The organism is Kitasatospora sp. NPDC058478 (assembly GCF_042720345.1).
GTDB lineage: Bacteria > Actinomycetota > Actinomycetes > Streptomycetales > Streptomycetaceae > Kitasatospora.
This window is the reverse complement of record NZ_JBHXML010000039.1, coordinates 1-41,532: the sequence shown is the minus strand read 5'-3', so window position 1 is coordinate 41,532 and position 41,532 is coordinate 1. Positions and strand designations below refer to the sequence as shown.

Annotated in this window: 32 protein-coding genes and 1 pseudogene; 18 read left to right on the top strand and 15 right to left on the bottom strand. The window is 74.3% G+C overall.

Annotation, left to right across the window (positions count from 1 at the left end; translation table 11 throughout):
* The 3 genes from ACFWPT_RS22360 to ACFWPT_RS22350 all read left to right on the top strand — a co-directional run.
* The coding region (locus ACFWPT_RS22360) for a GNAT family N-acetyltransferase (protein WP_380483704.1) at positions 1 to 471 on the top strand (471 nt) is incomplete at its 5' end.
* Positions 472 to 647: 176 nt separating this feature from the next.
* Positions 648 to 1,685 (top strand): CAP domain-containing protein, encoded by a 1,038-nt coding sequence (locus tag ACFWPT_RS22355; RefSeq protein WP_380380218.1) that lies wholly within the window; start codon positions 648 to 650, stop codon positions 1,683 to 1,685.
* 118 nt (positions 1,686 to 1,803) lie between these two features.
* Complete coding sequence (locus tag ACFWPT_RS22350; RefSeq protein WP_380483702.1) at positions 1,804 to 3,315, top strand: sigma-70 family RNA polymerase sigma factor; 1,512 nt, start codon at positions 1,804 to 1,806, stop codon at positions 3,313 to 3,315.
* 25 nt (positions 3,316 to 3,340) lie between these two features.
* Here ACFWPT_RS22350 and ACFWPT_RS22345 read toward each other — a convergent pair whose 3' ends face one another.
* Entirely contained in the window at positions 3,341 to 3,577 is a 237-nt protein-coding gene (locus tag ACFWPT_RS22345; protein WP_063346066.1) for a hypothetical protein, read from the bottom strand.
* Between the two features lie 310 nt (positions 3,578 to 3,887).
* Between ACFWPT_RS22345 and ACFWPT_RS22340 the strand changes: the two genes are divergently transcribed.
* Positions 3,888 to 4,988 (top strand): hypothetical protein, encoded by a 1,101-nt coding sequence (locus ACFWPT_RS22340; RefSeq protein ID WP_063346065.1) that lies wholly within the window; start codon positions 3,888 to 3,890, stop codon positions 4,986 to 4,988.
* Positions 4,989 to 5,335: 347 nt separating this feature from the next.
* Here the strand turns inward: ACFWPT_RS22340 and ACFWPT_RS22335 are convergent, their stop codons facing one another.
* The 3 genes from ACFWPT_RS22335 to ACFWPT_RS22325 all read right to left on the bottom strand — a co-directional run bounded on the left by ACFWPT_RS22335 (position 5,336) and on the right by ACFWPT_RS22325 (position 8,593).
* Complete coding sequence (locus ACFWPT_RS22335; protein ID WP_380483700.1) at positions 5,336 to 6,193, bottom strand: hypothetical protein; 858 nt, start codon at positions 6,191 to 6,193, stop codon at positions 5,336 to 5,338.
* Positions 6,180 to 6,704 carry a SigE family RNA polymerase sigma factor gene (locus tag ACFWPT_RS22330; RefSeq protein WP_380380212.1) on the bottom strand — a complete coding sequence of 175 codons (525 nt, stop codon included), beginning with the start codon at positions 6,702 to 6,704 and terminating at the stop codon, positions 6,180 to 6,182. The genes ACFWPT_RS22335 and ACFWPT_RS22330 overlap by 14 nt, the downstream gene beginning before the upstream one ends.
* Positions 6,705 to 7,072: 368 nt before the next feature.
* Entirely contained in the window at positions 7,073 to 8,593 is a 1,521-nt protein-coding gene (locus ACFWPT_RS22325) for a M1 family metallopeptidase (protein WP_380483698.1), read from the bottom strand.
* A 366-nt stretch (positions 8,594 to 8,959) separates the two neighbouring features.
* Here ACFWPT_RS22325 and ACFWPT_RS22320 point away from each other — a divergent pair, with 366 nt between their 5' ends.
* Complete coding sequence (locus ACFWPT_RS22320) at positions 8,960 to 9,850, top strand: carbohydrate kinase (protein WP_380483696.1); 891 nt, start codon at positions 8,960 to 8,962, stop codon at positions 9,848 to 9,850.
* Here the strand turns inward: ACFWPT_RS22320 and ACFWPT_RS22315 are convergent.
* Entirely contained in the window at positions 9,847 to 10,368 is a 522-nt protein-coding gene (locus ACFWPT_RS22315; protein ID WP_380483694.1) for a GNAT family N-acetyltransferase, read from the bottom strand. The two genes, ACFWPT_RS22320 and ACFWPT_RS22315, sit on opposite strands and share 4 nt — an antisense overlap.
* A 229-nt stretch (positions 10,369 to 10,597) precedes the next feature.
* On the opposite strand from ACFWPT_RS22315, the gene ACFWPT_RS22310 reads away from it, so the two are divergent.
* Positions 10,598 to 11,575 (top strand): polysaccharide deacetylase family protein, encoded by a 978-nt coding sequence (locus tag ACFWPT_RS22310; protein ID WP_380483692.1) that lies wholly within the window; start codon positions 10,598 to 10,600, stop codon positions 11,573 to 11,575.
* Between the two features lie 45 nt (positions 11,576 to 11,620).
* On the opposite strand, the gene ACFWPT_RS22305 is transcribed toward ACFWPT_RS22310, so the two are convergent.
* From ACFWPT_RS22305 to ACFWPT_RS22295, 3 genes are all read right to left on the bottom strand, one after another.
* On the bottom strand, positions 11,621 to 12,058 hold the full coding sequence (locus ACFWPT_RS22305) for a YchJ family metal-binding protein (protein WP_363372996.1): 438 nt from the start codon (positions 12,056 to 12,058) through the stop codon (positions 11,621 to 11,623).
* A 68-nt stretch (positions 12,059 to 12,126) separates the two neighbouring features.
* On the bottom strand, positions 12,127 to 13,677 hold the full coding sequence (locus tag ACFWPT_RS22300; RefSeq protein WP_380483689.1) for an FAD-dependent monooxygenase: 1,551 nt from the start codon (positions 13,675 to 13,677) through the stop codon (positions 12,127 to 12,129).
* A 27-nt stretch (positions 13,678 to 13,704) separates the two neighbouring features.
* On the bottom strand, positions 13,705 to 14,316 hold the full coding sequence (locus ACFWPT_RS22295) for a TetR family transcriptional regulator (RefSeq protein WP_380371164.1): 612 nt from the start codon (positions 14,314 to 14,316) through the stop codon (positions 13,705 to 13,707).
* Positions 14,317 to 14,573: 257 nt separating this feature from the next.
* Here ACFWPT_RS22295 and ACFWPT_RS22290 point away from each other — a divergent pair, with 257 nt between their 5' ends.
* Positions 14,574 to 14,972, top strand: a complete 399-nt coding sequence (locus tag ACFWPT_RS22290; protein WP_159398309.1) for a cytochrome C oxidase subunit I — start codon at positions 14,574 to 14,576, stop codon at positions 14,970 to 14,972.
* A gap of 85 nt (positions 14,973 to 15,057) precedes the next feature.
* On the opposite strand, the gene ACFWPT_RS22285 is transcribed toward ACFWPT_RS22290, so the two are convergent.
* On the bottom strand, positions 15,058 to 16,680 hold the full coding sequence (locus tag ACFWPT_RS22285) for a cytochrome bc complex cytochrome b subunit (protein WP_380345539.1): 1,623 nt from the start codon (positions 16,678 to 16,680) through the stop codon (positions 15,058 to 15,060).
* Between the two features lie 395 nt (positions 16,681 to 17,075).
* On the opposite strand from ACFWPT_RS22285, the gene ACFWPT_RS22280 reads away from it, so the two are divergent.
* The 3 genes from ACFWPT_RS22280 to efeB all read left to right on the top strand — a co-directional run bounded on the left by ACFWPT_RS22280 (position 17,076) and on the right by efeB (position 20,995).
* Entirely contained in the window at positions 17,076 to 17,399 is a 324-nt protein-coding gene (locus ACFWPT_RS22280; RefSeq protein ID WP_363373004.1) for a hypothetical protein, read from the top strand.
* Positions 17,400 to 17,606: 207 nt separating this feature from the next.
* A complete protein-coding gene (gene efeU, locus ACFWPT_RS22275; protein ID WP_380483687.1) occupies positions 17,607 to 19,667 on the top strand; it encodes an iron uptake transporter permease EfeU in 2,061 nt (686 codons plus the stop codon).
* Complete coding sequence (gene efeB / locus ACFWPT_RS22270) at positions 19,667 to 20,995, top strand: iron uptake transporter deferrochelatase/peroxidase subunit (RefSeq protein ID WP_380483685.1); 1,329 nt, start codon at positions 19,667 to 19,669, stop codon at positions 20,993 to 20,995. The genes efeU and efeB overlap by 1 nt, the downstream gene beginning before the upstream one ends.
* A gap of 126 nt (positions 20,996 to 21,121) precedes the next feature.
* Here the strand turns inward: efeB and ACFWPT_RS22265 are convergent, their stop codons facing one another.
* Together ACFWPT_RS22265 and ACFWPT_RS22260 are read right to left on the bottom strand one after the other, a co-directional pair.
* Positions 21,122 to 22,513 carry a sensor histidine kinase gene (locus tag ACFWPT_RS22265; protein ID WP_380483683.1) on the bottom strand — a complete coding sequence of 464 codons (1,392 nt, stop codon included), beginning with the start codon at positions 22,511 to 22,513 and terminating at the stop codon, positions 21,122 to 21,124.
* Positions 22,510 to 23,193, bottom strand: coding sequence for a response regulator transcription factor (locus tag ACFWPT_RS22260; protein ID WP_380371150.1), 684 nt, complete (start codon positions 23,191 to 23,193; stop codon positions 22,510 to 22,512). The genes ACFWPT_RS22265 and ACFWPT_RS22260 overlap by 4 nt, the downstream gene beginning before the upstream one ends.
* Positions 23,194 to 23,407: 214 nt before the next feature.
* On the opposite strand from ACFWPT_RS22260, the gene ACFWPT_RS22255 reads away from it, so the two are divergent.
* From ACFWPT_RS22255 to ACFWPT_RS22245, 3 genes are all read left to right on the top strand, one after another.
* Positions 23,408 to 24,877 (top strand): glutamate synthase subunit beta, encoded by a 1,470-nt coding sequence (locus ACFWPT_RS22255; RefSeq protein ID WP_380483681.1) that lies wholly within the window; start codon positions 23,408 to 23,410, stop codon positions 24,875 to 24,877.
* Positions 24,878 to 25,145: 268 nt separating this feature from the next.
* On the top strand, positions 25,146 to 27,767 hold the full coding sequence (locus tag ACFWPT_RS22250) for a hypothetical protein (protein ID WP_380483679.1): 2,622 nt from the start codon (positions 25,146 to 25,148) through the stop codon (positions 27,765 to 27,767).
* Complete coding sequence (locus tag ACFWPT_RS22245) at positions 27,764 to 28,969, top strand: hypothetical protein (protein WP_380483677.1); 1,206 nt, start codon at positions 27,764 to 27,766, stop codon at positions 28,967 to 28,969. The genes ACFWPT_RS22250 and ACFWPT_RS22245 overlap by 4 nt, the downstream gene beginning before the upstream one ends.
* 92 nt (positions 28,970 to 29,061) lie before the next feature.
* Here the strand turns inward: ACFWPT_RS22245 and ACFWPT_RS22240 are convergent, their stop codons facing one another.
* Complete coding sequence (locus ACFWPT_RS22240) at positions 29,062 to 30,501, bottom strand: hypothetical protein (protein ID WP_380371141.1); 1,440 nt, start codon at positions 30,499 to 30,501, stop codon at positions 29,062 to 29,064.
* 220 nt (positions 30,502 to 30,721) lie between these two features.
* Here ACFWPT_RS22240 and ACFWPT_RS22235 point away from each other — a divergent pair, with 220 nt between their 5' ends.
* Positions 30,722 to 31,273, top strand: coding sequence for a YcxB family protein (locus ACFWPT_RS22235; protein ID WP_380371138.1), 552 nt, complete (start codon positions 30,722 to 30,724; stop codon positions 31,271 to 31,273).
* Between the two features lie 38 nt (positions 31,274 to 31,311).
* On the opposite strand, the gene ACFWPT_RS22230 is transcribed toward ACFWPT_RS22235, so the two are convergent.
* Positions 31,312 to 32,631, bottom strand: a complete 1,320-nt coding sequence (locus ACFWPT_RS22230) for an MFS transporter (protein ID WP_380483675.1) — start codon at positions 32,629 to 32,631, stop codon at positions 31,312 to 31,314.
* 123 nt (positions 32,632 to 32,754) lie between these two features.
* Here ACFWPT_RS22230 and ACFWPT_RS22225 point away from each other — a divergent pair, with 123 nt between their 5' ends.
* Positions 32,755 to 33,402 (top strand): TetR/AcrR family transcriptional regulator C-terminal domain-containing protein, encoded by a 648-nt coding sequence (locus tag ACFWPT_RS22225; RefSeq protein WP_380483673.1) that lies wholly within the window; start codon positions 32,755 to 32,757, stop codon positions 33,400 to 33,402.
* 312 nt (positions 33,403 to 33,714) lie between these two features.
* Here ACFWPT_RS22225 and ACFWPT_RS22220 read toward each other — a convergent pair whose 3' ends face one another.
* Positions 33,715 to 34,422, bottom strand: a complete 708-nt coding sequence (locus tag ACFWPT_RS22220; protein WP_380483671.1) for a response regulator — start codon at positions 34,420 to 34,422, stop codon at positions 33,715 to 33,717.
* Between the two features lie 20 nt (positions 34,423 to 34,442).
* Entirely contained in the window at positions 34,443 to 35,747 is a 1,305-nt protein-coding gene (locus ACFWPT_RS22215) for a sensor histidine kinase (protein ID WP_380483669.1), read from the bottom strand.
* A 421-nt stretch (positions 35,748 to 36,168) separates the two neighbouring features.
* Here ACFWPT_RS22215 and ACFWPT_RS22210 point away from each other — a divergent pair, with 421 nt between their 5' ends.
* The 3 genes and pseudogenes from ACFWPT_RS22210 (at position 36,169) to ACFWPT_RS22200 (ending at position 41,193) form a co-directional block, all read left to right on the top strand.
* Positions 36,169 to 38,358: an MMPL family transporter gene (locus tag ACFWPT_RS22210; protein WP_380483667.1), complete on the top strand. Its 2,190-nt coding sequence runs from the start codon at positions 36,169 to 36,171 to the stop codon at positions 38,356 to 38,358.
* 330 nt (positions 38,359 to 38,688) lie between these two features.
* The gene (locus ACFWPT_RS22205) at positions 38,689 to 39,780 is read left to right on the top strand and encodes a hypothetical protein (RefSeq protein ID WP_380483665.1); all 1,092 of its coding nucleotides are present in this window, start codon (positions 38,689 to 38,691) and stop codon (positions 39,778 to 39,780) included.
* Between the two features lie 156 nt (positions 39,781 to 39,936).
* Positions 39,937 to 41,193: pseudogene (locus ACFWPT_RS22200) on the top strand (IS701 family transposase).
* Positions 41,194 to 41,532 lie beyond the last annotated feature (339 nt).

The following is a 41,532-nucleotide window of genomic DNA, read 5'->3' as shown; positions in this document are numbered from 1 at the left end:
GAGTTCCCCACCACCCCCCGCTGGCGCGTCGGCGCGCCGGCGCGCGCCGACTACCCCGCCTGGCGCGAACTCTTCCGTGGCTACTGCGCGTTCTACCGGGTGCCGATGCCGGAGGAGAAGGCCGAACTGGTCTGGTCCTGGCTCCACGACCCGGACCACGAACTGGAGGGCCTGCTGGTCCGCGACGGCGACGGCACGCCGGTCGGGCTCGCCCACTACCGCCCCTTCGCCCGCCCCCTGCACGGCGCCGTCGGCGGCTTCCTCGACGACCTGTTCGTCGCGCCCGAGGCGCGCGGCGGCGGAGCGGTGGACCAGCTGCTGGCCCGGCTGCGGGCGATCGCCGCCGAGCGCGGCTGGAACACCGTCCGCTGGATCACCGCCGACGACAACCACCGCGCCCGCAGCAAGTACGACCAGGTCGCCACCCGGACCATGTTCGTCACCTACGACATGGCCCCGGACGCCCCGTGACCCGTGTCCGGGCGGCCTGAGGTCGTGCCCTGGGAGCGGGCCCCGGGTGCGGTCGCGGCCGGGCCCGTGATCCTGCCGCCGGACATTCGTTCGGACTTTCTGTTATCGGCGCGCCGCCGGGCGGTCTCCCAGGTGTCGGCACCCGACCCGCCGACCCGGACAGAAAGCGTGGGCACGTGAACAGCGACGACAGGACGACCATCCTCCCGGCGATCGGTGCCGAGAGCGGTGCACGGAGCGGAGCCTCCGGCCGACCCGGCGGCCGCGCCGCGCGCCGGGCCGCCCAGCGGCACACGGAACGCCCCGGAGGTCGGGGCCGCCGGGCCCGACGGCGCGGTCCGGTCGGTCCGGTCGCCGCCGTCGCCGCCGCCGTGGCCGGCACCGGACTGCTTGCCGCCCTGGTCGGCGCCGGCTACGCGGCCTACGGCGGCAAGCAGGCCGACCGGGACACCACCGGCCAGGCGATGGCGGCGGACGCCGCCCTGATAGCCGCCGAGGCCGGCACCCACGACGGCATCCAGGTCCCCGGCGCCGGGGGAGCGGGCCCCGACGTCGCCGCGCCGCCGGCCACCCCGGCCACCTCGGCCGCCACCGACCCGGCGTCGGCTCCGGCCAGTGCCGCCGCGACCACCCCCGCCGCCCCGGCGTCCCCGACAGCCCCGGCGACCGCGAGGGCGACGCCGACCCCGACGGCCACCGGGAAGCCGGGCCCGAGCACGCCCGTGACCGCTCCCGTTCCCGCCAAGCCCACCGGCACCCCGGCCGCCGCGCAGCGCACCGGGGCCCCTACGAGCGCCTCGGTGCCCACCCCGGTCGGCGGCGGCGCCGCGCCCTCCTCCGCCCAGCAGGTCGTCGACCTGGTCAACGTCGAACGCGCCAAGGCCGGCTGCGGCCCGGTCAGCGCCGAGCCCCGGCTGGCCAGCGCCGCCCAGTCGCACAGCGACGACATGGCGGACCGCAACTACTTCGACCACGCCAGCCCCGACGGAGACCACGCCGACCACCGCATCGAGGCGACCGGCTACCGCTGGAGCACCTGGGGCGAGAACATCGCCCGCGGCCAGAAGGACCCGGCCGCGGTGATGGAGTCCTGGATGAACAGCCCCGGTCACCGTGCGAACATCCTGAACTGCGCGTTCAAGCAGCTCGGGGTCGGTGTGCGGACCGGTTCCGGCGGCCCCTGGTGGACCCAGGTCTTCGCCGCCCCGGCCTGACCGGCCCTCCGGCAGGGCCCGTTTTCCGATTCCGCGCAAATTGTTGTTATCTGATCACTCACCACAGGTCTCCGAGGAGGCAGCGGCGGACGGAACACGGCAAGACGGAGTGCGGACCATGAACGCTGACGTGCAGAACAGGACCGGGACCACCCTGGTACGCGCGGCCCAGGCGGGCGACCGGCAGGCCCAGGAGGCGCTGGTCGCCGCCTGGCTGCCGCTCGTCTACAACGTCGCCGGGCGCGCCCTGGACGGTCACGCCGACGTCGACGACGTCGCCCAGGAGACCATGATCCGCGCCCTGGACGGCCTGGACGGGCTGCGCGAGCCGGAGTCCTTCCGCTCCTGGCTGGTCGCCATCACCATGAACCAGATCCGTCGCCGCCACGCCGCAGGCCAGCAGCAGCCCACCGTCGGCGGCCTCGACGAGACCTGGGAACTCGCCGACCCCAGGGCCGACTTCACCGACCTCACCGTCCTGCGCCTCGGCCTCTCCGGCCAGCGCCGGGAAGTCGCCGAGGCCACCCGCTGGCTCGACCCCGACGACCGCGAACTCCTCGCCCTCTGGTGGCTGGAGGCCAGCGGCGAACTCACCCGCGCCGAACTGGCCGAAGCCCTCGACCTGACCCCGCAGCACACCGCCGTCCGCGTGCAGCGGATGAAGAAGCAGCTCGAAGCCGGCCGGATCGTCGTCCGCGCCCTCGGCGCCTACCCTCGCTGCCCCGAACTCGCCGACGTCACCACCGGTTTCGACGGCACCCCCAACTCCGTGTGGCGCAAGCGCATCGCCCGCCACATCCGCGGCTGCGCCACCTGCGACCGCCTCGGCCGCGATCTCTTCCCCGCCGAAGGGCTGTTGGCCGGCCTCTCCCTGGTGCCGATCCCGCTCGGCTCGCCCGCGCTGCTGCACTTCCAGCACACCGCGGCCACCGCCGTCCCGACCGCCGCGAGCACCCATGGCGGCTGGGCCGGGACGGCCGCGCGCAAGGCCGTCCTGGCGAGCGGTGCGGTGGCGGTGGTGACCGTCACCACCCTCGCCCTGGTCTGGTCGCACCCCGCCGAAACCCCGCTGGAGGCGGCCCCCGAACCCACCACCCCGGCCGCCGCTCCCGCCGCCCCGGTGCCCACCGCGACCCCGGCCTCCGCCCCGGTCACCCTGGCGGCCACGCCCACGCCGACCCCCAGCGAGACGGCGACGGCCACGCCGTCACCCACCGCCACCCGGTCGGTGGCCCCGCCGCCGCCCAGCCCGGAGCGCCAACTCGTCGACCTCGTCAACGCCGAACGCGGCAAGGTGGGCTGCGCCCCCCTGCGGATCGACCCCCGACTGCACACGGCCGCCCAGAAGCACGCCGACGACATGGTCGCCCGCGGCTTCTTCGACCACGTCAACCCGGACGGTGTCCGCACCGACGCCCGGCTGACCGCCGTCGGCTACCGCTGGTCCCAGTGGGGCGAGAACCTCGACCGGGGCCCGACGTCCCCCGCCACGGTGGTCGCCCACTGGATGGACGGCGGCATCCACCAGACCAACATGCTGGACTGCGGCTTCAAGGACGTCGGCATCGGTCTGGCCACCGGCCCCGCCGGCACCTACTGGACCCAGGACCTCGGCGCCCAGCTGCCCTGACGCCGTACCGCCGCGCTGCTGCGAGCTATGCGGGGGTGACACCGACCAGTCCGTCGGCCGAGCCCGTCACGTACCCGGTCGCCTCCCCGACCACGCCGCCCGCGTCCCCGACCTGCCCCGGCAACGCGTCCGGCGCACTGGTCAGCGACCCGGACATTCCGTCCTGCCCCCCGACGGCACTGGCGTGCGCACTCGGTGCGGTGAGCGAGGCCACGAAACCCACGGCGAGCGAGGCGACGGCGAGCATGCTGCGCTTCTTCATGGCGGGTCCAACGACGATCCGCCGGGCGGGTTACGAGGGCGGCGGCGGATTCCCTCGTCCGTGGCCGTGCGGCCGGGGCCGTGGCACAGCCGCAGCCCGGTGACGGCCGGTCGGCCGAACGGCGGTACCGCGGGCGCCGGACGGGCTGCCGGGCCCCGGGCCTTTTCCGGTGGCGGGAGGCGTGGGAGGGCGGTGGGATGGGGAGGGGTCGGGAATGATTCCGGCAAATCGGTTGAATCACCACACTTTCGGTCTCATCGACGTCGGTCTCATCGACCAGGACCCCCCACCGCGACACGAAGGGCACCCGATGCACGCAGCCGAGCTAACGCCAGCCGTCCTCGCCGAGCTGCGCCGCCCCCGGCGCTACCCGGCCGTCTCCGTTCTGCTGCCCACCCACCGCAGCGAGCCCGACAACACCCAGGACCCGGTCCGCCTGCGCAACCTCGTCGCCGAGGCGAAGAACCGGCTGCACGCCGACGAGGCGGTCAGCCGGGCCGACCGGCTGGACGTCGTCGAGCAGCTGGACCGCGCGCTCACCGAGGTCGACCTCGTGCACGCCGAGGACGGCCTGGTGATCTACGCCGCCCCCGGCGAGCACCAGGTGTGGTCCCTGCCGCGCCCGGTGCCCGCCCGGGTCGTGCTGTCCGAGACCTTCCTGACCCGCAACCTGGTCTCCGCCTACACCGCCGGTGCGCCCTACTGGGTGCTGACCGTCGCCGCCGACCGGGTCGCCCTGTTCAGCGGCAGCGGGGCGCACCTGGCCGAGCACACGAGTGCCGCCTTCCCGCTCGACCAGGTCCCGCCGGACTGGGACGTCGAGCGCAAGGAGCGGATCGGGGACGTACCGAGCACCTTCCGCGACGAGGAGACCCGCCGCTTCCTGCGTTCGGCCGACACCGCTCTGGCCGCCGTGCTGGAGGCCGACAACCGCCCGCTGTACGTGCTCGGCGAGGCCGCCGCGATCTCCCTGCTCGACGAGGTCGGCACCGCCGCCAAGCGGGCCACCGCCCAGGTCTCGCGCGGCGGCCTCGGCCATGCCGCCGCCGCCGCGGTGGCCGAGGCCGTCCGGTCCACGGTCGCCGAGCAGGGCAGCAAGGCCGTCACCGAGCTGCACGAGCGCCTCGACCAGGCCCAGGGTGTGAAGGGCCTGGCCGCAGGCATCGACGAGGTCTGGCAGACCGTCGCCGAGGGCCGCGCCGCGGTGGTCGCGGTGGAGGAGGACTACTGGCAGCCCGTCCGGGTGACCGACAACCACCTCGTCCCGGCGGCGGCCGGTGAGCCCGACGTCCGCGAGGACATGGTCGACGAGATCGTGGAGCGCGCCCTCGACACCGGAGCCAAGGTGCAGTTCGTCCCCACCGGCGAACTCGACGCCCGCGGCCACATCGCGGCCGTCCTGCGGTACTGAGCCGCCCGGTACTGACCCGCCCGGTGCGGGCCCGGCAACGGCCGCCGGGCCCGCACCGCCGTGTCCCGGTCGCGTCAGGACCGGTGGAACGCCCGCCTGGCAGCACCCGAGGAGACCGACCAGACCCCGGGTATCAGCCCGCCGGTGATCGGCAGGGCGTCCGCACCGTGCAGGGCCGCCACGCCACATTCGCCGTTCCGCCGCGCCGTCCACCGGTCGCAGCCCCCGGCACCTGCCCGTCGCCGCTCGCCACCCATGAGAGGACCCCCGTTCTCTGATCGTGCTCGGGACGCTAGCAGGAGCCACTGACACTGAACGCGGGGCGGCCAGCGCGGCCCGGACGGTCCTCAGCGGGTCGTGGTCGGCGAGGGACTGCTCCCCTCGGCGGCCCGGATCGAGTCCAGCACCTGCTGCACCTGCTGGATCGTCACGTGCGACGGCACCCGCATGCAGGCCGTCAGCTGGATCAGCACCAGCGTGCCGGTCCGGGCGACGGCCCGGTGGCCGATGAGCTCACGGGTGCCGCCGAGCGTGAGGCATTCCTTGTCGAGCGCGATGTCGGAGGTGACGGCCGATGAGGTGGTGAACTTCCCGACCAGGTCCGGTTGGTCCACCAACCGGAGGGTGAGGAGGGCGCCGCCGACGGGCAACAGCGTGTCGGACGGGCAGGCGATGCCCGCCGTCCGGCAGGGGGACACGGGGCCGATCGGCCCGTTGGCCAGGTAGCCGATGCCGTTCCGGGGGTCGCCGCTGAAGGTGCCCTGGCTGTACCAGCCGCTCGGCAGGTCGAGGGCCAGGTTCGGGTACGACGTGAAGTGGATCTGCGACCTGGCCGTCGGCACCATGGTCGGTGTCGTGCTGGCGCCGGCGCCGGCCGTCGGAGCGGGCGGTTCCCCGCCCGGCACCGTCTCGGCCGGTCCGGCCGCCATGTTCGGCCCCGCCGCCACCCCCCGCTCCGGCGTGGGCGCGATCGCGGGCGCGGCGGCCAGCGCCGCGGCGACCAGCCCGGCGGTCAGTCCGGCCCCGAGCCCGGCGGCCCGCCGTCGGCGTTGGGTGCCGATGGCGCGGGCGCGCACCCGTTCCATCCGGTCCTCGGGCGTGGCGAGCTCCGGTACGGCCTGGTGGAGCAGGATCCGCAGCTCGTCCTCGCCCTCACCGCCATCCGGCCTCGGGTCGTCCGGGTCCAGCAGGTCAGTACCGATCACGAGGTCCCCCCGCCAGCAGCAGTTCCCGGGCCGGCAGCCGGCCGCGCAGGCCGGCGAGCGCGCGGTGCGTCTGGCTCTTGACCGTGCCGGTGCTGCAGCCCAGGACCTCGGCGGTCTCCTCGACGCTGAGGTCCTCGAAGAAGCGCAGCACCACCACGGCCCGTTGGCGCGGCGGCAGGGCACGGACGGCCTGGGCGACCACCTCTCCGAGCACCACCCCTTCGTACGGGTCCGCGTTCGCCGGCGGCGGCTCCGGCAGTTCGCCGTGCGGCAGTTCGCCGGTCCAGCGGCGGCGCCACCAGGAGACGTTGCAGTTGACCAGCACCTTCCGCAGGTAGGCCTCGGGCCGGTCGATGGAGATCCGGTCCCATTTGGGCCAGACCTTGGCGAGCGCGGTCTGCAGCAGATCCTCGGCCTGGTGCGGGTCGCCGGTCAACAGCCAGGCCACCCGCAGCATCTTCGGGCCGCAGGCGGAGACGAACTCCTCGAAGTCCGGTGTGCCATCCCTCATCCCGCCGTCCCCGCCATGGTGTCCGTGCCGTCCCTGTCAGCCGTGGCGGCCTGCTGGGCCGCGATCGTGGTGTCCTACTCACAGCTGATGAACGTGCTGGACGGTGTTCCGGGTTGTCTTCCGGGCGCGGGGATTTTCGGCTGGCCGGCGCGGGGACGTTGGACGGCCCGCGAGCCGGCCGGGACTCGGCCGGGCGGCGGGCGGGCCGTGGGCACCACGATGGCCCCGTCGGGCCCGTCCGGCCAGAGGCGCTCACGGGGCGTCCGGGCGCACGATGCGGCGCGCCAGGGGCGTACGGGTGGGACGCAGGGGGCGGCGGACCACGGATCGGGCCGGACCGCGGATCAGGCCGGCCGGGCGACGGTGGGTCAGAGCGTCCCGGAGCCGTGCGGGGCCTCGGTGGGGACACCGCGGGCGGCGGCCGCCGGGTCCGAGGTCACCGGGGTGACCGTCCAGTCGGGGTGGCCGGGCATCGGCGGGGTGCGCAGCCCGTACAGCCAGTCGGTGAGGAAGCCGGAGAGGTCCTGGCCGGAGACCTCGGAGGCGGTGCGCAGGTAGTCCTGGGTGCTGGCGGTGCCGTACCGGTGCTCACGCAGGAAGGTGCGCTCGATCCGGTCGAAGGCCTCGGCGCCGACCCGCTCGCGCAGCGCGAACAGCACCAGCGCGCCGCCGGTGTAGCGCTGGCTGTCGAAGAGCTTGGCGGCGCTGGGAGCGGCGACCGGTCCGGAGTCGTGCCGCCACTGGTCGCCGAGGCCGTAGAGGGCCCGCATCCGGTCGACCAGGGTGGTGTGGCCCCAGGCGTCCGGCCAGCCGCGCTCGTAGCGGTAGACCAGGGCGTAGTAGTCGGCGTGCCCCTCGTTGAGCCACAGGTCCGCCCAGCTGGCGGGGGAGACGCTGTCGCCGAACCAGGAGTGCACCAGCTCGTGCATCTGGTGCGAGCCGATCGCGGACTCGGGCTGGCGCAGGAAGTTCGGCTTGTAGAGGGTGAGGGTCTGGGTCTCCAGGCCGGTGAAGCCGAACGCGGCCGGGTCGTCGGTGTCGGCCGGCAGGAGGCCGTAGGTCTCGAAGGGGAACGGCCCGAGGTGCTGCTCGGCCCAGGTCAGCTGGTCGGCGGTGAGAGCCAGGGCGGGTTCGAGTTCGGCGGCCCGGGCGGTCGGGACGACGTCGCGCAGCGGCAGGCCGTGCGGGCCGGTGCGCTCGCGGACGGTGTAGTTCCCGACGGAGACCTGCACCAGCTCGGTGGCCATCGGCTCGCGGGAGGCGTAGCGCCGGGTGGTCCGGCCGTCGCCGAGCCGTTCGGTCTGCGCCAACTCCCCGTTGGCGACGCCCAGCAGGCCGTCGGGCGCGGTGACGGCGATGCTGAACCGGGCCTTGTCGCTGGGGTGGTCGTTGCACGGGAAGACGGTGTGCGCGCTGTCCGGCTGGCCGGCCACCGCGAAGCCGTCCGGGGTCGGGACCCAGCCGGTGTGCGGGAGCCTGGCGCGCGGGTCGGCGGTGTACTCGACGGTCAGCCGCGCGGTGGTGCCGCGGTGCAGGGGCCGGGCCGGGGTGATGGTCAGCTTCTCGTCGTGGGCGGCGAACCCCGCCGGGCGCCCGTCGACCCGGACGGCGCGCACGGTCAGGCCCAGCGCGTCCAGCTCCAGGCGCGCCAGGGTGCGGGACGGCCGGGCGGTGATCACCGCGGTCGCGTCGACGGTGCGGGTAACGGCCCGGTAGTCGAAGGACAGGTCGTAGGCGAGGGCGTCGTACCCGCTGTTGCCGAGCGAGGGGAAGACCGGGTCGCCGAGGCCGTCCGCGGCGGTGGCGGCCCTGGTGCCGGCGGACAGCAGCGCCGCACTGAGCACGAGTGGGAGGACGAGGCCGAGACGGGGCCTGGACAGGGCGATCACCGCACTTCGGGAGTCGTGGCCCCGGGGGGCCTGGCTTCGGGACTCGTGGCTTCGGGAGCCCCGGTGAGCAGCGGGGCCGGCCGGCGGTACGTGCGCGACGCACCGGGCACGGACCCTAGCGGACCGGGGCACCCGCCCGGCGCCGCCGCCCGGACGGCTGTCGACATGAGGCCATCCCCCGGACGGCCTACAGCGATGGCGGGGCCGCCGCGCGCTGACTAACGTTCGAAGTGCTTCGCCCCCTGACGGACGAGGCCACGGCCGTCGGAGAACCTGGCCAGGTCCGGCGGCCGTCCTTCATGCCCGGGTGCACCCCGTAGGCTGGCGGCCGAGACGACGCCCGCGTACCGGATGCCAGGAGCCGCCGTGACCAGCCCCGATTCGCACGTTCTGGTGATCGGCGAGTGCGTCGCCGACGTCGTCCGCACGGATGGCGCCCCGGACACCGTCCACCCCGGCGGCAGCCCCGCGAACGTCGCGTACGGCCTGGCCCGGTTGGGGCGGCCCGCCACCCTGCTCACCCAGCTCGGGGACGACGCCAACGGCCGGCTGATCCGGGCGCACCTGGAGTCGGCGGGGGTGGTGGTCCGGGCCGCGGGGGTGGCGCGGACCCCCTCGGCCGTGGTGCGCCTCGACGGACAGGGGCGGGCGCGCTACACCTTCGACATCGGGTGGACGTTGCCGCCGACCGAACTCGCCGAAGCGCCGGGCGCGATCCACCTCGGCTCGATCGGGGCGGTCACCGACCCGGGCGCGGCGGCGGTGCTGGCGCTGGTCGAGCGGTGGCGCGGCCGGGCGCAGATCAGTTACGACCCGAACGTGCGCCCCGCGCTGATGGGCGAGCGGGCGCAGGCCGTGCGGCGGGTCGAGCGCTGCGTGGCGCTGAGCGACGTGGTCAAGGCGAGCGACGAGGACCTGGCCTGGCTCTACCCCGGCGAGGACGCGGAGGCGGTCGCGCGCCGCTGGCTCGCCCTCGGCCCGGCCGTGGTCGCGGTGACCCTGGGTGCCGGCGGCGCGTTCGCGCTCACCGCCGAGGGCGGGCACGCGCGGGCCGCAGCCGTTCCGGTGCCGGTCGCCGACACCGTCGGCGCCGGGGACTCTTTCACGGCGGCTTTCCTGCACGCCCGCGCGGCCGGCGCCGACCTCGCCGGCTGCCTCACCCAGGCGGTGACGGCCGCCGCGCTGACCGTCTCCCGCCCCGGCGCCAACCCGCCCTCGACGGCGGAGCTGGCGGCCGCCCTGACGCAGGCGGGTTAGCCGGCCAGCTCCTTGCCGTACCAGACCTGGGCGTACGGGCCGCTGCTGTAGGCGGGGATCTCGCGGTAGCCGTGGCGGGTGTAGAGCGCGCGGGCCTCGACCAGGTCGAGGCGGGTGTCGAGGACGATCCGCCGGGCGTCGAGCGAGCGGGCGGCCTCGTCGACGGCGGCGAGCAGCCGGGCGCCGCCGCCGGTGCCGCGCAGGCCGGGGCGGACGAACACCCGGGTCAGCTCGACGGTGTCGGCGTCGCGTCGGCGCAGCCCGGCGCAGGACTGGGCCGCGCCGTCGTAGTGGCCGAGCAGGAAGAGCCCGTCCGGTGCGGCGAGGTCGTCGCTGGGGGAGCCGGCCAGCCCCGACTCCAGTTCCTCGGGGGTGCCTTCGCGGCCGCGGTGCAGGCGGTAGTAGCGGTTGGCCACGTCGTAGTAGTACTCGCGCAGCAGGGCCAGGGCCTCGGGTGCAGTGACGTCCGCCGTGGCGACGGACCAGAGGCGGGCGGTGCGGGGCGCGGTGTCGGTCATGGGCGCATGATCGGTGGTCGCCGGCCCGGGCCGCAATCGGGTTTTCGCGCGGGTGCCCGGTCGACTCGGGTGCCCGGCCGGTTCGGGTGCCCGGCCGGTTCGGCAAAGGAAGGGCAAGGGGCCCGGCGCGTCGTTGCCCCGTACGGGTGACGAGGGGATTGGCGGGGGTGCGCTGCGGGGGAGCAGTGCTGCTATGAACAGTTCATCAAATCATCGCATTAATGCGGGTTTGAGGGGAATTCAGGGACGCGGCGCCGGTGTGCGGGCGGGTGTGCGGACCGGTCTGCTGGCCACCGTCTGCCTCTCCGCCGTCGCCGCCGGCTGTGCCGGGCCGGTCGACCCCGCGCGGCCGGCTGTCGTCCCGCCCGCGCCGGGTGCCGTGCCCGTCGTCGAACACGGGGTCGGCCGCCCGCCCGAGGCGCTGCCGGTGCTGCCGGGCCTGGCCCGCAAGGAGGAGGAGGCCGGCACCGAGGCGATCGCCCGCCAGGAGTCGGAAACCGGGGCGGCCCTGGAGACCGCGCACCGATGGGGTCTGGAGGCCCCGCCGCTGAAGGCGCCGCCACGCCCGGCGACCAGGCCGGTGCTGGCCCAGTCGCAGGGCGTGAAGCTCAAGGAGGGGCGGCCGCCGGTGGTCTACCGGGTGCCGACCGACGAGAAGGTGGTCTTCCTCACCGTCGACGACGGCTCCGAGAAGGACCCGGAGTTCTCCCGGATGGCCGACGAACTCGGCATCCCGCTCAGCACCTACATCTCCGACTACCTGGCCCGCGAGAACTACGGCTACTTCCGCGACCTGCACGCCCAGGGGGTGGAGATCAACAACCACACCATCAACCACCGCAACCTGAAGGTCCTGGACTACGGGGCCCAGCGCGACGAGATCTGCCGTCAGCAGGACCAGCTGGAGAAGCAGATCGGCGTCCGCCCCCGGCTGTTCCGGCCCCCGTACGGCGAGTACAACGACGACACGCTGCGCGCGGCGGCGTCCTGCGGGGTCCAGGCGGTGCCGCTGTGGAACGAGGAGGCCTTCCCGGACCACATGGAGTGGCGCTACGACGACCGGAAGCTCCACCCGGGCGACATCATCCTCACCCACTTCCGGGGCGTCGACCTCTGGAAGGCCTCGATGCCGGACCTGCTCCGCAAGGTCGTCAACGACGTCACCGCGCAGGGCTTCGCCCTCGGCCGGCTGGACGACTACCTGTAGGAGTTCGCCCGTCGAGGACCCCGAGGACCCCGAGGACCCCGAGGGTCAGCCGAGCGAGAGTGCGTCGAGGTACACCCAGGCGCCCTCGTGCCGGACGAACCGGCTGTGCTCGGTGAGCACGCCCTGCTCGCGGCCCTCGGTCCAGTGCGCCCGGAAGGCGACCGTGCCCTCCGCGTGGAAGGCGCCGCCCTCGGTGGTGGACACCACCTCCAGGCCGGTCCAGCGCAGCGCCGGGTCGAAGTCCACCTCGGCGGGCCGGGTGTCCGGGTGCCAGGTGCGCAGCAGGTACGCCTCGTCCTGGGCGGCGAAGGCGCTGTACCGCGAGCGCATCAGGGACTCGGCGGTGGTGGCCGCCGTCTGGCCGCGGTGCAGCCGCCCGCAGCAGTCGCCGTAGGCGGCGGGCAGGCCGCAGGGGCAGGGGGAGGAGGGCAGCAGCCGGGGCGCGGAGGCGGCGGCGCGGGGCGCGGGGCGACGTGGGGACATGCGGTCCATTCTCTCCCCCCGGCCCCGGACGCCCCGACCGGGGCCGGGGGGCGTCCGGGTGCGGGTGCTCAGCAGCGGGCGGAGTCCGGTTCGCCGAACCAGGCGTGCAGCGCGCGTAGCAGCCCGTCCGGATCCTCCTCCCCGGGAGCGGCGGCCCAGGCGACGTAGCCGTCCGGGCGCACCAGCAGCGCGCCGGCGGGCGGTTGCGGGCAGTCGGCCGTGAGCACGTCCACCCGGCCCTTCCAGCCGGCCGCGAGGTCGGCGAGCCGTGGTGAGCCCCCCGCGAGGTCGAGCAGCAGGGCCTGGCCGCCGCGGGCCAGTTCGGCGAGCCGGGTGGGGCCGGCGGCGGTGGTCAGCGGGAGGTCCGGCGCGAAGCCGCCGGCGAGCGGGTGCGGGCAGTCGGTGTCGTACCGGACGTCGCTGCCCGCCATGAGCGCGGCGATCCGCCCGAGGTTGTCCTGGTACGCGAGCAGTTCGCCGAACAGGGCGCGCAGGGCGGTGACGGCCGGGCCCGGGGACATCAGGGCCATCTGGGCCTGCGAGTGCATGAAGACCCGTTCGCCGACGGGGTACCGCTCGCGGTGGTAGCTGTCCAGCAGGCCGGGCGGGGCCCAGCCCTGGAGGTCGGCGGCCAGCTTCCAGCCGAGGTTCGCGGCGTCCTGGAGGCCGAGGTTGAGGCCCGGACCGCCGGTGGCGGCGTGCACGTGCGCGGCGTCGCCGACCAGCAGCACCCGGCCCTCGCGGTAGCGCTCGGCGAGTCGGGTGTTGTGCCCGACCTGGCGGCGCGGGGTGTGCGCGCCGGGCGTGCCGGCCGGGGTGAGCGGCAGGTCGGCGCCGGTCACCCGGCGGACGCTGGCGCGCAGTTCGTCCAGCGTGGCCGGCACGGTCTCGTCGACGGGCGGGCCGTCCCACTCCATGGTGGCCATCATGGCCAGTTCCGGGCTCATCGGGGCGAGCACGAACACCCCGTGCGCGGTGCGGGTGTGGGTGAACGGGCGGAACGGCGTCGGGCAGCCGGGCAGCAGGACCTCGCCGGTGTCGAGCACCTGCAGCCCCTCGGGCGGGCGCACGTGGGCGATGCGCGCGACGGGGTCGGGCGAGGTGACCCCGGGGAAGCCGATCCCGGCCAGCTTGCGGACGGTGCTGCGGCCGCCGTCGGCGCCGACCAGGTAGCGGGCGCGCAGCCGCTGCGGCCCGTCCGGTCCGTGGACCTCGACGGTCACCCCCGCCTCGTCCTGGGTCAGGCCGGTGACCTCGCGGCCGTGGTGCACGGTCACGCCGAGTTCGCGGGCCCGCTCCGCCAGGGCCTGCTCGATCCGGTGCTGCGGCACCGGCAGGGCGTACAGCGGGTTGCCGCCGAGCTCCCGGAGGTCCAGCGGGAACGCGCCGAACACGAAGCGGGGCACCGGGGCCGGGGCGCCCGGGCCGCCGAGCCGCTCGTACAGGCCGCGGTGGTCCAGCAGCCGGATCACCTGGCCGACCAGCCCGTTCGCCTTCTGCTCCGACGAGCGTTCGGCCAGCCGGTCCAGCACCACCGGCCGGACTCCGGCCAGCGCCAGTTCGCAGGCCAGCATCAGGCCGTTCGGGCCGGCGCCGGCGATGATGACATCGTGGGTCATGGTAGATCCCCCTGTGCGACGGTGAGTTCACGAGGACGACGGTTCGGGGAGGCCGGCCGCCAGCTGCCGCAGCGCCTCCGCCAGGAGCGGTTGCAGCGGTACCGGCGGGTCGGCGCGCAGCCATACGTCGCTGGCCGCCCTGAGCGCGGCCAGGACGCCGGCGGCGACCAGTCTGGGGTGGAGGCCGCCGGGGTCGGCCCCGGTCCGGGCGGCCACCGCTGCGGCGAGCCCGGCCTCGGCGTCCGCGCCGGCGCGGGCCAGCTCGGCCTGGAGGGCCGGTTCGCGCAGCAGTAGCCGCACCGCGGCGGTCCACTGCGGGTCCGGTTGCTCCGCCGCGCCGTCGAAGGGTGCGAGGGTGGCCCGGGTGAGCGCCTCCCAGAGCGGTTCGGCCAAGGGCCGCTCGCGCAGCGCCTCGCCGACGAGCCGGATGCGGTCGCAGTGCCGGGAGACGATGGCCTCGGCCTTGCTGGAGAAGTAGTTGTTGTAGGTGCGCGGTGACACCCCGGCCGCGGCCGCGATGTCCTCCACCCGGACGTTCTCCAGGCCCCGTTCCACCGCCAGGCGCAGTGCGGCCCAGCTCAGTGCCTCCCGGGTCGCGGCCTTCTTCCGTTCCCGCAGACCGATCTGACTCTTCGTCATGCCAGCCACTCTCCCTGGAAACCTGCGCGCCGCGCAAGAGTGCGCGGCACGCAACTTTTTCGGAGCCGACACTCCGGGGCGGATCCGCCCCGGCGGGGTTGCGAGGAGTCGCGCGGCGGCTCGGCGAGTCGCCCTGCCCGCCCGTGTGGTCACTGATAGTAGTGGCCTGGTTGCGGAGCGGTCTCCCGCGCCGGTTCGGCGGGACGGTTCGACAGGGCGTCCCGACAGCACGCCTCGACAGGACATGAGGAGCGGTCATGGGTGGCAGACAGCGTCCGCCGGGAGCGCGGACCCCTCGGCAGGGCCGGCCCGCCGGGGGCGGCCGGGTGAACGCCCGGGCGGAGATCGCCCGGCTGGAGGGCTATCTCGCCTGGGAGGCCGAGGTGGCGGCGGCCGAACGGGACGCCCGGGCCTTCGCCGGGCAGTTCCCGTGGCTGCCCGCCGCGGAGCGGGAGAGCCTGGAGCAGGCCTACGCCGCCGACCGCCTGCGCTACGCCGAGGAGGTCGTCGACCGTGCCGTCGAGCGCTGCCGCCGACTGGCCGCCCGCTACCGCAGCGAGTGCCGCCGGATCTGCGCCCGCTGGGCCGCGCTCTGCCTCTCCGTCACCCTGGCGGCGGCGCTGTTCGCCGTCGTCCCGGCGGCCCTGCGGGCCTGAGGCCTGAGCCGGGCCGATCCGCCGGCACGCCCGAGGGCCCGCCGCGCCGATGACGGCGCAGCGGGCCCTCGGGTGTGCGCGGGGATCAGTGGTGGCCGTGGCCGCTGCTGATCTCCTGGTGCTCCTCGGCGGTGGGCTTGGCGATCTGGCTGCCCTCGCCGTAGAAGCCGCGGGACAGCTTGGCCCTCGCCCGGGCGAACAGCCCGGCCTTGCGGACCACCCCGTTCTCGTCCACCTCCGGCGGCAGGTCCTCCGGCTGCGGCTGCTCGTGCGCGGTGAGGGTGAACATCCGGCCCGGCGGGAGCGGCGCGTGCACCTCGACGAACTCGCCGTGCTGGAGCCGGTTGATGACGCCGGTCTCCCGGCCGTGCAGGACCTTCTCCTTGTCGCGCCGCTGCAGGCCCAGGCACCACCGCTTGGTGACCACGAAGACGACCACCGGCACGACGAAGAAGCCGGTGCGCACCGCGTAGGTGATCGCGTTGATCGACAGCTGGAAGTGGGTGGCGAGCAGGTCGTTGCCGCCGCCGGCCAGCAGGATCAGGTAGAGGCCGATCCAGGCCGCGCCGACGGCCGTGCGCACCGGTGCGTTGCGCGGCCGGTCGGCGATGTGGTGCTCGCCGCGGTCCCCGGTGACCCAGGCCTCCAGGAACGGGTAGCACCAGATGATCAGCAGCACGGTCGGGAAGACCATCAGCGGGACGAACACCCCGAGGTTCAGGGTGTGGCCGCCCCAGACGCTGATCTCCCAGCCGGGCATCACGCGCACCAGGCCCTCGGAGAAGCCCATGTACCAGTCCGGCTGGGCGTCGGTGGACACCTGGTCGGGCCGGTAGGGGCCGTAGGCCCAGATCGGGTTGACGGTGGCGATCGCCGACATGAACGCGACCACGCCGAAGACCAGGAAGAAGAAGCCGCCGGCCTTGGCCATGTAGACCGGCATCAGCGGCATGCCGACCACGTTGTCGTTGGTCCGGCCGGGCCCGGCGAACTGGGTGTGCTTGTGGTAGAAGACCAGGATCAGGTGCGCCGCGAGCAGGCCCACCATGACCCCCGGGATCAGCAGCACGTGCACGGTGAACAGCCGCGGCACGATGTCCTGGCCGGGGAACTCGCCGCCGAACATGAAGAACTGCAGGTACGAGCCGACGATCGGCACGGCCAGGACGGCGCCCTCCATGAACCGGATGCCGGTGCCGGAGAGCAGGTCGTCCGGCAGCGAGTAGCCCATGAAGCCGTCGAACATGCCGAGGAACAGCAGTAGCGCGCCGAAGACCCAGTTGATCTCGCGGGGCTTGCGGAACGCGCCGGTGAAGAAGACGCGCATCATGTGCGTCAGCATCGAGGCGACGAACACGATCGCCGCCCAGTGGTGGACCTGGCGCATCAGCAGGCCGCCGCGCACCTCGAAGCTGATGTCGATGGTCGAGGCGTAGGCCTCCGACATCTGGATGCCCTTGAGCGGGACGTACGAGCCGTCGTAGATGACCTCGCCCATGCTCGGCTTGAAGAAGAGGGTCAGCCAGACGCCGGTGATGATGATGATGACGAAGGTGTAGAGCGCGATCTCGCCCAGCATGAAGGACCAGTGGTCCGGGAAGATCTTGCGCAGATTGGCCTTGGCCAGGGAGTAGATGCCGACCCGGCCGTCGGTCCAGTCGGCCAGGGCCTCGGCCTTGTTCGCGGGGTTGGCGCGCGTGCTGGTCACCGGTCCCGGCTGCGACTGCTGGTCGGTTCTCACGACGGGCTCCCCGGCGTCCTCGGCGTGCCGGGCTGGAGGCCCGCCGGCAAAGACGCCGGCCGGCGAAGTGTTGTGATCATGGGACCTCTCGATACGGGCCCGCCGGCTGAACCGGCACGCGGAGCGGGTGACCCACTGGCCCGTTGCTCAGGGTGATGGAGCGCTTACTCTGTCATGCTGTCGGCAGGGGGCCGACTGTGCACGTCCATCGGTCCGTACGGCCGCTCGTGTCGGTCCGTACGGGGGGTCCTGGCGTCTGATCGGCCGCCGGACGGGTGGCGGTGCTGCGCCCGGGTGCCGCTGAACCGTTTCGGCGCGCGCCGCGTCCGGAGGTCGCGCGATCCCGGGCCTACGCTGCGCCAATGGTGGATCACCCTGAACTCTTCGAGGACGTCACCGCGGCCCTCGCCCGCGCCGGGATCGACGCCGGGTCGGGCCCGTCCCTGCTGCGGATCGGCCATCGGCCGCCGGGGGTGGCGGTCGGCTGGTCGCCGGGGGAGGGGCCGGACGGGCCGCCCTCCCGGGGAGCGCGCGAGGCGGTCAGCGGTGCGGCCGCCGTCGTGCTGCGCGAGTGCGGCTACCTGGTCGCCGAGACGGGCGGCGGCGAACTGCTGGTGACGCCCGCCGCCGCGCCGGTGGCGGTGCCGGCGGAGCCGGAGACGGTGCCGGAGCAGTGGTGGGGCTGAGCCGGGCCGGCTCGGCAGCCCTCATACCGAACCCTTACCTGAACGGGGGGTGCTGTTGACCACGGCGGCTCTAAGGTTTGCCTAAGCTAAGTCGAAGCGCCCCGGACCCTCGTGTCCGGGGCGTTCGGCTGTGCCGCGCCGCCGCCACCCGCGGCGGGCCGCCGAGTTCAGGTACGACCCGGGGTGACCGGGGGAGGAGCCCGCTGCATGTGGGATGAGGCGTTTCCCAGCTTTCTGATCGGGCTGCGCGAAGGTCTGGAAGCCGGACTGATCGTGTCGATCCTGGTCGCCACGCTCGTCCGGTTCGGGCACAAGGCCCGGTTGCCGCAGGTGTGGACCGGCGTCGCGGCGGCGATCGCGCTCAGCCTCAGCTTCGGCGCGGTGCTCACCTTCACCGCCGCCAACCTCTCCGGCCACGCCCAGGAGGCGTTCGGCGGGGTGCTGAGCCTGATCGCGGTCGGCTTCGTCACCGCGATGGTGTTCTGGATGCGCCGCTCGGCGCGCACCCTCTCCGCCGAGCTGAAGGAGAAGGTCCAGGCCTCGCTGGCGATGGGCGCCGGCGCGCTGGTGCTCACCAGCTTCCTGGCCGTCGGCCGCGAAGGCCTGGAGACCTCGCTCTTCCTGTGGACCAACGTGCGCACCGCCGGGGAGTCCACCGGGCCGCTGCTCGGCGCGGCCGTCGGCCTGGTGCTCTCGGCCGGCCTCTGCTGGGGCCTGTACCGGCGGGCGCTGAAGATGAACCTCACCCGGTTCTTCACCATCACCGGCGCCGGCCTGATCGTGGTCGCGGCGGGCGTGCTCGGCTACGGCCTGCGCGACCTGCAGGAGTCCGGGCTGGTCGGCGGCGGCAGCTCGTACGCGTTCGACCTGAGCGGCCACCTGGACGCCTCCTCCTGGTACGCCACGCTGGTGCAGGGCACCCTCAACCTGACCGTCACCATGACGGTCCTCCAGGTCGTCGGCTACCTCGCCTACCTGTGCATCGTGATGACGCTGTTCGTCGAGGGCGTCCGCGGTGGCAAGACCGCTCCGGCCCCCGGGAAGGCGGCGCAGGGAGAGAAGGCCGGGGCGGCCGCGGCCGCGCCCGAAGCCGCCGGGCCGGTGCGGTCCGGACGGCCGCGCTGGGCCGTGCCGACCGCGCTGGTCGCGGTGCCGGTGGTGATCGCCGGGGCCGTGATCGCGGTCAGCGACGGCAAGCAGAGCAGCTCCGCAACCGTGTCCGTCTCCGAGCAGGAGTGCGGCAAGGGCTTCAGCACCCCGCTGCCCGGCCAGCAGGTGTTCCAGATGCACAACACCGGCGACAAGGTCTCCGAGGTCTACCTGGTCAACCCGGCCAGCGGCGCCGTCTACGGCGAGATCGAGGGCCTGGCCCCCGGCACCACCCGCGCGCTGACCGCGACCATCGGCTCCGGCGACTACGCCTGGCGCTGCGTACCCACCGGCGGCACCTCCGTCACCTCGGCCGCCGTGCACGTCACCGGCGGCGGCCAGGTCAAGGCCGTCAAGCCGGTCGCCGAGGACGACCTCAAGGGCCCGCTCGACGCCTACAAGGACTACGTCGACAAGGGCCTCGCGACCCTGCTGACGCAGACCCAGAAGCTCCAGGCCGACGTCCACGGCGGCGACCTCGCCACCGCCAAGGCCGACTGGCTCACCGCCCACCTCCAGTACGCCTCGCTCGGCGCCGCCTACGGCACCTTCGCCGACCTCGACGGCAAGATCGACGGCCGGCCCGACGGGCTTGCCGACAAGGCCCAGGACAAGGACTTCACCGGCTTCCTGCGCCTGGAGTACGGCCTCTGGCACGGCCAGTCCGCCGCCGACCTGACGCCCGTCGCCGACCAGCTGGCCGCCGATGTCGCCAAGCTCGGGCAGGACTTCCCCGGCCAGGACTTCGACCCCGGAGACCTTCCGCTGCGCGCCCACGAGATCCTGGAGAACACCCTCCAGTTCGAGCTCACCGGCGACACCGACCAGGGCAGCGGCACCAACCTGGCCACCACCCAGGCCAACCTGGCCGGCACCCGGGAACTGCTGACCGTCCTGCAGCCGCTGCTCGACGAGCGCGACCCGCAGCTGCTCACCCGCGTCGACGCGGGGATGAAGCGGGTCGGCGACCTGGTCGCCGCCGCCCACGAGCCCGAGGGCTGGACCGCGCTGGAGCAGCTCCCCGCCGACGCCCGCCGCCAGCTCAACGGCGCCACCGGCGAGCTGCTCGAAGACCTCGCCCCCATCCCCGCCCTGCTCGAGATCCGGAAGGCCGCCTGATGACCGACCACACCGCTGCCACCGGAGGCTCCTGCCCGTTCCCGCACGCCGCCGCGCCCGCCCCGGCCGTCGCCGAGGGCGGCTGCCCGGCCGGCCCGGCCCGCCGAAGCTTCGTCCGGACCGCCCTCGGCGCCGGCGCCGGGGCGGCCGTCCTGGCGGGCGGGGCGTTCACCCTGGCCGCCGGCCCGGCCTCCGCCGGGGACAGCCGCCAGGCGAAGAGCGGGGCCGTGCCGTTCCACGGCGACCACCAGGCCGGCGTCACCACCCCGGCCCCCGGCTACGCGGCCTTCGTGTCCTGCCAGGTGATAGCCCAGGACCGCAAGGGCCTGGAGGACCTCCTCAAGACCCTGACCGAGCGGATCCGCTTCCTCACCGCCGGCGGCACCCCGCCCGACCTCGGCGTCGGCGCGCCGCCCGCCGACAGCGGCATCCTCGGCCCCACCGTGCCCACCGACAACCTGACCGTCACGGTCGGCGTCGGCGCCTCGCTGTTCGACGACCGGTACGGGCTGGCCAAGGCCAAGCCGACCAAGCTGGCCCCGATGAAGACCTTCCCCAACGACAATCTGCAGGCCGCCGAACTCCACGGCGACCTCTCGCTGCAGATCTGCGCCGACCGCCAGGACACCGTGCTGCACGCGCTGCGCGACATCACCCGGCACACCCGCGGCGCGATGCAGATCCTCTGGCGGATCGACGGCTTCCAGAACGAGTCCCGCCCGGACGGCGCCCAGCGCAACCTGCTCGGCTTCAAGGACGGCATAGTCAACCCCGACACCACCTCCGCCCGCGAGATGGACCGGCTGATCTGGGTCACCGACGGACTGGGCGAGCCCGCCTGGGCGACCGGCGGCAGCTACCAGGTCATCCGGATCATCCGGATGCTGATCGAATTCTGGGACCGCGTCACCCTCGCCGAGCAGGAGAAGATGTTCGGCCGCCGCCGCGACACCGGCGCGCCGCTGGACGGCCGCCAGGAGACCGACACGCCGGACTACGGCAAGGACCCGGAGGGCAAGGCGATCCCGCTCAAGGCGCACATCCGGCTCGCCAACCCGCGCACCGCCGACACCGACACCTCGCGCATCCTGCGCCGCGGCTTCAACTACGACCGGGGCGTCGACAAGGCCGGCAACCTGGACATGGGCCTGGTGTTCTGCTGCTACCAGCAGGACGTGGTGCGGCAGTTCGAGGCCACCCAGACCCGGCTCATCGACGAGCCGCTGGTCGACTACATCTCGCCGACCGGCGGCGGGTACTTCTTCGTCCTGCCGGGCGTGAAGGACAACGCCGACTGGCTCGGACGCGGGCTGCTCGCGGCGCTCTGACGACGGTTTGACGGCGGTCTCACGGCGGCCGACGTGACGCCGGGCCCCGGGCGCTGCCGCACGCCCGGGGCCCGGCGGCGTTGCGCGGACGGGGGTGTTGCGCGGACGGGAGGTCGAGGACACGCCCTACGGGCCGAGGGTGAAGCCGATCACGGCGCCGCCGCCGTCCCGGTTGGCGGCGAAGGCCTCGCCGCCGTGCGAGCCGGCCACCTCGTGCACGATGGCCAGGCCCAGCCCCGAACCGGGCAGGCTGCGCGCGGCGGTGGCCCGGTAGAAGCGGTCGAAGACCCGGGAGAGGTCGGCCTCGTCGATCCCCGGCCCGCCGTCGCGCACCTCGACCCGGCGGCCGCGCACCACCACCTCGATCGGGGCCGTCCCGGCCGGGTCGAACTTGGCGGCGTTGTCCAGCAGGTTGCCCACCGCCCGGGACAGCGCGTCCGGGCGGGCCGTGACCACCGTGTCGTCGGCGTCCACGGTGATCTCCCGGCCGCTGCGCCGCCGGGCCTGTGCGGCGGCCTCGCGCACCAGCTCGGCCAGCACCAGCTCGGTCGGTTCCTCGTCGGCCTTCCGGTCCGCGGCGAGCGCCACCAGCTCCTCCACCAGCAGCGTCAACTCCCGTGCCTCCTCGGCCAGATCGGCCATCAGTGCGGCCTGTTCGGCGGGCGGCAGGCGGTCCAGGCTGGGCAGGACCGAGAGGTTGGTGCGCAGGCTGGTCAGCGGGGTGCGCAGCTCGTGCCCGGCGTCCTGGACGAGCCGGCGCTGGTTCTCCTTCGCCGTGGCGAGCCGGCCCAGCATCCGGTCGAAGGCTCGGCCGAGCCGGCCGACCTCGTCCGTCCCGGCGGCCGGCACCGGAACGTCCAACCGTCCGCTGGCGGCAACCAGTTCGGCCGCGTCGGTGAGCCGGACCAGTCGGCCGGTGATCCGCCGGGCGAGCAGCCAGCCGGCCCCGCCCGCGAGCACCGCGACCACCGCCACCGACACCCCGGTACGGATCCGCAGCGTCGCCAGCAGGTGCTCGGTGGGGCTCAGTTGCTGGGCGATCTGGACCGCGCCGCGGCCGCCGCCGAGCGAGACCACGGCCACCCGGTAGGTGTCGCCGTGCACGGGCCGAAGTCCGGACGAGGCCTGGCCGGGGGCGTCGGAGCGGGCGAGGGAGCGGTCCTCCGGGGTCGGCCGGAGGTCGATCCGGGCGGTGCCGGGCAGCACCTCCCCGTCGGGGCCGAGGGACTGCGAGGTGACCCGGATCGGGCGCAGCAGATCCTCGCTCAGGCCGCTCGTGCCGTTGAAGTCACCGGGGAACAGCATCTCCCGGCCGACCTGCTGGTGCACCGCCTGGACGGCCGCGGTGAAGTCGGCGGCCTCATCGTCCCGGATCAGCCGGGCGGCGGAGCGGTAGCCGAGCGCGCCGATCAGCACCGCGACCAGGGCGGCCATCGCGGCGAAGGCGAGCGAGACGGTGGTGCGCAGCCCCGGGCGCGGCCACAGCAGCCGCGGCCGCGGCCGGCCACGGCCGGTCACGACTCGCGCAGCGTGTAGCCGACGCCGCGGATGGTGTGGATCAGCGGTGTCAGGCCGGGCCGGTCCAGCTTGCGGCGCAGGTAGCCGATGAACACCGCGAGGTTCTTCGAGCCGGGGCCGAAGTCGTAGCCCCAGATCTGCTCGTACACCGTGGCCTGGTCGAGCACCGAGCCCGCGTGCCGGGTCAGCAGCTCCAGCAGGTCGAACTCGGTCCGGGAGAGCTCCAGCTCCTGCCCGGCCCGCCAGGCCCGCCGGGCGTGCGGCTCGACCCGCAGGTCGGCCACCGCGAGGACGCCGCCGCCGGCGGGTTCGGGCGGGCTGCGGCGCAGCAGGGCGCGCAGGCGGGCGAACAGCTCGTCCACGTCGAAGGGCTTGACCAGGTAGTCGTCGGCCCCGGCGTCGAGCCCGGCGATCCGGTCCGGGACCTCGACCCGGGCGGTGAGCATCAGGACCGGGGTGCGGTCGCCGTCGGCGCGCAGGCGGCGGCAGACCTCCAGGCCGTCCGGGCCGGGCATCATCACGTCCAGCACCAGCAGGTCCGGGCGCTGCTCCGTGAGGGCGGCCAGGGTCTGCGCGCCGTCCGCGGCGGTGCTCACCCGGTAGCCCTCCAGCTGGAGGGCGCGGGTGAGGGAGTCGCGGATGGCCCGGTCGTCCTCGGCGATCAGCACGGTGTGGGTCATGGCCCCGATTCTCCCCGGCGCGCCCGCGGCGGCGTCCGGCGGGTCCGGGCGACGGCCTCCGTCGGGTCCCTGGGTCCGCGGGTCCGGGCCCGGCCGGTGGCCGTACCGGCTGCGGCTTTCGCAGCGCCGGGGACGGGCGTACGGTGGCCACACGGTGGCGTGTCCGCCGGGGGTGCCACCGGGTCCTTGTCGGCACACCCCGCCGGAGGCCGCGATGGCAGACCGGATGGCCTTCCTCACCACCCCGCGCGCCGAGCGCGAGCGGCGGGACGCACAGCAGCGGCTGGGGGACTCCCGGGAGGTGTACCGGCCGCGGGCGCCGCTGCCGGTGGTGGGCGGGCAGGCGGGCCGCTGCATGGACTGCGGGCTGCCGTTCTGCCACCACGCCTGCCCGCTGGGAAACCTGGTGCCGGAGTGGAACCGGCTGGTGGCGGACGCGGACTGGCGGGCCGCCGCCGCCCGGCTGCTGGCGACCAACAACTTCCCCGAGTTCACCGGACGGCTCTGCCCGGCGCCCTGCGAGAGCGCGTGCGTGCTGGCGATCGACGGCGCGGCGGTGACGATCAAGAACGTCGAGCTGGCGATCACCGACCGGGCCTGGGAAGAGGGCTGGGACCTGCCGCAGCCGCCCGAGCGGAGCGCCGGGCGGCGGGTGGCCGTGGTCGGCTCGGGCCCGGCCGGCCTGGCCGCCGCACAACAGCTGACCCGGGCCGGGTACGCCACCACGGTGTACGAGCGGGCCGACCGCCTAGGCGGGCTGCTGCGCTACGGGATCCCGCCGTTCCGGCTGGAGAAGCACCGGCTGGACCGGCGGCTCGACCAGATGCGGGCCGAGGGCACGGACTTCTGCACCGGGGTGTCCGTCGGCCGGGACCTCGCGGCCGGGGAACTGCGGGCCGGGTGCGACGCGCTGGTGGTGGCGGTCGGCGCGACCGCCTGCCGGGAGCTGGCGGTGCCGGGGTGCGGCCTGCCCGGCGTGCACCAGGCGATCGACTACCTGACCTGGGCGAACCGGGTCGACGAGGGCGACCGCGCGGCCCCGCCGGTGTCCGCCGAGGGCCGGCACGTGGTGATCGTCGGCGGCGGGGACACCGCAGCCGACTGCCTGGGGACGGCGCTGCGCCAGGGCGCGGCCTCCGTCACCCAGCTCGACATCAACCCGTGCCCGCCGGTGTGCCGGGCGCCGGGGCAGCCCTGGCCCGTCCACCCGAAGGTGTACCGGGAGACCACCTCGCACGAGGAGTCGGGGGCCACGGCGGCCGGGCCCCGGGTGTTCGCGGCGACCACGCTCGGCTTCGAGGCCGGACCGGACGGCCGGCTGGCCGCCGTCCGCTTCGCCGAGGCCGAACCGGCCGACCGCAGCCCCCGGGCCGGCACCGAGCGGAGCGTCCCGGCCGAGCTGGTGCTGCTCGCGCTGGGCTTCAGCGGCCCGGAGCCGGACCAGGGGCTGATCACCCAACTCGGCCTCGCCACCGGCCCGGACGGCGCCCTGGCCCGGGACGACGACTTCGCCACCGGCGCGCCGGGCGTCTTCGTCGCCGGGGACGCCGGGCGCGGGCAGTCACTGATCGTGTGGGCGATCGCCGAGGGGCGGGCGGCGGCCGCGGCGGTGGACCGCCATCTGCGCGGCGGCACCGAACTCCCGGCGCCGATCCGGGCGTCGGCGCGGGCGCTCACGCTCTGAGGGGCGTACGGGCGTTCACGCTCTGAGGGGCGCGCGGGCGTTCACGCTCTGAGGGGCGCGCGGGCGCTCACGCTTTGAAGGGCGTGCGGGCGCTCATGCTCTGGGCGTCGGCGCGGGCGCTCACGCTCTGAGGGGCGTGCGGGCGGGCCCGGCAGCCCTGCCGCACTTCCTCGCAACCCGCCGTGCGCCGCGAGCCGTTCGGGCGCGGCGCGTCCCCCGGGCGGCGCCGGGTAGGGCTCGGGGCAGCAGACGGACGGAGGGGACCGCCATGCCCGACCACTTCCCGGACACACCCGCACCGCCGACGCCGCCGACCCCGCCCACACCACCGTGGCCGGACGGCCAGCCGCCGGTGCTCGGCCACGCGGCCCGCAGCATCCCGAAGGCCACCCTCGTCCCGCTCCGGGTGGACGGCCCGCAGCGCGGCCCGGCCTTCGCCGGGCACGCCTACCTGCGCGGACTCGACCTGGGCCCCGGCGAAGTGGCCGCCGTCCGCGAGCAGGTGACGGCGGACCTGCCCTGGGAACTGCTCGCCGCCGGCGCCGCCGCCCCGGCCGATCGCACGCTGCGGGCCGCCGCCCTCGCCGCCGTCGACGGCGCCGCGCTGCGCGCCCTCGGCGACGCGCTGGAGCGGGTGCGCCGGGCCGCGGGCACCGAGGAGGGCCTGGCGCTGGCCGCCCGGGCCGCCGCCGCGAACGCCGCCTACGACCACAACGCGGCCGTCACCCCGATCGGCATGATGAACCTGGAACGCCTGGAGATGGCCCCGGCCGGCATCGAGCGGGGCGAACTCGTCGCCACCATCCCGCTCGCGCCGCTGGAGGAGACGGCCGTCTCCCAGAAGGAGTGGTCCGTCACCTCCAAGGAGTTCAGCTCGATCGTCACCGACACGCTGGAGAACGTCAGCGAGACCGGCGTCACCGACAACACCGAACTCTCCCAGTCCACCACCAACCAGTTGCAGCACAGCAACCAGTTCAACGTCACCGGCACCGTCTCCGGCGGCATCCCGCTCATCTCCGGCTCCGTCACCTCAGGCATGACCAGCCAGAACTCCGACTCCCAGTCCGCCACCGACAGCCGCAAGCACGCGACCACGCTCACCCAGAAGGCCTCCTCCCGCACCAAGCAGGAGCACAAGGTCACCATCACGACGACCACCGTCGCCGGCTCCTCGGAGACCACCACCCGCACACTGAAGAACGCCAGCCCCACCGACCCGATCCGGATCGACTACTTCAGCATGATGCGCAAGTGGCGGGTCCGGCTCTACCGCTCCGGGCTGCGCCTCACCTATGACCTGGCGATCCCCGAACCGGCCGGCGCGCTGCGCGAGGCCTACGCGGAACTCGCCGCGCTGGAATCGAAGGTGGGGCCGTTCCAGTTCGACGTGCCGCACTCGGACATCACCGAGGAGGTCCGCCCCGGCGAGAGCCAGCCGCACTACCTGGTGCTCGCCGAGCGGTACGGCGCCGTGGTGCAGCTCGCCCCCGGCCCGCACCCGGACGTCCACGTCAACGCCACCGCGCCGAACAACGACGGCGCCGGCATCTACGACGCGCCGCCGCTCACCGTCCCGGACGGCTACTGGATCAAGAACCTCTGGTTCCAGTTCGCCTCCGAGAGCCGCACCGGCGACTACAACTACAACCTCAAGGTGCTCGGCAGCACCATCCCCGAGTGGAACGAGCCGTTCGGCTCCCACGGCCCGGTCGACCTCGCCGACCCGGCCGACGGCGCGCTGCTGCGGCACGCGGGCGGACCGTCCGTGGTGAGCTTCCACCTGGTCAACAACCGGCAGACCTGGCTCAGCCTCACGGCCGTCGTCGAACCCACCGACGAGGCCCGGCGGCAGTGGCAGAACGGCGTCTGGTCGGCCCTGTTCAACGCCGCCCAGACCAAGTACTACGCCGAACAGCAGGACCTCGCCGCCCGCGCCGCCGCCCTGCGGGACCGGCTGAACGGCGTGGACACCCTCACGCTCCGGCGCGAGGAGAGCGACGAGGTCATGAAGGGCGTGCTGCGCTTCCTGCTCGGCGTGGACTACCACGTGATGCCGCAGGAGGTGGTCGACGCCTTCAAGGCCTCCGTCGGCAACGACCCCGACCGGCTGCGCCACGGCGCCGGCTTCCCCGGCGACGACACCGGCGGGATCGGGGTGAGCGCCGCGGCCTGGGCGGCCGTGCTCGGGCACGAGGCGGAGGTGGCCTTCATCAACCAGGCCATCGAGTGGGAGAACGTCGTCACCTTCCTCTACTCGTACTTCTGGGACGCGCCCGCCGCCTGGGGCTTCGTCAGCAGGATCACCCACCCCGACGCCAACCGGCAGGCCTTCCTGCGCGCGGGCAGCGCCCGGGTGGTGCTCACCGTGCGCAAGGGCTGGGAGGAGGCCTGGGTGCGCTTCGCCGAAGGCGGCTTCCACGGCGCCCCGCTGCCCGCCGACCACCCGTACCTCACCATCGCCCGGGAGATCGCCGCCTACGACGACCGGAACTACCCCGGCATCCCGCCGGCCAACCCCGGCAGCAGCGCGCTGCTGCTGGAGGACGAGGTGGTGACCACCTGCGCCGCCGCGGTCGAACCGGCCGCCGGGGGAGCGCCCGTCCTGGTGCCGGTGGCGTCCAGCGCGGGCTTCGAGGCGGACGCCGTCGTGCTCGTCGACGAGTACGACGACCGCCGGATCCAGGAGACCGCCCGGGTGGTGCGGGTCCCGGACGACGGGCGGCACCTGCTGCTGGCCGGCCTCACCCACCGCCACGACGGCACCCTGACACCGTTCCCGGTCCGCCGCCCGGGCCGGCACGGCACCCTGATCGCCGAGTGGAACGAGTACACGCCGACCTCCGGCACCGACATCGCCGTCAGCAGCCCGCTCAAGGACATGTCGTGAGCTTCCTGAGCGACGAGGACGCCTGCCAACTGCTGGGCCCGCCACGCGCGGAGCCGCCCACGGTCTTCGAGTACCTGGCCGCCGAACTGTGGATCCGCCACCACTTCGGGACGGACTTCGAGGCCCGCCCCGGCGCGACCTGGGTGACCTTCCAGCTCGACCGGATCGGCGAATGGTGGGGCACGCCCGGCCGGGGCAGGCTCGACCAGCAGGACGCGCTGCCCTACGCCAGGCTCACCCAGCAGCCGCCGGACCCGGTGCTGCGGATGGTGCTCCAGGTGCTCTCCGAGGACCTGCGCAACGTCTTCCCGGCGGCGAAGGTCGAGGCGATCACCCGGATGCTCAAGGACCGGAGCACCCCGGCGGTCAAACTGGTCAAGGCGATCCGCGAGCTCACCCCCGGCGGGGCGCTCAAACCGGACATGCTCGGCATCCAGAACCACGTGCCGGAGCTGAGGCTGGAAGCCCTGGAGGTCGGCACCGAGGGCGGCGCCCTCGACACCTACCGCGAACTCCAGGGCAAGATCTCGGTGTTGCGGGACCCGTGCGGCCGGATGATCGGGAACCGGCTGGCCGTCATGCAGCAGACCGCCGTCAAGCAGCTGCCCGACACGGTGGTCGGCGCGGGCACCGACTGGCGGCTCGGCGCGGGGCTGATGGTGCTGCCGATGCCGCTCAACGTCACCGAGGCGAACGGGGAGACCTCCGTCGACTGGATCTGCTACTGGCCCACCAACCGGGCGGAGTTCAAGGACCACCCGCGGCCCGCGAACGGGCGCCCCGGCTACGACGGGCTGGTGCTCTACCACATCCACCGGGTGCCGCTGCGGTCGGTGCAACTGCCCGACAAGATCCGCGAGGCGATGCTCAGGCTGATCGCCGCCCGCCAGCGCGCCCGCACGCTGGGGCCGACGCTGCTCCCCGAGCTGGCCACCGCGGTGCAGCGCGACCAGCGGCTGTTCACCCGTGAGGGCGAGCTGTTCCTGGCCGGGCTGGGCGCGGGTGCGCTGCTCGCGCTGGGCATCTGGGCGGCGGCCGGGGCGGGGCTGGTCGCCGGGCTGGCGACGGTGGCCAAGGGCGGGCTGGTGGCCGCGGCGGGCGCGCCCGAGGTGTTCGTCGGCGCGGTGGCGGGCGCGGCCCGGCTGGCGGACGAACTGTGGCCTGCGGTATCGCAGTTGGGGTACCTGCTGCCGGCGCGTTGAGCACGGCCGGGTCCGGCCCGGCCGGGTCCGGCCTGGCCCGGCCCGGCCCGGCCCGGACGGACCAGGACGGGCCGGGTTCGGCCGGCTCCGGGTCAGAGCAGCGGCAGTCGGCGGAGGAAGACGTCAGGGGCCTGGTTGGTGTCGCCCGGGACGAGGGTGCCGTCCTCGGAGGTGAACAGCACCGTGGTGCCGAGGGCGTCGACGAACGGCCGCTCCGAGGCGCCGGCGGTCTGCGAGCCGTCCGTCGCCACGCTGACCCGCTCGGTGCGGCCGGTCCACAGGTCGCGCCGGAAGACGTCCCCGGCGTTGTTGGTGTCCCCGGGCACCAGGTTCGCCGCGTCGGAGTCGAAGTAGACCCAGCGGGCGTCGGCGGTGATCTGCGCGTGGTAGGAGTCGCCGGAGGTCTTCGTCCCCGGGAGCCCGGCGCTGACCAGGGTCTCGGTGCCCTCCTCCAAGTCGCGGACGTACACCTCGAAGTGGTGCCCCCAGGGGCCGTTGCCGTCCTGGAGCAGCGCCGAGTAGACGGCGTACCGGCCGTCCTGGCTGAGCGCCGGCGAGGCCGCCCCGCGATAGCCGCCCGCCCCGTCGGTGCTCGCCAGGACGCTCTGCTCGGCGCGGAGGTCGCGGACGTAGAGGGGGTAGAAGCGGGGCTTGAGGATCGTCGGCTGGTCGTCGTGCCGGAAGGAGTCGCGGACGAACTCCTCGTCGGAGACGGCGTCGAGTTCGGCGGCGGCCTTCGCGGCGAGGGCGCCGGGCTTGTCCTGGCCGATGATGTTGGTGGCCTTGGAGATGAAGCCGACCGAGCCGCCGTCCCCGCTGATCACCGGCTCGGCGGAGGAGGCGTTCGCCTCGGTGCCGTCCGCGCCGACGCTGACCAGGCGGGTCCCGCCCGTCCGGCGGTCGGTGACGTAGATGTTGCCGCCCGTCCAGGTGACCGTGCCGGGGGCCAGGTCGGAGCGGTTGGACTGGTAGGCGACGTACCGGCCGTCCCAGCTGATCGACGGGTGGCCGGACTGCCGGCCGGCCTGCGGCTTGGCCGGGTCGTGGCCGGTGGACACCAGCTCGGTGGTCCCCGTCCAGCGGTCGTGGACGTAGACGTCCTCGAAGCCGAGGTTCCCGCCGGGGGCGAGGTTGGTGGCGTAGGAACTGAACGCCACGTAGCGGCCGTCGCCGCTGATCGTGGCGTCGAAGGAGTCGTCGGCCGCCTGGGCGCCGTCCGCGCCGGTGTTGGCCCGCTCGGTCCGGCCGGTCCACAGGTCCCGGACGAAGACGTCCGACTTGCCGTTGGTGTCGCCGGGCACCAGGTTGGCGGCCTTCGAGGTGAAGACGGCGAAGCGGCCGTCGGCGCTCAGACCGGCGGCGTACGAGGCGCCGTCGGGCTGCGCCTGGCCGAGCCCAACGGACACCCGTTCGGTGCGGCCGTGCGGCGCGTCCGCCTGGGCGGGCGTCGCCACCGTGACGGCGGCCAGCGCGGCCGCCGCCAGCGCGCCGGCCGCGCGCAGCAGGTGTGGTGCGGAACGTGTGCGGGTCATCTGGTCCCTCCCCTGGGTACGGCCGGCCGCGCCGAACTCCCCGGCGGCCGGCTCGTGGTGAGCCAACCGCCGGGTGCGGCGGGAGGTCAACGATGCCCGCCCGGGAGCGGCGGAATCGCGTCACCGCGAAGGGAGGGAGAGGGTGATGGATCGGGTGCACACGGCCTTTGCTAGCATCCGGAGGCAGAGGCGTCGGGCGGAGGGTACGGAGGGGTTGCGGGTGGAGGGTGCGGAGGGGGCGCGGGCGGAGGGCGGCAAGCAGGTGGAGGAGTCGGTCGAGGTCCGCTACACGCCGACGACCGCGGACTTCCGGGCGGCCTTCGCGGCCCGGGCCCGGGGCACGGCGGCGGGTCGACGGGCCCGGCGGTCGAGGTACCTGATCGCCTCCTGCGCCGCGGCCGGCGCGGTGCTGACCTCGGTCGCCGACCGGACGGTGGGACCGCCGGCCCTGGTGATGCTCGCGGTCGCGCTGCTGCTGGTGGTCGGACTGCCCTGGCTGCAACTGCGTCAGGTGCGGCGGATGGCGGCGGACAAGGGCGAGTTCCGGATCGTCCTCGGCGAGGCCGGGGTGACCGTCACCAACGCGGTGTCCAGCACCGAACTCGCCTGGCGGGAGCTTCCGTACTACCTGGAGACGCCCGAACTCTTCGTCCTGCTGGGCGGGGACGAGCAGACGCACGTGCTGACCCTGCTGCCCAAGCGCGGCACCGGCGACCCGGGCCGGCTCGGCGCGTTGATCGCCCGGCACGCCACGGTGCCCGCCCGGGGTTGAGGGGCGGCGCCCCGGTTCGCCGCTGTCGGGGTGGGCGGTCATGGCGTGGGTTGTCGGTCGGGTCGGGCGGGCTGGTCGAGGTGGTTTAGCTGGTCGGGGTGGCTTAGCTGGTCGCGCTGGTCGCGCTGGTCGTAGCGCCAGAGCGCGGGCAGTGCGGCCGACAGGGCGGCGGTGCCGGCCAGGCAGAGCAGGCCGCCGGTGCGCAGCGCGACGCGGATGCCCTGCCGGGCGGCGAGACCGCCGGCCCGCAGGTCCCCGAGGGCGGGGCCGGCGGAGCCGATCAGCATCTCCAGACCGGCGGCACGGCCCCGAAGTTCGTCCGGAATGGACTGGTTCCAGATCGCGCTGCGGAAGGTGTCGCCGATCTGGTTGGCGCCGCCCGCGACGAGCAGGCAGAGCAGGACGGCCCACAGGCCGGGGGCGAACGAGGCCGCGGCCGTCGCCGCGCCGACGAGGGCGGCGCAGAGCAGCACCAGTCGGCCGTGCCGGTGCACCCGCTCGGTCCAGCCGCCGGTGGCGGCCGCGAGCAGGCCGCCCGCCGCAGCGGCCGAGTAGAGCAGGCCGAGCGCCCACACCGCGTCCAACTCCTGGGCGAGAAACGGGAACAGCGCGGTCGGCAGGGCGCAGACGGTGGCCGCGAGATCCGCCAGGTAGGTGCCCAGCAGGTCGGGGCGGCGGGCCGCGTACCGGGCGCCGTCGACGAACTCCCGCAGCCGCGGTGCCTCGGCGTCCCGCTGCGAGGGGACGGGCCGGACCCGGGTGAGCAGGGCGATCGAGACCAGGAAGGTGCCGAGGTCGACCAGGTAGGCGGCCGGGACGCCGGCCGTGGCGATCAGCACTCCGGCGGTGGCCGGGCCGGCCAGCCCGGCGATGCTCCAGCGCAGCGAGAGCAGGTTGCCCGCCGCCACCAGCTGGTCGGGCGGTACCAGCCGGGGGATCATCGCCTCCGCCGAGGGCTGCTGGAGGCCCTGCAGTGCCGCTGCCAGTCCGGCGGCCGCGTACAGCGGCCAGAGCGCGGGGGTGCCGAGCAGTGCGTTGGCGAGCAGCAGGGCGCTCAGTGCGGCGAGTGCGAGTTCGGTGACCAGGGCGACGGTTCGGCGGTCGGCACGGTCGGCGAGGACGCCCCCGTAGAGGCCGAACACGATGGTCGGCAGGAGTTCGACGGCGCCGACCGCGCCCACGGCCAGCGGTGAACCGGTGAGGTCGGCGATCTGGAGCGGGATCGCCGTCATGGTCAGGACGGAGCCGAGCAGGGTGACGGTGCCGGCCGTCCAGGTGAGGCGGAAGTCGCGGGAGGACCGCCAGGGCGCGGTGTTCGGCAGCAGTCGGGACCGGGGGCGGTCCGTTCCGGAGGTCATGGGGTGGTGGTCCCTTCGGGCCGTCGACCATGACGGCTCTCCTTATCGCTGATAAATTCCAGCTCGGGAACTTAGCGGCGATAAGGTGGAGTGGGCAAGCGAATGACGGAGAGGCGGCCGGCGGTGGCACTGCAACGCGACGAGGTGGTGCGCACCGCGCTGCGCGTACTCGACGAGGAAGGCATCGACGGCCTGACCACCCGGCGGCTGGCCCGCGAACTCGGCGTCCAGTCGCCCGCGTTGTACTGGCACTTCAAGAACAAGCGGGAACTGCTCGACCTGATGGCCGAGGCGATGCTCGCCGAGGCCCTCCCGGCCGACCGCAGCCCGGATCCGGAGCACTGGCCGGACTGGCTCGCCGCCGACGCCCGCGCCAAGCGCCACGCCCTGCTCGCCTACCGCGACGGCGCCCGGGTGCACGCCGGAACGCTGCCCACCGAGGACGAACTGCCCGCCGTCGAAGCCCAGCTGGACGCCCTCCGGCAGGCCGGCCTGCGGCCCCGCACCGCGCTGCGACTGCTGCTCACCATCGACCGCTACATCATGGGCTGGGTCACCGAGGAGCAGGCCTGGCGACAGGACGCCGCCGACCGCGCCCGGCCGCCCTTCCCGGACGAAGCCCTGCACGACCTCCCGCTGCTGCGCGAGGCGGCCGACGTGCTGCGCATGACCGACCACGACGCCGACTTCGAGTACGGGCTGCGCGTCCTGATCGAGGGCTTCCGGGCCGAGATCGCGCGCGAGACACTCGGGACGGATGGGCTCGCGTGACCGCCATGACCGCCATGACCGCCATGACCACCCTGGGCCTGCTCAGGCTGCGGCGGGCCGGTGCCCACCGCTGGCGGACCTGGACCTCGCCCCGGTAGTCGAACTCCGCCACGGCGGGCAGCCGGATGGCCGCCCGGTCGTGGATACGCGGTCCTTTTGCGCCGGCACCGTACGGGATCCGCTGCCAGGCGTCGGCCGGGGATCTTCGCCGCGCGGCAGCGGTCCTGGTCCTCGGCCCAGGACCTGGGCAGGTAGAGCTCGCGGTCGACAAGGACCCGCAGACAGAAAGCCCCCGCAGACGGAAAGCCCCCGCTACCCGCCTCCCGTGCGCGCGGTGACCAGGCCGGACTCGTAGGCTGCGATGACCGCCTGGGCGCGGTCCCGGACGTCGAGCTTGCCGAAGATGCTGGTGATGTAGTTCTTCACCGTCGACACGCTGATGTCCAGGGCCCGGGCGATCTCGGTGTTGTCGAGGCCGGTGGCCATCAGCCGCCACACCTCGACCTCCCGGGGCGTCAGCCCGCCCGTGTCGGTGACCGGCGGCGGGGCGCCGACCGGGGCCCGGACGTAGGTGGAGATCAGCCGGGTGAGCAGGCGCGGGGCGACCACCGCCTCGCCGGCGTGGACGGTGCGGATCGCCGCGCCCAGTTCCTCCGGCGAGACGTCCTTGGGCAGGAACCCGTGGGCGCCGGCGCGCAGCGCGGCCACCACGTACTCGTCCATGTCGAAGGTGCTGAGGGCGAGGACTCGGCAGGAGGGGAGGGTGCGGGCCAGCTCCCGGGTCGCGCCGACCCCGTCGAGCACGGGCATCCGGATGTCCATCACCACGACGTCGGGGCGCAGCAGGCGGGCGGCGGTGACGGCCTGCTCCCCGTTCTCGGCCTCGCCCACCACCTCGAAGGACGGGTCGGGGGAGAGGATCAGGGACAGGCCGCGCCGCACCAGCGGCTGGTCGTCCGCGATGAGGACCCGGATACCCGGTGCCACCGCGCCCACCGGGCCGTCGTCGTTCGACCTCACCGGGCCGTCGCCGTGCGCGCTCACCGGGCCGTCGCCGTTCCGTGCTGGACGGCCGCGTCGGCCGTCTCCTCCGGGGCCAGTGGCAGGTCGGCCAGGACGGCGAAGCCGCCCTCCGGACGTGGTCCGGTCCGCAGGGTGCCGCCGTGCAGGGCGACGCGCTCGCGCATGCCGATCAGGCCGTACCCGCTCCGGCCGCCGGCCGGCACCGCCTCCTGCGGTGCGGCGCCGCCCGTGCCCGCCGTGCCCCCGTCGTCGCGCACCTCGACGGTGACTCGGTCCGGGCCGTACGTCAGGGTGACGGTCGCGCGGGCGGGCCCGGCGTGCTTGCGGGCGTTGGTGAGGCCCTCCTGGACGATCCGGAACACGGTCAGGCCGACGGTGGGCGGCAGCGGGCGGCGGGGCCCGTGGACGCCGAAGTCGGTCGGCAGGCCGGCCACCCGGGACTCGTCCACCAGCCGGCCGAGGTCCTCGGCCCCGGGCTGGGGCGAGGGCGGGGCGGTGTCCGGTTCGTCGCCGGCCCGCAGGACGTCCAGGAGCTGGCGCATCTCCCGCAGGGCCAGTCGCCCGGAGGACTCCAGGGTGACCAGGGCGTCCCGGACCACCTCCGGGTGGGCGAGGTTGGCCCGGGCGCCGCCGGCCATCAGCTGCATGGTGGTGATGTGGTGCGCCACGATGTCGTGCAACTCCCGTGCGATGCGGCGGCGTTCGTCGGCCACCGCGCGTTCGGCCAGCAGTTTGCGGTTGGCCGCGACCTCCCGCTGCCAGCGCGCCACGGCGAGGCCGGCGCCGGCCACGAGCAGGGTGGAGCAGGAGGTGCCGGCGAGCGCCTGCCAGGAGGGGACGCGCAGGTGGCTCTGGCTCAGCGTGGTCAGCACCGTCGTCGCCGCCGCGGCGGCCGCCGTCACCGGGGCGGGGCGGGCCCGGGCGACCGAGTACAGGCCGACCATCAGGACGGCGCCGAAGTGGGTGCTCGCCGGTGTGGACAGGTCGATCGCGGCCTCGACGGCCAGGACCACGGCGAGCGCCGGCACCGGGTGGCGGCGCCGGACGAGCAGCGGCAGGGCCGACAGCGCGACGAGGAGCAGGCCCGGCGGGGTCACCCGGCGTACCCCGTCCATCTCGCTGAAGAGCAGGTAGTTGAGCAGGTCGAGCGTGCAGACGCAGGCGGCCACCAGCGCGTCGGCGTGGGTCCACGGCGCGCCGTCGGTCTCCGGCGGCGCGTCCGCCACCCCGCCGGGCCCCGGGCTCCCGCTCGCCCGGTGTGCCGGGTGTGCCGGGTCCGCCCCGAGTGCCGCGTCCATCGCGGGGCGCTGATGACCGCCCATGTCCGTTCCCCCTCCGTGCCCGGCCCGCGCCGCGCCTCACCGATGAGCCCTGACGAGCCCCGAGCCCCGAGCCCCGAGCCCCGAGCCACGAGCCCCGATGAGCCCTGACGAGCCCCGATGAGCCCGATCAGGCCCCGATCAGACCCTGTTTCAGGCCCTGAACAGGCTCTGAACAGGCCCGATGACCCCATTCTGGCATCGGCCCACCCCGCCCCGGCATGGTCCCCACGGCCGATCACGGGGCCCGGACCAGGACCACGGTCCCGGGTCCGGGCCCGGCCGAGGAGCAGGGGCCCCGGTGCGGATCGTCCGTCGCAGGGACGTCCGCGGCCCACCCCGGGTGATGGTCTGGAACCCGGCCGGGAATCCCCGGAGCCGAGACCGACCTTGCGGACGCTCGCGTCCACCGCCGGAGGAAATCGTGATCCGCGCACTGACCGGATACTCCACCAGGAACCCGTGGAAGGTGATCACCCTCTGGGTGGTGCTGGGACTCTCCCTGGCCCTGCTGAGCCCGATGTTGCTCGCCCGCGTCACCCAGTCCCAGACCGGGGACTTCCTGCCCAAGAGCTACGACTCGGCCGCCGCGCTGCGGATCGCCGAGGAGAACTTCGGGATGAAGCCCGACGCCACCACGGTCACGGTGCTGGTCGCCAGGACCGACGGCCAGGTGCTCACCGCCGCCGACCAGCAGCGGGTCGAGGCCGAGGCGGCGAAGCTCGCCCAGCGCCGGGTCGTCATGCCCAGGAAGGACGACGAGCCGGCCTTCCTCGTCCCCGACCGGTCCCAGACCCCCCGGGTCGCCCCGGCCATGGTGGCGCCCGACCGCGGCTTCGAACTGCTCTCCGTCGAACTGACCGGCAACGCCGCGGCCGAGGGCGTCCAGGGCGTCTACCGGGCGTTCCGGGACGCCACCCGGGCCCAGTTCGCCGACGCCGGGATGCGCACCGGGTTCACCGGGGGACTGGCCGACGCCGTGGACACCGCCGACTCCCACCGCACCGCCGCGACGGTCGGCAGTGCGCTCGTCATGGGGCTGATCGTCCTGCTCAACGTGCTGGTGTTCCGCAGCGTGGCGGCGGCCCTGCTGCCGCTGCTCGCCGTCGCCATGATCGGCAGCGCGGCCGGCGGAGCCGTGGCCGTCGCCGCGACGCTGACCGGCCTCAAGCTCGACGCCGGCACCCCCGGGCTGGTCTCCGTGGTCCTGCTCGGCATCGGCGTCGACTACCTGCTCTTCCTGCTCTTCCGCTTCCGCGAGCACCTGCGGGCCCGGCCCGAGCAGCCCGCCCGCGAAGCCGCCGCCCAGGTGACCGCCCGGGTGGGCACCGCGATCACCTCGGCCGCGCTGACCATCGTCGCCGCCTTCGCCACCCTCGGCGTGGCCAGCTTCGGCCAGTTCCGCTCGCTCGGCCCGGCCATCGCCGTCGCCGTCCTGGTCATGCTGCTGGGCAGCCTCACCATGATGCCCGCCCTGCTCGCCGCCTGCGGCCGCGGCATGTTCTGGCCCTCCCGCAGCCTGCGCCGCCAGCCGGACGAGGGCTTCGCCGCCCGCTTCGGCACGCTCGTCACCCGGCGGCCGCTGCCGATGCTGCTCGCCGCCCTCGCCCTGCTCGGCGCGCTGGCCGCCGGGATGACCGGGATCCGGATGGACTACGGCCTCGGCGGCGCCGGCGACCGGACCCCGGCCGCCGCCACCGCCGCCGAGATCTCCCGCACCCTGCCGGCCGGCGTCTCCGACCCGACGAGCGTCTACGTCGTCACCACGGACGGCACCACCCTCACCCCCGGCCGGCTCGACGGCCTCTCCCACGCCCTCACCCAGGTCGAGGGAGTCGGCAAGACGGGCGGCACCGTCCTCAACGGGGACCGGCGCGCCGCCCGGATCGACCTCTACCTGACCGCAGACCCGCAGAGCCGGCGCGCCCGCGACCTGGCCTCCGGCCCGGTCCGCGCCGCGGTCGCCGCCCACACACCCGCCGGGACCAGCGTCCACGTGGGCGGCACGGCGGCGATCTTCGCCGACATCTCCACCGCCGTCGACCACGACCTGGCGATCGTCTTCCCGGTCGCGGCCGCCCTGATCGCCCTGATCCTGCTGCTGCTCCTGCGCAGCCTGCTCGCCCCGCTGGTCCTGATGCTCTCGGTCGGGCTCGGCTTCGCCGCCACCCTCGGCGCCGCGACCCTGCTGTTCCAGCACGGGCTGGGCGAACCGGGCGTCAGCTTCACCCTCCCGCTGGTGCTGTTCCTGTTCGTCGTGGCGCTGGGCACCGACTACAACATCCTCATCACCGACCGGATCCGCGAGGAGATGCAGCGCCCCGGCCCGCCCCGCGCCGCCGTCGCCCGCGCCGTACGGCACACCACGCCCGCCATCGCCACGGCCGGCCTGGTCCTGGCCGGTTCCTTCGCGACCCTCGCCGCCACCCCGGGCAGCGAACAGGTCGCCTTCGCGCTGACGCTCGGCATCCTGCTCTCCGCCGTCGTCCTGTCCCTGGTCCTGGTGCCCGCCGTCGCCGCCCTGCTCGGCCGCGCCCTCTGGTGGCCGCTCCGCCCGGCCCGCCACCACCGGGCCGAGCCGGCCCCGGAGCCGTACCGCGTCCCGGTGCCCTGACCGGCGAGCCGTCAGTACTCCGGTAGGCAAAACGTCGAAGCCCTGCTGGAGTACTAGCCGCGCGGTGGTGTCGGGACGTCAGCCGGCGGTGGTGGGTGGAGCGGATCCGGGAAGCGCGGGCGGGTACGTCGGTGTACGGGCCGGGGCGACGGCGGGCGTGCGGGCGGGCCCGTGCAGGGGGCGTACGGGGCGACCCAGACCACCTCGAACACAGATCTGATGAATCATCACATCCCTTGCACATTTCTCCTATTGTCCTCACGCCCCCCTCACCGGCGGCTAGCCTTCCCAGGGGCGCCGCGAGGGCGGCGCAGGGAGGGGAAGCGATCAATGAGAGCTCTTGCGAGGACGGCCCGCTGGACGACGGCGGTGGCCACCACGGCGGCACTGCTCGCACTGGCGGGCGGGCCCGCCGCGGCCACCACCCCGGTCCCCGGCGTCGAGGCCACCGTCGCGGTGGGCCGCGGCGACGTGGTGCCGGTGGTCAGCCCGGACGGCACCACGGTGTACGTCACGGTGGCCGACGCGAACAACAGGATCGCGGTGAGGGCGGTCGACACCCAGACCGGCCAGGTCACCGGCCAGGACAGCACCGGCAACCACAACTGGTCCTCGATCACGGCGCTCAGCCCGGACGGCTCGCGGCTCTACGTCCTGAACCTCGACGTCGTGACCGTGTGGGACACCGCTTCGCTGACCGTGCTCGCCTCGCTCCCCGTGCCGGACCAGCCGCGCCCGGAGCGCTGGACCGAGGGGAAGCTCAACGAGCTGGCGCTCAGCCCGGACGGGGCGACGCTCTACGTCACCCAGGACGGGTCGTCGGGGATCCGGTCGAGGGGCGACGGACGGGTCCTGAGGTTCGACACCGCGCGGCTGGCGTTCACCGACGCGGTGCCGGTCCCGGCGATGAACGTGAACGGGCTGGCGGTCGGAGCGGACGGCCGCGACGTCTACGTCGGCGCCAACGTGGGCGTGGTGCACCTGGACACCAGCGGCGCCGTGCCGTCCGTCGTCGGCAGGATCCCCGCCACCGCCACGGTGTACGGGCACGAGTTGGCGCTCACCCCCGACGGCGGCCGCCTGCTCGCCGTGAACGCCTCGGGCAGCGGCGCGGCCGACGTCGTCGACACCGCCACCGACACCGTCGCCGCACACCTCGCACTGACCAACGGGTACGCCAACCTGCACTTCCCGCGTGCCGGCGCGGACAGCACCCGCTTCTACGTCACCACCGGCACGTCCACCATCAGGGGCTCGGTGCTCGCCCTCGACGCCGCCACGGGCGCCGCCGTCCCGCAGGAGTCGCTGATCGGCCTGACCGACGGGGTCATCAGCGGTCTCGCCCTGGGGCCCGACGGCCACACCTTCTACGTGGGCGGCTACACCGGGAGCACCGCCGTCCTGCGGATCGTCCGGCCCTAGTACTCCAGCAGGATTTCGACGTTTTGCCTGTTCAGAGGGCTGCGCGGTGGAGTGTAGCGGGCTGGTGCCCGATCAGGGGCGGTCTTCATCGGACCGCCCCTCGATCGTGTGCAGCCGGCGTTGGTAGTGACAGCGCCGGGGCAGCCTCTCGTCGTGATCAACGAGCCTGCAGCCGAGACCTGGGACAACGAACTCGAAGACCTCTTCCTCCGTATCGGCCACCGCTTCAGCCGCGTGGAGCCGCGCCGCCGGATGCGCGCGTCCGCGGCCTGCTCGGCCCAGTCGGCCACAAGAACGGCTGGCAGCTGGCCGAATACGCAGGTCACGCCACACCCGACGGCCTGCAGCACCTGCTCGCCGGTTCCCGCTGGGACGCGGGCGAGATCCGCGACGAGCTCCAGCACTACGTCGCCGAACGCCTCGGAGCCGACGACGGAGTCCTGTTCATCGACGACACCGGCTTCGTCAAGAAGGGCACCACCTCTGCCGGTGTGCAGCGCCGATACTCCGGCACCGCCGGCCGAACCGGGAACTGCCGGATCGGGGTCTTCGCCGCCTACGCCTCCACCCGTGGCCGCGCCCTGGTCGACCGCGAGCTCTACCTGCCCAAATCCTGGACCGAGGACCGGGACCGCTGCCGCGCAGCGAGGATCCCCGACGAGCGGGAGTTCCGCACCAAGGGCGGCCTCGCCAAGGCCCTGGTGCTGCGGGCGCCGGCCTCCGACCTGCCGATCGCCTGGGTCACCGCGGACTCGGCCTACGGCCAGGAGGGGCGCTTTTGTCGCCTGCTGGAACAGTCCGGCGTCGGCTACGTCCTGGCGGTGCCCAAGTCCCAGTTCAGCGTGGGCTGTCCACGCATCGACTGGCTGTTTGCCCAGGCCCCGGCCCAGGCCTGGGAGCGGATCTCGTGCGGCGACGGTGCCAAAGGGACCGCGCATCTACGACTGGGCGGCCATCCGGCCACCCGCCGTGACCGAGTTCGACTACCAGGATGAGACCCCGGTCCGCCAGCGGTGGGCGCTGGCCCGCCGCAGCCTGAACAGGCCCGACGAGATCGCCTACTACCTCGCCTACGCACAACTCGACACGACCGTGGAGCAGTTGGTGCGGATCGCCGGGATGCGCCGGGCGATCGAGGAGTGCTTCCAGGCCGCGAAGAACGAGTGCGGCCTGGACCAGTACGAGGTCCGCCGCTACCCCTGCTGGATGCGACACGTCACCCTGGCCATGCTCGCCCACGCCTTCCTGGCCGCGATGGCCGCGATGGCCGCGGCGGCTGCTGCAAAGGGGGCTGCAGAAACGGTTCCCGCGCCCTGGTCGACCTCACCGTGGCAGAGATCCGGCGGCTCCTGGCAACTGGCTGTCCCCGCGGCCCGCGTCCACCACACTGCCCGCCCCTCGCTCACGCCTTGAAGTGGTCCACCTGGCGGTGACAACGCCAGGCCGTCGCCCGGCGCTGTCACTACCAACGCCGGCTGCACACGATCGAGGGGCGGCCCAATGAAGACCGCCCCTGATCGAGCATCAGCCCGCTACACCCCACCGCGCAGCCCTCTGAACAGGCAAAACGTCGAAGTCCTGCTGGAGTACTAGGTCCTGTCCGGTCGATCTTGGCGGATCAGCCCGCGGCTCCCCCAGCCTTCGGCCGGGAGGTACCCCCATGACGCGCCCGGCTGGGCGTGCGCCCGAGTCGTCCTCGTACTGGACGTACTTGGGCGATTCGGGCGTGCGTCCAGGCGGGATGCCTGGGGG

Excerpts from the sequence above, each read along its gene's own strand:
- ACFWPT_RS22350 (WP_380483702.1), top strand. The coding sequence starts at position 1,804 with ATGAACGCTGACGTGCAGAACAGGACCGGGACCACCCTGGTACGCGCG.
- ACFWPT_RS22345 (WP_063346066.1), bottom strand. The coding sequence starts at position 3,577 with ATGAAGAAGCGCAGCATGCTCGCCGTCGCCTCGCTCGCCGTGGGTTTC.
- ACFWPT_RS22340 (WP_063346065.1), top strand. The coding sequence starts at position 3,888 with ATGCACGCAGCCGAGCTAACGCCAGCCGTCCTCGCCGAGCTGCGCCGC.
- ACFWPT_RS22330 (WP_380380212.1), bottom strand. The coding sequence starts at position 6,704 with ATGAGGGATGGCACACCGGACTTCGAGGAGTTCGTCTCCGCCTGCGGC.
- ACFWPT_RS22315 (WP_380483694.1), bottom strand. The coding sequence starts at position 10,368 with ATGACCGACACCGCGCCCCGCACCGCCCGCCTCTGGTCCGTCGCCACG.
- ACFWPT_RS22305 (WP_363372996.1), bottom strand. The coding sequence starts at position 12,058 with ATGTCCCCACGTCGCCCCGCGCCCCGCGCCGCCGCCTCCGCGCCCCGG.
- ACFWPT_RS22300 (WP_380483689.1), bottom strand. The coding sequence starts at position 13,677 with ATGACCCACGATGTCATCATCGCCGGCGCCGGCCCGAACGGCCTGATG.
- ACFWPT_RS22295 (WP_380371164.1), bottom strand. The coding sequence starts at position 14,316 with ATGACGAAGAGTCAGATCGGTCTGCGGGAACGGAAGAAGGCCGCGACC.
- ACFWPT_RS22290 (WP_159398309.1), top strand. The coding sequence starts at position 14,574 with ATGGGTGGCAGACAGCGTCCGCCGGGAGCGCGGACCCCTCGGCAGGGC.
- ACFWPT_RS22280 (WP_363373004.1), top strand. The coding sequence starts at position 17,076 with ATGGTGGATCACCCTGAACTCTTCGAGGACGTCACCGCGGCCCTCGCC.
- efeU (WP_380483687.1), top strand. The coding sequence starts at position 17,607 with ATGTGGGATGAGGCGTTTCCCAGCTTTCTGATCGGGCTGCGCGAAGGT.
- efeB (WP_380483685.1), top strand. The coding sequence starts at position 19,667 with ATGACCGACCACACCGCTGCCACCGGAGGCTCCTGCCCGTTCCCGCAC.
- ACFWPT_RS22260 (WP_380371150.1), bottom strand. The coding sequence starts at position 23,193 with ATGACCCACACCGTGCTGATCGCCGAGGACGACCGGGCCATCCGCGAC.
- ACFWPT_RS22255 (WP_380483681.1), top strand. The coding sequence starts at position 23,408 with ATGGCAGACCGGATGGCCTTCCTCACCACCCCGCGCGCCGAGCGCGAG.
- ACFWPT_RS22250 (WP_380483679.1), top strand. The coding sequence starts at position 25,146 with ATGCCCGACCACTTCCCGGACACACCCGCACCGCCGACGCCGCCGACC.
- ACFWPT_RS22240 (WP_380371141.1), bottom strand. The coding sequence starts at position 30,501 with ATGACCCGCACACGTTCCGCACCACACCTGCTGCGCGCGGCCGGCGCG.
- ACFWPT_RS22230 (WP_380483675.1), bottom strand. The coding sequence starts at position 32,631 with ATGACCTCCGGAACGGACCGCCCCCGGTCCCGACTGCTGCCGAACACC.
- ACFWPT_RS22215 (WP_380483669.1), bottom strand. The coding sequence starts at position 35,747 with ATGGGCGGTCATCAGCGCCCCGCGATGGACGCGGCACTCGGGGCGGAC.
- ACFWPT_RS22205 (WP_380483665.1), top strand. The coding sequence starts at position 38,689 with ATGAGAGCTCTTGCGAGGACGGCCCGCTGGACGACGGCGGTGGCCACC.